General features: G+C 68.8%; 39 protein-coding genes (2 of these 39 cut by a window edge). 14 read left to right on the top strand and 25 right to left on the bottom strand.

Annotation, left to right across the window (positions count from 1 at the left end; genetic code table 11):
- Positions 1 to 456, top strand: partial view of a hypothetical protein gene (locus BRESU_RS14820; RefSeq protein WP_013270372.1) — the 3' portion only. It extends 132 nt beyond the left edge of the window; only the last 456 of its 588 coding nucleotides appear in the window; its start codon lies beyond the left edge, outside the window; the stop codon is at positions 454 to 456.
- Positions 457 to 479: 23 nt separating this feature from the next.
- Here BRESU_RS14820 and BRESU_RS14815 read toward each other — a convergent pair whose 3' ends face one another.
- The 4 genes from BRESU_RS14815 to BRESU_RS14800 form a co-directional block, all read right to left on the bottom strand.
- Positions 480 to 1,793, bottom strand: coding sequence for a UDP-glucose dehydrogenase family protein (locus BRESU_RS14815; RefSeq protein WP_041761683.1), 1,314 nt, complete (start codon positions 1,791 to 1,793; stop codon positions 480 to 482).
- 129 nt (positions 1,794 to 1,922) lie between these two features.
- Complete coding sequence (locus BRESU_RS14810) at positions 1,923 to 2,543, bottom strand: DUF1190 domain-containing protein (protein WP_013270370.1); 621 nt, start codon at positions 2,541 to 2,543, stop codon at positions 1,923 to 1,925.
- Positions 2,544 to 2,551: 8 nt separating this feature from the next.
- On the bottom strand, positions 2,552 to 2,965 hold the full coding sequence (locus BRESU_RS14805) for a DUF350 domain-containing protein (RefSeq protein WP_013270369.1): 414 nt from the start codon (positions 2,963 to 2,965) through the stop codon (positions 2,552 to 2,554).
- A 13-nt stretch (positions 2,966 to 2,978) separates the two neighbouring features.
- Entirely contained in the window at positions 2,979 to 3,641 is a 663-nt protein-coding gene (locus BRESU_RS14800; RefSeq protein ID WP_041762749.1) for a YjfK family protein, read from the bottom strand.
- A gap of 94 nt (positions 3,642 to 3,735) precedes the next feature.
- Between BRESU_RS14800 and BRESU_RS14795 the strand changes: the two genes are divergently transcribed.
- The 3 genes from BRESU_RS14795 (at position 3,736) to BRESU_RS14785 (ending at position 6,516) form a co-directional block, all read left to right on the top strand.
- Positions 3,736 to 4,416 carry a YjfI family protein gene (locus BRESU_RS14795; protein ID WP_013270367.1) on the top strand — a complete coding sequence of 227 codons (681 nt, stop codon included), beginning with the start codon at positions 3,736 to 3,738 and terminating at the stop codon, positions 4,414 to 4,416.
- Positions 4,417 to 4,432: 16 nt separating this feature from the next.
- Entirely contained in the window at positions 4,433 to 5,176 is a 744-nt protein-coding gene (locus tag BRESU_RS14790; protein WP_013270366.1) for a PspA/IM30 family protein, read from the top strand.
- Between the two features lie 179 nt (positions 5,177 to 5,355).
- Positions 5,356 to 6,516 (top strand): glutathionylspermidine synthase family protein, encoded by a 1,161-nt coding sequence (locus BRESU_RS14785; RefSeq protein WP_013270365.1) that lies wholly within the window; start codon positions 5,356 to 5,358, stop codon positions 6,514 to 6,516.
- A 42-nt stretch (positions 6,517 to 6,558) separates the two neighbouring features.
- On the opposite strand, the gene BRESU_RS14780 is transcribed toward BRESU_RS14785, so the two are convergent.
- The 7 genes from BRESU_RS14780 to BRESU_RS14750 form a co-directional block, all read right to left on the bottom strand.
- Positions 6,559 to 8,388, bottom strand: coding sequence for an LVIVD repeat-containing protein (locus BRESU_RS14780; protein WP_013270364.1), 1,830 nt, complete (start codon positions 8,386 to 8,388; stop codon positions 6,559 to 6,561).
- Positions 8,389 to 8,411: 23 nt separating this feature from the next.
- Positions 8,412 to 9,074 (bottom strand): DUF305 domain-containing protein, encoded by a 663-nt coding sequence (locus tag BRESU_RS14775; protein WP_013270363.1) that lies wholly within the window; start codon positions 9,072 to 9,074, stop codon positions 8,412 to 8,414.
- Between the two features lie 87 nt (positions 9,075 to 9,161).
- Positions 9,162 to 10,691: a UxaA family hydrolase gene (locus BRESU_RS14770; RefSeq protein ID WP_013270362.1), complete on the bottom strand. Its 1,530-nt coding sequence runs from the start codon at positions 10,689 to 10,691 to the stop codon at positions 9,162 to 9,164.
- Between the two features lie 38 nt (positions 10,692 to 10,729).
- Positions 10,730 to 14,110 carry an error-prone DNA polymerase gene (locus BRESU_RS14765; protein ID WP_013270361.1) on the bottom strand — a complete coding sequence of 1,127 codons (3,381 nt, stop codon included), beginning with the start codon at positions 14,108 to 14,110 and terminating at the stop codon, positions 10,730 to 10,732.
- Positions 14,107 to 15,669, bottom strand: a complete 1,563-nt coding sequence (locus BRESU_RS14760) for a Y-family DNA polymerase (protein WP_156796181.1) — start codon at positions 15,667 to 15,669, stop codon at positions 14,107 to 14,109. Before BRESU_RS14760 ends, BRESU_RS14765 begins: the two co-directional genes overlap by 4 nt.
- Positions 15,560 to 16,348, bottom strand: a complete 789-nt coding sequence (locus tag BRESU_RS14755; protein WP_013270359.1) for an ImuA family protein — start codon at positions 16,346 to 16,348, stop codon at positions 15,560 to 15,562. Before BRESU_RS14755 ends, BRESU_RS14760 begins: the two co-directional genes overlap by 110 nt.
- An 89-nt stretch (positions 16,349 to 16,437) precedes the next feature.
- Positions 16,438 to 18,234, bottom strand: a complete 1,797-nt coding sequence (locus BRESU_RS14750; RefSeq protein WP_013270358.1) for an IlvD/Edd family dehydratase — start codon at positions 18,232 to 18,234, stop codon at positions 16,438 to 16,440.
- A 190-nt stretch (positions 18,235 to 18,424) separates the two neighbouring features.
- On the opposite strand from BRESU_RS14750, the gene BRESU_RS14745 reads away from it, so the two are divergent.
- On the top strand, positions 18,425 to 19,180 hold the full coding sequence (locus BRESU_RS14745) for a FadR/GntR family transcriptional regulator (RefSeq protein ID WP_013270357.1): 756 nt from the start codon (positions 18,425 to 18,427) through the stop codon (positions 19,178 to 19,180).
- Positions 19,181 to 19,187: 7 nt separating this feature from the next.
- Here the strand turns inward: BRESU_RS14745 and BRESU_RS14740 are convergent, their stop codons facing one another.
- From BRESU_RS14740 to BRESU_RS14695, 10 genes are all read right to left on the bottom strand, one after another.
- Entirely contained in the window at positions 19,188 to 20,057 is an 870-nt protein-coding gene (locus BRESU_RS14740) for a rhamnogalacturonan acetylesterase (protein WP_013270356.1), read from the bottom strand.
- A 33-nt stretch (positions 20,058 to 20,090) separates the two neighbouring features.
- Positions 20,091 to 21,155 (bottom strand): pectate lyase, encoded by a 1,065-nt coding sequence (pelA, locus tag BRESU_RS14735; protein WP_013270355.1) that lies wholly within the window; start codon positions 21,153 to 21,155, stop codon positions 20,091 to 20,093.
- Positions 21,152 to 22,024, bottom strand: coding sequence for an aldose 1-epimerase (locus tag BRESU_RS14730; protein WP_013270354.1), 873 nt, complete (start codon positions 22,022 to 22,024; stop codon positions 21,152 to 21,154). Before BRESU_RS14730 ends, pelA begins: the two co-directional genes overlap by 4 nt.
- The gene (locus BRESU_RS14725; protein ID WP_013270353.1) at positions 22,021 to 22,875 is read right to left on the bottom strand and encodes an SMP-30/gluconolactonase/LRE family protein; all 855 of its coding nucleotides are present in this window, start codon (positions 22,873 to 22,875) and stop codon (positions 22,021 to 22,023) included. Before BRESU_RS14725 ends, BRESU_RS14730 begins: the two co-directional genes overlap by 4 nt.
- A 2-nt stretch (positions 22,876 to 22,877) precedes the next feature.
- The gene (locus BRESU_RS14720; RefSeq protein ID WP_013270352.1) at positions 22,878 to 24,320 is read right to left on the bottom strand and encodes an aldehyde dehydrogenase family protein; all 1,443 of its coding nucleotides are present in this window, start codon (positions 24,318 to 24,320) and stop codon (positions 22,878 to 22,880) included.
- Positions 24,321 to 24,382: 62 nt separating this feature from the next.
- The gene (locus BRESU_RS14715; RefSeq protein ID WP_013270351.1) at positions 24,383 to 25,816 is read right to left on the bottom strand and encodes a sugar porter family MFS transporter; all 1,434 of its coding nucleotides are present in this window, start codon (positions 25,814 to 25,816) and stop codon (positions 24,383 to 24,385) included.
- Positions 25,817 to 25,860: 44 nt separating this feature from the next.
- A complete protein-coding gene (gene xylB, locus BRESU_RS14710) occupies positions 25,861 to 26,619 on the bottom strand; it encodes a D-xylose 1-dehydrogenase (protein WP_013270350.1) in 759 nt (252 codons plus the stop codon).
- A complete protein-coding gene (locus tag BRESU_RS14705; protein ID WP_013270349.1) occupies positions 26,616 to 27,746 on the bottom strand; it encodes a fumarylacetoacetate hydrolase family protein in 1,131 nt (376 codons plus the stop codon). Before BRESU_RS14705 ends, xylB begins: the two co-directional genes overlap by 4 nt.
- A gap of 64 nt (positions 27,747 to 27,810) precedes the next feature.
- Entirely contained in the window at positions 27,811 to 28,815 is a 1,005-nt protein-coding gene (locus BRESU_RS14700; protein WP_013270348.1) for a LacI family DNA-binding transcriptional regulator, read from the bottom strand.
- A 61-nt stretch (positions 28,816 to 28,876) separates the two neighbouring features.
- Positions 28,877 to 31,885, bottom strand: a complete 3,009-nt coding sequence (locus BRESU_RS14695) for a DUF6298 domain-containing protein (protein WP_013270347.1) — start codon at positions 31,883 to 31,885, stop codon at positions 28,877 to 28,879.
- 113 nt (positions 31,886 to 31,998) lie between these two features.
- On the opposite strand from BRESU_RS14695, the gene BRESU_RS14690 reads away from it, so the two are divergent.
- Together BRESU_RS14690 and BRESU_RS14685 are read left to right on the top strand one after the other, a co-directional pair.
- On the top strand, positions 31,999 to 33,597 hold the full coding sequence (locus BRESU_RS14690) for a pectate lyase (RefSeq protein WP_013270346.1): 1,599 nt from the start codon (positions 31,999 to 32,001) through the stop codon (positions 33,595 to 33,597).
- Positions 33,598 to 33,656: 59 nt separating this feature from the next.
- A complete protein-coding gene (locus tag BRESU_RS14685; protein WP_013270345.1) occupies positions 33,657 to 35,279 on the top strand; it encodes a family 43 glycosylhydrolase in 1,623 nt (540 codons plus the stop codon).
- Between the two features lie 124 nt (positions 35,280 to 35,403).
- Here the strand turns inward: BRESU_RS14685 and BRESU_RS14680 are convergent, their stop codons facing one another.
- Entirely contained in the window at positions 35,404 to 38,847 is a 3,444-nt protein-coding gene (locus BRESU_RS14680) for a TonB-dependent receptor domain-containing protein (RefSeq protein ID WP_013270344.1), read from the bottom strand.
- Positions 38,848 to 39,139: 292 nt separating this feature from the next.
- Here BRESU_RS14680 and BRESU_RS14675 point away from each other — a divergent pair, with 292 nt between their 5' ends.
- The 6 genes from BRESU_RS14675 to BRESU_RS14650 all read left to right on the top strand — a co-directional run bounded on the left by BRESU_RS14675 (position 39,140) and on the right by BRESU_RS14650 (position 49,917).
- Positions 39,140 to 40,198, top strand: a complete 1,059-nt coding sequence (locus BRESU_RS14675; RefSeq protein WP_013270343.1) for a LacI family DNA-binding transcriptional regulator — start codon at positions 39,140 to 39,142, stop codon at positions 40,196 to 40,198.
- 247 nt (positions 40,199 to 40,445) lie between these two features.
- Positions 40,446 to 42,968 (top strand): glycoside hydrolase family 3 protein, encoded by a 2,523-nt coding sequence (locus BRESU_RS14670; RefSeq protein ID WP_013270342.1) that lies wholly within the window; start codon positions 40,446 to 40,448, stop codon positions 42,966 to 42,968.
- A gap of 71 nt (positions 42,969 to 43,039) precedes the next feature.
- On the top strand, positions 43,040 to 44,281 hold the full coding sequence (locus BRESU_RS14665; protein ID WP_013270341.1) for an MFS transporter: 1,242 nt from the start codon (positions 43,040 to 43,042) through the stop codon (positions 44,279 to 44,281).
- Between the two features lie 197 nt (positions 44,282 to 44,478).
- Positions 44,479 to 47,424: a TonB-dependent receptor gene (locus BRESU_RS14660; protein ID WP_013270340.1), complete on the top strand. Its 2,946-nt coding sequence runs from the start codon at positions 44,479 to 44,481 to the stop codon at positions 47,422 to 47,424.
- Between the two features lie 61 nt (positions 47,425 to 47,485).
- Positions 47,486 to 48,958, top strand: coding sequence for a tryptophan halogenase family protein (locus tag BRESU_RS14655; protein ID WP_013270339.1), 1,473 nt, complete (start codon positions 47,486 to 47,488; stop codon positions 48,956 to 48,958).
- A gap of 59 nt (positions 48,959 to 49,017) precedes the next feature.
- Complete coding sequence (locus BRESU_RS14650; protein ID WP_013270338.1) at positions 49,018 to 49,917, top strand: ROK family protein; 900 nt, start codon at positions 49,018 to 49,020, stop codon at positions 49,915 to 49,917.
- Here BRESU_RS14650 and BRESU_RS14645 read toward each other — a convergent pair.
- From BRESU_RS14645 to BRESU_RS14635, 3 genes are all read right to left on the bottom strand, one after another.
- Entirely contained in the window at positions 49,914 to 51,200 is a 1,287-nt protein-coding gene (locus tag BRESU_RS14645) for a sugar MFS transporter (RefSeq protein ID WP_013270337.1), read from the bottom strand. The genes BRESU_RS14650 and BRESU_RS14645 overlap by 4 nt on opposite strands.
- 49 nt (positions 51,201 to 51,249) lie before the next feature.
- Entirely contained in the window at positions 51,250 to 54,591 is a 3,342-nt protein-coding gene (locus tag BRESU_RS14640; protein WP_156796180.1) for a glycosyl hydrolase 2 galactose-binding domain-containing protein, read from the bottom strand.
- Between the two features lie 271 nt (positions 54,592 to 54,862).
- On the bottom strand, positions 54,863 to 56,314 hold the full coding sequence (locus BRESU_RS14635; protein WP_013270335.1) for an alpha/beta hydrolase: 1,452 nt from the start codon (positions 56,312 to 56,314) through the stop codon (positions 54,863 to 54,865).
- Positions 56,315 to 56,425: 111 nt separating this feature from the next.
- Between BRESU_RS14635 and BRESU_RS14630 the strand changes: the two genes are divergently transcribed.
- Positions 56,426 to 57,671, top strand: partial view of a LytR/AlgR family response regulator transcription factor gene (locus BRESU_RS14630; RefSeq protein ID WP_013270334.1) — the 5' portion only. It continues 176 nt past the right edge of the window; only the first 1,246 of its 1,422 coding nucleotides appear in the window; its start codon is at positions 56,426 to 56,428; its stop codon lies beyond the right edge, outside the window.

Raw genomic sequence — 57,671 nt, 5'->3', positions numbered from 1 at the left:
AGCACCATCTACTGGCGTGCGCCGCCATCGCGGATCGCCACGACGCTCGCGAGCCAGAGTGGCGTGCTCTACTACGCGCCGGCGTTGAAGGGCGACTATCAATACACGTTGGAAACGGCCTCCGGAGACGCGATCCCGCTGTCCTGCGCGCCGGTCTGGACGGCGTACGCCTTCAACGGCTGCCTCGAGCCCCTGGCCGCCGCCGGGCTGGCGCGGTGGCGACCGGACCGGAGGACAGCCGTCCCCCCGGGGCCCGTCGTCGAGGTACGCTATGTGACGTCGCTCACGGATGAGCGGTTCAACAACGTCGTCTACTCGGTCAGGCGCGGGGACGAGGCGTATCTCGACCCCGACCTTCGGCTGGCCGAGGCGGGCATCGATCCGACGGGGCGGTCCTATTCGGCCGCGCGTCGCAAGGCCTTTCTGCAGGCCCGCCGACAGCGCGCGGTCGGCTAGGGCGTCTGGCCGGCGAACGGCCCCTACGGCTTGCCGATCCCGACATACTCCATGCCGTCGGCGACCACCTCGCCCGCGCGGTAGACGTTGCGCAGGTCGATGAGGAGGGGGCGGCTCATGGTGCCGGCGATGCGGGTCAGGTCGAGGGCGCGGAACTGGTCCCACTCGGTCAGGATGACCAGGGCGTCGGCACCGTCGGCGGCGTCATAGGGGCCGTTCACGAAAGTGGTGCCGGCCAGCATGTGGCGGGCCTCCTTCATGCCTTCGGGATCGAACGCCCTGACGGTCGCGCCCATGGCCTGCAGCGCGGGGATGATGGCCAGGCTGGGGCTGTCGCGCATGTCGTCGGTGTTCGGCTTGAACGTCAGGCCCAGCACGCCGACGGTCTTGCCGGCGATGTCGCCGCCGGCACCGGCCATGGCGGTCCGGATCTTCTCGGCCATGGCGAGCTTGCGCGCATCGTTGACCTCGACCGTGGTCTCGATCAGGCGGATCGGCGCGCCGTACTGCTGGGCCGTGCGGACCAGGGCGATGGTGTCCTTGGGGAAGCACGATCCGCCGTAGCCGGGGCCGGGGTTCAGGAATTTGGAGCCGATGCGGCCGTCCAGCCCGATGCCCTTGGCGACCTGCTGCACGTCGGCCCCGACCTTTTCGCACAGGTCGGCGATCTCGTTGATGAAGGTGATCTTCATCGCCAGGAAGGCGTTGCCCGCGTATTTGATCAGCTCGGACGTCCGGCGCTGGGTGTAGACGACGGGGAATTCGTTGAGGCTCAGCGGGCGGTACAGCTCGGCCATGACCGCCTTGGCGCGCTCGTCCTCGACGCCGATGACCACACGGTCCGGGCGTTTGAAGTCCTCGATCGCGGCCCCCTCGCGCAGGAACTCGGGGTTCGAGACGACGGCGAACTGGGCGTCCGGATTGGCGCGGCGCATGATGGCCTCGACCTCGTCGCCGGTGCCGACCGGCACGGTCGACTTGGTGACCACGACGGTGAAGTCCTGAATCAGGCCGGCGATCTCTTCGGCCGCGGCATAGACGTAGGACAGGTCGGCATGGCCGTCGCCGCGCCGGGTGGGCGTGCCCACGGCGATGAAGACGATCTCGGCGTCGCGGATGGCATCCGATCCGTCGACGGTGAAGGACAGACGGCCCGCCTTGACGTTATCGGCGACGAGCTGGTCCAGACCCGGCTCGAAGATCGGGATCTCGCCCCGGTTCAGCCGCTCGATCTTGGAAGGGTCCTTGTCGACGCAGACGACCGTATGGCCGAAGTCCGCGAAACAGGCTCCAGACACCAGGCCTACATAGCCGGTGCCGATCATGGTCACGCGCATCGTCCGAGAACCCCATTCCGCCCGACTTACAGATCGCCGTCATGCTGCGGCGCAGCATGTCCTGTCAATGCGGGAGTGCCGCAGGGTCAACGCGCCCCGCCCCGTATGTCCGTCCGGCCAGTCCGGACGTCAGCCGCCGAAGCCGCGTCCCCCGCCACCGAACCCGCCGCGCGACACGACGGTCGTGCGGCTCTGGACCCGTGACGGCGCCTGGCGCGCGACGTCGTTGCCGAAGTCGCGGCCGTTGGCGACCTGGCGGCCGCTCCGGTAGTCGCGGCTGAGATAGCCGCCGCCGTAGCCGTTCTGATAGTTGCCGTTGCGGTCGCGATACAGCGCGCCACCGCCGCGATAGCCGCCGCCGTTCAGCAACTGGCCGATCACGAAGCCGGTCAGCAGGGGGGTGAAGAACGACCCGCCCGAGCCGTTCTGCCGGCACTGGTCCGGTCCCCACTCGCCTTCGCATTCCGACTGGGTGGCGTAGCGGGGCGCGGTGGTCTCGGCCTGTTTGGCCGCGTTGGCGTAGCCCGCGTCGCACTCGGTGTCGGAGATGTCGTTGGCGGCCTTGCATTCGTCCAGCGACGTATAGGCCAGGGCTGGTTCGGGCGGCGGCGCGGCGACCTGGGGCGCGCCGCAGGCGGCCAGCGAGAAGCTGGCCGTGGCCATCAGGCTGGTGACCTGAAGCGTGCGCGATCGCTTCAGGCGACGCATGGTGGTGGTTTCGGGCGCGGTCGTGACGGGGGACTCGGTCATGGTCTCACTCACGTCGTCATGCAGGCGGCGTTCAGCAAGCCGACGCAGATGGAAATGGAGGCCAGATAGACGCCCGCGGACATCTCTCCCGCCTCGATCCGGCTGGCCAGCGCCTTGTAGAGCACCCGGCTGACCACGAGGAAGGCGAGGATCTGGATCACGCCGGCCAGCAGGGCCCAGGCCGCGAACTCCGGCAGGCTGACGGTGTGGGACAGGGCCGAGGCCAGGGGCAGGACGTAGCCGACCAGGGCGCCGCCCAGGCCGACGGCGGCGGCCGTGTTGCCCTGCCGGATCAGGTCGCGCTCATGATAGGGCGTGACGATCTGGTAGATGAATTTAAAGGCCGAGAAGAAGGCGATCGCCGCCACGAAGGCGATGACGAAGGCCGTGGCCCCGGTCTGGAAGGCGAACCAGTCGAACATGCTGTTGTCTTTCCTAGGCGGTGAATTCGGCCATTTCGAGCGGGATGCCGACCATGATCTCGTGGCTGATGTCGGCGGATTTTCCGGTCGCCTTCTCGGGCTCCATCTCCAGCGCCAGCATCAGCTCGCGTCCGCCGGCCAGGTCGCGCGCATACAGCATGCAGGTCTGGAAGATGCGCGAGAAGGGCGTCGTCGCCGTGCGGTCGTCCCAGATGGTTTCCCACAGCGTCACGGGCGGCTGGCGCGCATCGCTCTCGGAGAACCAGAAGCGGGGATAGGCGGGAAGCTCCTCGGGCGCGCCGTCGAACACGGGCTCGCTGAGCCGGTCGCGCCAGATCCGGCGCTCCGTCTCGCCCGGCGGATAGGCGCTGGTCCAGGGGATGAACAGGCTGAAGTCATAGGCCTCGGCCCCCGAAGGGTCGTCGCTCATGGCCTGCAGCATCACGTGGTCGTCGGTGTAGAACCGGTGCACATGCTGGCCGCTGTCCAGGGCGATCGTCCCCTGGGCGGTGATCTCCAGCGCGTCGGTCTCCAGATTGAACACGGTCTCGGGCTGAAGCCGTCGCCAGGCCAGAGGGTCCAGGGAGACCGTCCGGCCGACCGTGATGTTGCGCACGACGGCCAGCCGGTTGACCGGCTCCGGGGTCGTGGGTCCACCGAAGAGACGCTTGAACATGAAGGTGTCTTTACGCGAGATCGCGGAAGCCATGAACGGAATTCGCACTCCGCTTGCCGAACGTCAAGTGTTCATGTTACGCGTTACATGAAACATGACCGATGCCGCGCACATGACCCCGAACCCCGGCACGGATCGCATCCGCGCCTGGCGACAGGCGCGTCGCGACGCCGGCATGGTCAAGCTGGAGTTCTGGGTCCCCCAGGGCTGCAGGGACGACGTCCGCGCCGCCGTGCACGCCATCGTCACGGATTCCACCCGGGGCCCGGCGCTTGCGCCGCGTCGCCCACGCCCCACCTCTTCCCCATCAACCGGAGCCGACCCCCATATGGACGCCGTGATCGAAACCGCCTGGACCGTGCCCGCCATCAAGCGGGCGCTGGAGGAGTCCTCCCTGGTGCGCGAGGGCGAAATGACCCTGCGCGTGCTGGAGGGGGCCGACCCCGTGCTGCTGGCCACCATGAACGAGTACGGCGATCTGCCCATCTATCTGTCGGTCGGTGGCGAACAGATCGTGGTGTCGGTCCTGCTGTGGCCCGTCTCGGAACAGGCCGACGCCGCCCGTTTCAACGAGTTCCTGCTCAAGGCCCAGCGGGTCGTGCCGCTGTCGAACTTCGCCATCACTTCGGTCGGCGATCAGGACGTGTATGAGCTGATGGGCGAACTGTCGTCCAAGACCACGCTGCAGACCATCCTGATCGAGCTGCGGACCCTGGCCGAGAACGCCATCGATGCGACCGCCCTGCGCGAAACCTTCGGCGCCGAAGCCGCCTGAACCGGAGACCAGACCCATGTCCATGCTCAGCAAACTCTCCGCCCTGTTCCGCGGCACCGCCCATGAGGCCGGCCAGTCGGTGGTCGACGCCAACGCCCTGAAGATTCTCGATCAGGAAATCCGCGACGCCGACACCGCCCAGGGCAAGGCGCGCGACGACCTCGCCGGTCTTGTCGCCCGCCGCCGCATGGCCGAGAGCGAGATGGCCTCGTTCCGCGACCAGATCGGCAAGTACGAAAGCTCGACGCGCGCGGCGCTGGGGCAGGGCAAGACCGATCTGGCGCGCGAGGTCGCCGGGCGGATCGCGGAGCTGGAATCCCAGATCAGCGAGCGCGAGCCCGTCATCGAGAACATGAAGGCCGCCGAGGCCCGGCTGCGCACGGCCATCGCCTCGACCGACCAGAAGATCGAGACCCTGCGTCGCGAGATCGACATCGTGAAGGTCAATGAGTCCGTCCAGCGGGCCCAGACCTCGGTCGCCCTGCAGTCGGCGGGCGCCCACTCGCGCATCGGCTCCGCGGCCGACAGCCTGCAGCGCATCAAGCAGCGCCAGGCGGTCCAGGAAGAGCGTCTGCGGGTCGGCCAGGAGTTCGAGGACAAGCGCACCGGGGCCGACCTCGACGCCAAGTTGAAGGAGGCCGGAATCCTGCCCGGCCATTCGTCGGCCGACGACGTCCTGGCGCGCCTGACGGCCCAGGATGTGACGGTGGTGACGCCGCGCATCGGCCAGTCGACCCCAGGCGAGAAAGAGCCGGGCTAAACCGGACTCTCCTCCCTGTTCGCCGCTTGGCGAATGGGGAGGTGGCGCGGCGCTCTTCGCGCCGTGACGGAGGGGTTCTTCAACCGGCCAGGATCGGTGGGGCGCCAAGAACCCCTCCACCGCTTCGCGGTCCCCCTCCCCATCGCGAAGCCGCGACGGGGAGGATACGGAGTCGTCTAATGCAACGCATCACGCTTCCCGAACGCCCCGACTGGCAGACCAGGGCCGAGGGGCTGGGGTTCACCTGGCACCACGATTCCGGCGAGGCCTACTGGGACGACGCCACGGCCTACGAGTTCTCGCTGGTCGAGATCGAGGAGGGGCTGGAGGCCCCGACGGCCGAACTGCATCAGATGTGCCTGGACCTCGTCGACGAGACGGTGAAGTCCGAGCGGCTGATGGGCCTTCTGGAGATCCCGGAAGGCTTGCGGGACTATGTCGCCGACAGCTGGAAGCGGGGCGACCCGTCGTTGTACGGCCGGTTCGACTTCGCCTACGACGGGACCGGCCCGGCCAGGCTGTACGAGTACAACGCCGACACGCCGACGTCGGTGTACGAGAGCGCCGTGTTCCAGTGGCTCTGGCTGGAGGAGCGGATCGCGGACGGGTCTATCCCGGCCGGTGCCGATCAGTTCAACAGCCTGCACGAGGCGCTGATCGCGCGGTTCCGCACGATCTTCCCCATGGGCGGGTTCGTGCATTTCGCCTCCGATCCCGATTTCGTCGAGGACCGCCAGACGGTGCGCTTCCTGGAGGACCTGGCCAGACAGGCCGGGCTCGATCCCAAATTCGTGGCCATCGGCGACATCGGCCTGAATGAGGATGGCCGGTTCGTGGACGAACAGAACTGGCTGATCCAGGCGATGTTCAAGCTCTATCCCTGGGAGCAGATGCTGCGCGACGACTATGCCGAGCCCCTGCCGACGGCGGAGATCACGGTGCTGGAGCCGGCATGGAAGTCGATCCTGTCCAACAAGGGGATCCTGCCGCTGCTGTGGGAACGCCACGCGGGCCATCCCAACCTGCTGGAAGCGTATTTCGAGGACGATGCGAAAGCCTCGGCCCTGTCATCGGCGCATGTGCGCAAGCCGCTGTTCTCGCGCGAGGGGGCCAACATCGACATCGTCGAGGCGGGTCGCACCGAGAGCGGTCTGGACGGCGGTTATACCGGCCGGGCGATCCTGCAGGCCGTGCATGACGCGCCGCTGTTCGATGGCCGCCACGTGATCGTCGGTTCCTGGGTCGTGGGCGACCAGCCCGCCGGCATCGGTCTGCGCGAGGATGCGGGGCGTATCACCAGCAACCGCTCGCGTTTCGTCCCGCACCTGATCCGGGACTGAGACCCACCCGCGGCCACCAAGGGCCGCGGGTGGTCCCGGTCGTCAGCCCGCGCGGCGCTGGAAGATGCCGTTCAGGGCTGCCAGGCGGGCCTTGTCCGCAGCGGCCGTCGGCTCGGTGACCGCCGACAGGGCCGTCACGATCTCCGCTCCGCCGGTGTTGCCGCCCGCGCGCCACGCATCGATGCCGGCCCGGATCCTGGCCTCGACCTCATCGCTGATCGCCTCGGAGCGTGCCAGCTGGTCGACATAGGCGGCGGCCACGTCCGGGGTGTCGGCCCACTCGACCTTCTCCTGGGTCTGCGGGTTGATGACGTCGTCGCGGACGGCTTCGGCGGCGGCGATCTCCGCGGCCGACAGGTATTCGCTCGGCACCAGTTTCAGCACGTCCAGACCGCGGGCGATCTCGCTGCCGTAGATCCGGCCGTTCATCCAGTAGGCCGACCAATCACCGCCGACGACCAGTCGTTCGGCCTCGATCGGCCCCCGGTCGAAATAGGCGATCTCGATGGGCTTCAGCGGATCGGTGAAGTCCATGATCGAGATGCCGCCCTGGTACCAGGCCTGGACCATCAGGTCGCGGCCGGGGACGGGGATCAGCGAGCCGTTGTGGGCGACGCAGTTTTCGGTCGTGCCCTGGGGCGCGGGCAGCTTGTGGAAGGCCTGACCCTTCAGCTTGTCGTCCTCGATCGTCGAGATCAGGTTGGCGCCCCAGTTGGCGGGGTCCGAGGCGGTGCAGCGCGCGCCGATGCCGCCGCCCCACTCGTCGGTGAAGACCACCTTGTCGCCCGCGTTGTTGAAGGTCGCGGAATGCCAGTAGGCCATGTCCGGATCGAACATGTCCGAGAGGCGGGTCGGGTTCTGGGGGTCCGAGATATCCAGCAGGATGCCGTTGCCGCTGCAGGCGCCGGCCGCCCGGTTGATCGCCGGATAGACGGTGATGTCATGGCAGTGGTTGGTCTGGGCGGTGCGCTGGCTGGCCACGCCGGACGGCCCGCCCGACCACAGGCCGGCGACCGCGCCGGTCTCGCGATCGGCGAAGATGCGGGGCCGGTTCACGATCGCGGCGGCCTCGGGGTTGTCCAGCGGCACCTTGATCACGTCGATCGAATAGAGGGCCGTGTCGGCATTGGCGCTCGGCTCGCCGGCGCTGCAGATGGACAGCTCGCCGGTCGGACGGACGCCGCTGGTGGCCGAGTTGTAGATATAGAGGACGTTGCGGTCGCTCGGGTCCGGCACCAGGGTGTGGGTGTGCGACCCCCGGCAGGTCTGGACGGCTGCGACCTGGCGCGGATTGGCGATGTCGCTGATGTCGAAGATGCGGATGCCGCGGAAGCGCTCGGCGTTGATATCGCCCTCGGCGTCCGTCGTGCCGCAGTCCAGTCGGGCGCGGTTCTGCTCGACCGACATGAACAGCAGGTTGCCGTGGATCGACAGGTCGCCCTGTCCGCCCGGGCAGACGACCGAGAGGATGAGCTTGGGCGCACCTTCGCCCGACACGTCATAGGCGTTGAAGCCGTGGAAGTTGCCGACGAACAGCCGGCCGTTCGACAGGGCCATGTCGCTGTTGGCCAGGGCCAGCGGGCTGAACCTCGGCCGGACGGGCGGGCCGTCGTTCGCGGGCGGACGCGCGGCCCCGGGTGCCGGGCGCGGCGGCGGGGCAAACAGGGCCTCCGGATCGAAGAAGCCGGGCGGCGGGGCCACGGTGTACTCCAGCTCCATGTTGGAGGCCGCCTCGCCTGCGTCGTGCAGGCCCGCCGACAGGGTGGTGCGCGCGTCGGGCGTCAGGGTCTGGACCTGGGCCGCCGCCGGAACCGCGGCCAGCAGAAGGCTGAGCGCCGCGACGGAGGAAAGAAGGGGTCTACGCAGGGTCATGGCCGGTCCTTCGGGTATCGGGTTCAGAGTTCAGACAGAATGGACTGCATACGCAGGATTTCGGCGGACTGGTCCGCGACGACCGACGTGGCGAAATCCGAAAGCATCGGATCCTGGGCCGCGTTGGGCTGGGCCATCAGGGTGTCGACCATGTCGAGCGCGCCCTGATGGTGCTGGATCATGCCCTGGAGGAACAGGCGGTCGAAGGCGGGACCTCGGGCAGCGGCCAGGGCCTGCATCTGGTTGGGCGTGAGCATGCCGGGCATGACGGCGGTGTCGCCCGGGGCCGTCATCGGCATGGCGTGGTTCATGCCCGCCATGTGGCCGGCGTGCATGTCGGCCATGGCCAGCGGCTGGCCGCGGTCGGTCAGCCAGTTCTGCATCAGCTCCATCTCGGCCTGCTGGCTCAGCGCGATGCGGCGGCCCAGCAGCTTGACCTGCGGGCTGGAGCCCTGCGCGTCCAGCAGCGCCACCATCTCGACCGCCTGGGCGTGGTGGACCAGCATGTGCTGCATGAACTGCGCGTCGCCGGGCGTGAAGCTGGTCCGGCTGAGGTCCACGGCCTGCGCGGCCGTGATCGTGCGCGAGGCGGTCCCGGGCGCGCCGGGATGGAAGATCGGCGGCGACTGGACGGCCTGAGGCGCGCCGATAAGCGCCGCCAGAACAACCCCGAAAAGCGGGTTCAAGATAATGACACTCCCGTCGTCCGGGCTGCCCGGAGCCGGGTCAGACTAGGAGGGCGGAGGCGCAACGGGCAAGCCGCAATTTCGTCATCACATGACGGCGCCGATGCGCCAGGGCTGAATCTCGTCCTCGCCGAAGCCCAGGGCCTCGCTGCGGGAGGGTTCGCCCGAGGCGGTGCGGATCATCAGGTCGAGGATGCGCTCGCCCATCGCCGGGATCGACACGCCCGCCGACAGGATCTCCCCGCAGTCCAGGTCCATGTCGTCGGCCATGCGCCGGTACATGGCCGTGTTGGTGGCCAGCTTCAGGCTGGGGGCGGGCTTGGCCCCGAAGACGGACCCGCGCCCCGTGGTGAAGCAGATCAGATTGGCCCCGCCCGCGATCTGGCCCGTGGCCGAGACCGGGTCGTATCCGGGCGTGTCCATGAACACCAGGCCGGCCTCCGTCACCGGCTCCGCATAGCCGTAGACGGCGCTCAGGGGCGATGCGCCCGCCTTGGCCACCGCGCCCAGCGATTTCTCGAGAATGGTCGTCAGGCCCCCGGCCTTGTTTCCGGCGGAAGGGTTGTTGTCCATGGACCCGCCGGTCGCCGCGACATGGCGCTCCCACCAGGCGATCCGCCCCATCAGCCGCTCCGTCACCGACGGATCGGCGGCGCGGCGCGTCAGCAGATGCTCGGCCCCGTAGATCTCGGGCGTCTCGCTCAGGATCGCGGTGCCGCCCTCGGCGACCAGCCGGTCGACGGCATGCCCCAGGGCCGGATTGGCCGTCACGCCGGAATAGCCGTCCGACCCTCCGCACTGCAGACCGACGACCAGGCCGGACAGCGGCTGGGGCGTGCGGGTCAGGGCATTGGCGGCCTCCGCCATCGCCATCATGCGCGCGATCCCGGCCGCGATCGTCGCCGAGGTGCCGCCCTCGCCCTGGATGGTCATGGCGGACAGGGTGTCGCCGGAGGCCAGGTTCTCGGCGTCCGTCAGACCGGACAGCTGGTTGGTCTCGCACCCCAGGCCCAGCATCAGGACGCCCGCGACATTGGGGTGCCGCGCATAGCCCGCGAGGGTGCGGCGCAGGACATCCATCGCCTCGCCCGAGGACTCCATCGCACAGCCCGAGCCATGGGTGACGGCCACCACGCCGTCGATATTGGGATAGTCGTCGCCCAGCCGCGCCTCGACCTCGCGCGCGATCCTGCGGGCGACCATGGCCGAACAGTTCACCGAGGTGACGACCGCCAGATAGTTGCGCGTGCCGACCCGGCCGTCGGCACGGAGATAGCCCTGAAAGGTCCGCCCGGCTTGCGTTGCCAGCGGGGAAGGCGTCGGGGCGTCGGCCGCGACGCGGGACGTCACGTCGCCCATGCCGAGGTTGTGGACGTGGACCCAGTCGCCCGCTCGCACGGCCGCCGTCGTCGCGCCGATGACCTGACCGTACTTCCGGACCGGGCTGCCGGTGGCGAGGTCGCGCAGCGCCAGCTTGTGTCCGGCCGGGATGGCCTCGCGGACCACGACGCCGTCCAGCACCGTCTCGCCCGTCTCCAGCGCGCGGACGCAGACGGCGACGTCGTCGTCCGGATGCAGGCGAAGGGCGGCGAGAGGCGCAGGCTCGGGCAAGGGCATGAATCACGATACCGCCCCGCGTCCGTCGGGGCGATCCCTCAGTGAAAGTCGCGCGAGGCGGGCAGGACGCGCACGTCGCGCGGATGGCTGCCCGTGGGGTGGCGGGGCGGCTGGGGACGGAGGATTTCGTCGGCGCGCGACAGCTGGATGTCCACCGCGTGATCCTCGGACAGGCGGGCCAGCTCAGGGGACCGGTCGATGACGCGCCGGGCCACGACGTGCACCACCCCTTCCGGGCTTTTCTCCACGACGCCCTCGACCTCCATCAGGCGCGCCCCCATGACCTCACGGCGGTACTGTTCGAACATCCGGGCCCACAGGACGACGTTCGAGACTCCGGTCTCGTCTTCCAGGGTGACGAAGATGGCATTGCCCTTGCCCGGCCGCTGACGCACCAGAACGACGCCCGCGACCCGCACCGTTGATCCGCCGCGTCGGGCCAGGGTCTCGGCGCAGGTCACGACCCGCTCGGCGGCGAAGACGGGACGCAGGATGGCCATGGGGTGGGCCTTCAGCGACAGGCGGAAGGTCTGGTAGTCGGCGGCGACGTGCTCGCCCAGTCGCATCGACGGCAGTTGTGCGTCAGGCTCGACCCCCAGTTCGCGGGCCCCGCGCTCGCGCGCCTCGGCGGCGGCGAACAGGGGCAGGGCGTCGTCGTCGGGCAGGCGCCGCGCCGCCCACAGCGCCTCGCGCCGATCCATCCTCATCGACCGGAAGGCATCGGCATCGGCCAGTTTCCGGATCGCCGCCCCCGGCAGGCCCGCGCGTCGCGCCAGGGTCTCCAGATCGGTGATGGCCGGGTCCCGTGCCGCGACCAGGGCCGTCGCCCAGTCCTCGCGAAAGCCGTCGATCTGGCGAAAGCCCAGACGCAGGGCCAGACGGTCGGCCGGTCCCTCCAGGCCGTTGTTCCAGCCGCTGCAGGCGACGTCGATGGGCCGGGTCTCGACGCCGTGTTCCTGGGCGTCGCGCACGATCTGGGCCGGGGCATAGAAACCCATCGGCTGGCTGTTCAGCAGGGCGCAGGCGAAGGCCGCCGGGTGGTGGCGCTTGATCCAGGACGAGATGTAGACCAGCAGGGCGAAGGACGCGGCGTGGCTCTCGGGAAAGCCGTAGGACCCGAAGCCCTTGATCTGATCGAAGCAGCGCTGGGCGAAGGCCGGGTCGTAGCCCCGCTCGATCATCCGGCCGACCATCCGGTGTTCATAGGTATGCAGGGTGCCGTCGCCCCGGAAGGTGCCCATGGCCTTGCGCAGGCCGTTGGCCTCCCGGTCGGTGAACTCGGCCGCGACCATGGCGACCTTCATCGCCTGTTCCTGGAACAGGGGCACGCCCAGGGTCTTTTCCAGGACGACCTTGAGCTCGTCCGACGGATAGGCCGGGCCCGGCTGTGAATAGTCCGGTTCCTCCAGCCCGCTGCGCCGTCGCAGATAGGGATGGACCATGTCGCCCTGGATCGGCCCGGGCCGGACGATGGCCACCTGGATCACCAGGTCGTAGAGCTTTCGCGGCTTCAGGCGCGGCAACATGTTGATCTGGGCGCGGCTCTCGACCTGGAAGACGCCGATCGAGTCGCCCTGGCACAGCATCTCGTAGACGGCCGGATCGTCCTGGGGGACGGAGGCCAGGTCGTGATCGACGCCGCTGTGTTCGCGCATCAGGTCGAAGGCCTTGCGGATGCAGGTCAGCATGCCGAGTGCCAGCACATCGACCTTCATCAGGCGCAGTTCGTCGATGTCGTCCTTGTCCCATTCGATGAAGGTGCGGTCCGGCATGGCCGCGTTGCCGATGGGCACCATCTCGTCCAGCCGGTCCTGGGTCAGGATGAAGCCGCCGACGTGCTGGGACAGATGCCGCGGATGGTTCAGCAGCCGCATCGCCATGGCCACCGCCCGCGCGATCATGGGGTTGGTCGCGTCCAGCCCGGCCTGTTCGACATGGCGCTCGCTCATTTCCGACCCCCAGCTGCCCCACTGGCTGCCGGCCAGACGCGCGGTGACGTCCTCGGTCAGGCCCAGGACCTTGCCGACCTCGCGGATGGCGCTTTTGGGGCGATAGCGGATCACCGTGGCGGCGATGCCGGCGCGGTGACGCCCATGGCGCTCGTAGATGTGCTGGATGATCTCCTCGCGCCGCTCGTGCTCGAAATCCACGTCGATGTCGGGCGGCTCGTTCCGGTCCTCCGACAGGAAGCGCTCGAACAGGAGGTCGGATTCCATCGGGTTCACCGAGGTGATGCCCAGCACGTAGCAGACTGCGGAGTTGGCGGCCGACCCCCGGCCCTGGCAAAGGATGCCCTTGTCCCGCGCCACCCGCACGATGTCGTAGATGGTCAGGAAATAGGGGGCGAAGGCGGCCTTCTGGATGAAGGCCAGCTCCTTGGTCAGCAGGTCGCTGACTTTCGAGGGCACGCCGTCGGGATAGCAGCGGTTCGCATGCTTCCAGGTCAGGTCCTCCAGCCAGGCCTGGGGCTCCCAGCCCGGCGGGACGGGTTCTTCCGGGTACTGGTAGCGCAGCTGTTCCAGGTCGAACCCGACGCGGGACAGGAAGGCCCCCGTCTGGGCCACCGCCTCGGGCGCGTCGCGGAACAGGCGCGCCATCTCCGCCGGCGACTTCAGGTGCCGCTCGGCATTGGCGTTCAGCAGACGCCCGGCCGCCTCGATGGTCACGCCTTCGCGGATACAGGTCACCACGTCCTGCAGGTCGCGCTGGTCGACGTCGTGATACAGCACGTCGTTGACGGCCAGCAGGGGAAGCCCCGCCTGCTCCGCCAGCGTCTTCAGGCGAGCAAGACGACGGCGGTCGTCGCCGCCCCGCCCCATGACGGCCCCCAGCCAGGTCGATCCGGGAGCCGCCTCTGCGACCTGATCCAGAACGGACGCCAGCCGGTCCAGCCGCCGGTCCGGCATGACGATCAGCAGCAGGTCTTCCGGCGTCGCCAGCAGGTCGCGCAGGCCGATCTCGCACTGGCCCTTGATGGCGCGACGGTTGCCCAGGGTCAGCAGCCGGGTCAGCCGTCCCCACCCGGCGCGGGTCTCGGGATAGGCCAGGATGTCGGGCGTCCCGTCGTTGAAGACCAGGCGCGTGCCGGTCGCCAGTTTGAAGGTCGCGGCGCGGCGCTTGACCTCCTCCGACAGGGCCGGGTCGTTGGCGGGGTCCTCGACATAGGTGACCTCGCCGGGGCCAGAGCCGTCGCGCATCACGTCGGGCGGCGACAGTCCGTCCTCGCGCAGGGCCTTCAGGGCGCTCCAGGCCCGGACGACCCCGGCCACGGTGTTGCGATCCGCCAGACCCAGGCCGGAATGGCCGCGCAGGATCGCCGTCGCCACCAGCTCCTTGGGATGCGACGCGCCCCTGAGGAACGAGAAATTGCTGGCCGTCGCCAGTTCGGCATAGCCGCCGGAGAGATCGAGACGGCTCATGCGAACAGGCCGTGGATGAACCAGCGGGGTTCCGGGGACTGGTCATACAGACCCTGACGGAACAGCCAGAAGCGACGACCCTCGCTGTCCTCGACCCGGTAGTAGTCGCGGGTGCGCTGGTCGGGGGCGCGCCACCATTCGCCGGCGATGCGCTCGGGCCCCTCGGAGCGGACGACCTGGTGCAGCACCCGCCGCCAGCGAAACCGCAGGGGCGAGCCGTCCGGCACCTCGGCCAGGGTCTCGACCGGCTGGGGCGGGTCGAACATCTGCAGCGGGCGCAGCGGCGGATCGTCGGGATCGGGGTCCGGCCATTCGGCCTCCGGCTCGGCCATGCCGGAAGGCAGCAGGCGCGAGGCCCGTTCGGGCATGTGCGATCCGAAGGGCTGGAAGCACAGAACGGCATCCGGCCCCAGCCGCGCCGCCAGCCGGTCGATCAGGTGGCTGACATGCTCGGTGCCGGGACGTTCGCCTTCCATCGAATCCTGGGTCGGGGCGATCGGTTCGGTCCAGGGCACGGCCAGACGCATCTGGTCGAAGCCGAAACCCGGGTCCAGCGGATGGGCCAGCGCCCCCAGACGCTCCCGGAACAGGCGCTGCAGGGCCGCCGGGTCGCGGCTGGGCTGGCCGGTGCGGATGGAGACGCGGCGGACATGGCCGTCCAGCCGATAGAAGAAGACCTCGAAGGCGCGACCGCCCTGACCCCTCTGGTCCAGCTGGTCGACGGCGTCGGCCAGAAGGTCCTGGAACACCCGCTCCACGTCGTCCTGGGTCACGATGGGTTCGACCAGGATGCGATCGACGACACAGGCGGGGACGGGGCGATGCGGGGTGATGCGGACATCCTCGTCGCCCAGGACTCTCGCCAGCCGTGCCGGGAAGTCCGTGCCGAACCGGGCCGCCATCGGGGCGCGGGGCCGGTCGTCCAGATCGGACAGGCGTTTCAGCCCCGCGCGGCGCAGGGCGCGTTCGTCGGGTTCGGCCAGTTCCAGCGCGGCGACCGACAGGCGTCGGACGGCCGTGCGGGTCTCCGGTCCGGCGAAGAGACCGCCGGGACCGAACCGCGCCAGCGCCCGCGCCGACTGGGGCGTGTCGGCCAACGCCCACCGCAGGCTCAGCCCGCCCCCCGTGGCGCGCCGCTGCGCCGACCGGATCAGGCCGGCCTCATCCCCGAACAGATGGGCGCAGCCGGTGATGTCCAGCATCAGGCCGTGGGGCGGGTCCAGGGCGATCAGGGGCGTGAACCGTCCGAAGTCCTTCAGCACCCGCCGCAGCAGGGTGGCGTCGGCCTCGGGGTCGTCGGCCACGGTGCGCAGGTCGGGCGTGCGCGCCCGCGCATCGGCCAGGGTCATGCCGGGCGACAGGCCCAGCCGGGCCGCGGCCGGGTCGACCGCCGCGAGCCGCAGCGCGCCCTTGATCTTCTCGACCACGACGACGGGTCGGGGATCGGGGTCAGGCGACGCGGCGTTCGCCCGTTCTCCACGGCGCAGGCGCTCGCTCGGCAGCCACGGGAACCACAGCGCCAGATAGCGGCGACCGCTCGAGGAAGGCGCGGCGTTCACGGTCCCACTCCATGATCCACGTGCGGGGTTCGACCCCACCGCGGTGACGCAGCAGGGTCGCGGAAAAAGACGGTCTGCCCGGCGCTCCCGCTTCGAGGGGGGTAGAGGGGCTGGCCCCCACCGACCACCGGGTCAGGGCCGCGCTGGGGGCCGGGACCGCGCCCGCGCGCGCCAGGAACAGGGTCGCCGTTCCCGCCTGCGCGGCCAGGGACAGGCGACGGCTGGCGGTCAGGGTCATGGCCTTGGCCTCGCCCCAGGCGCTCAGCAGCACCGCGCCGACCGCCGGACTGCGCAGGGCCTCCTCGCCCACGGCCAGCAGGGTCTGGATGTCGTTCGCGCGGACCAGAAGGACGTCCCTGGGGCGGATCCCCATCTCGTGCAGACCCGGTCCGTGGGGCGTGCCGGTCTCGGTCTCGACCAGCCGGTGAATGGCCCAGACGATCGGCCGCCCGCCGGCCGCCTTCACGGCCAGGCCCAGCCCAAAGGCGTTCAGCGCCACGGCATCGGCGGGCGTGTCGGCATAGAGGTCGTGAACGGCGCGGGGTTCGAGCCGGTCCAGCAGGTCATGGTCACCGGAAGACCGGGCTGCACGGACGCGTGCGGGCCGTGACCGGTCGAGTCTGGCCAACCCGGCTCTCAAGGCGACCAGCCGCTGTTCCTTTTCCTCGATGTTCCTCATTTGTTCTATATGCCACCCGACGGGCCGGGGGAGTCAAGCGGCATATGGACCGGGCGATCCCGCGGGGGTGGACGGTTCGCGATCGGCGATCAGTGGTTGTCGCGGGGATTGCCGAAGCGGTCGATGATGCGATGATATTTGATCGCCGGCTCCAGCACGGCCCCGGTGCCCAGCTGTCCCACCGCGCCACGCTGCATTTCCTGCCAGGGCGTCTGCGACGGCGGGATCTGGAAGCCGCCGGCCGCCTCCAGCGCCGCGCGGCGCTCGGACAGGTCCGCATCGGAAATCAGCACATCGACCCGGCAGGTGTTCAGGTCCACTCGGACGGGGTCGCCCGTTCGCAGCAGGGCCAGGTTCCCGCCCGCCGCCGCCTCGGGCGAGGCGTTCAGGATGGAGGGCGAACCGGAGGTCCCCGACTGCCGGCCGTCGCCGATACAGGCCAGGGCGTGGACGCCCTCGCGGATCAGATGGGCGGGCGGACGCATGTTCACGACCTCGGCCGCGCCCGGATAGCCGATCGGACCGGCCCCGCGCATGAACAGGATGCTGCGCTCGGTGATGCCGGTGGTCGGGTCGTCGATGCGGTGGTGGTAATCCTCCGGCCCGTCGAAGACGACGGCCGGGCCTTCGAACGCGTTGGGGTCGGCGGGATTGGACAGGTAGCGTTCCCGGAACTCCGCGGCGATGACGCTGGTCTTCATGATCGCGCTGTCGAACAGGTTGCCGCCGAGAACCAGGAAGCCGGCGTCCTCGACCAGCGGCTCCTCCATGGTCCGGATCACGTCGGGCAGCTGGATCTCCGCGTCCCGGCAGTTGTCGCCGATCGTCCTGCCGTTGACGGTCATGGCCTCTTCCCGGATCAGACCCCGGCGCATCAGCTGCCGGACCACGGCGGGCACGCCGCCGGCCTGATGGAAGTCCTCGCCGAGATAGGTGCCGGCGGGCTGGAGATTGACCAGCAGGGGCACCGCATGGCCCTGGGTCTGCCAGGCTTCGATGGGCAGTTCGACGCCCGAATGGCGGGCGAGGGCGGTGATGTGGACCGGCGCATTGGTCGAGCCGCCGATGGCGGAGTTGACCACGATGGCGTTGTGGAAGGCATCGGCGGTCAGGATGTCGGAGGGCTTCAGGTCCTCGCGGACCATGTCCACGATCCGCCTGCCGGTCTGGTAGGCGATCTGCGGCCGTTCGCGGTAGGGGGCCGGGATGGCGGCCGATCCGGGCAGCGACATGCCCAGGGCCTCGGCCAAGCTATTCATGGTCGAGGCCGTCCCCATGGTGTTGCAGTACCCCACGGACGGGGCCGAGGTGGCAACCAGATCGATGAAACCCTCATAGTCCAGTTCGCCTGCGGCCATCATCTCGCGGGCCTTCCAGATGATGGTGCCAGACCCGATGCGCTCGCCCTTCAGCCAGCCGTTCAGCATCGGTCCGACCGACAGGGCGATGGCGGGGATGTCGACAGTCGCGGCGGCCATCAGGCAGGCGGGGGTGGTCTTGTCGCAGCCGATGGTCAGGACCACGCCGTCAAGGGGATAGCCGTACAGCAGCTCGACCAGACCCATGTAGGCGAGGTTGCGATCGAGGCCCGCCGTCGGCCGTTTGCCGGTCTCCTGGATCGGATGCACCGGGAACTCCATGGCGATGCCGCCCGCCTCGCGGATGCCTTCGCGGACCCGCTTTGCCAGCTCGATGTGGTGGCGGTTGCAGGGCGCCAGGTCCGACCCGGTCTGGGCGATGCCGATGATCGGCTTGCCCGAGCGGAGCTCCTCCAGCGTCAGGCCGTAGTTCAGATAGCGCTCCAGATAGAGGGCGGTCATGTCCGGGTTCGCGGGATTGTCGAACCAGGCGCGGGACCGCAGGGGCTTGCGGGGCGCGGCGGTCATGGTTCGCATCCGTCGAGTGACACGCATCTGGAAGCAGGGTGGTCAGTCACGAGAGGCACCGGCACAAAACCTTGGTCATTGGATCATATCATCATACAAATGATCCCAGCCCTGTGGCCATGATTTTTGAGCGGTCTCCCTCCACGCCTCCCGCTTTGCGGACGTGCGGGGAGCGTATAAAGCGGATTCCATGACGGCTGCGTCCTCTCTCACGAGCCTTTCGGCCAGCGGTCGCGGGTCAGGCCAGACCGTTTCCAGCCACGATCAGATCGTCCGCTCGCTGGGACAGGACATCCTGGCCGGCCGCATCGCGCCGGGAGACAAGCTGCCGGGCGAAGCCGATCTGCTGAGGCGGTTCGGGGTGTCGAGGACGGCGCTGCGCGAGGCGCTGAAGACACTGTCGGCGAAGGGCTTCCTGGTCGTGAAGACCCGGGTCGGGACCAAGGTTACCGAACCCCTGCGCTGGAACCTGTTCGACAGCGAAGTGCTGGCCTGGCAGGTCGCCAACGGGATGGATGCGCAGTTTCGCCGGCATCTGGCCGAGGTCCGGCGCGCGCTGGAGCCGGCGGCGGCGGCGCTGGCGGCGGAGCATCGCAGTGCCGAGGACCTCGACGGGATGCGGGCGGCGATCGCGGCCATGCGGCACGAGCAGACGTCGGAATATGCCTTCGCCCGGGCGGATCTCGACCTTCACCTGCGCATCGCCGTGGCGTCGAAGAATCCGATGATGCGCTCCCTCGCCAGTGTGATCGAGACCGCTCTGCTGGAAGCCTTCACCCTCAGCCCCCCGACCCGTAGCGAAGCGCTTCATCGCGAGACCGTCGATCTGCACGAGCGGATCGTGGACCGTATCGAGGCGTCGGACGCGGTCGGGGCGGCCAGCGCCATGCTCGCTGTCATCGACGCGGGCTACCGGCGCGTGGAAGCCGAACAGGACGCCGGCTGACGGGTCGTCAGGGTACCAGTCCGCGCCGCAGTTCGGGCACGGCGATCATCAGGTCCCGCGTCACAAGAGCGGCGAAGAAGTCGGCACCGCTGCGGCCCAGGTGTGTGTAGTCGAACGAGACACGCGCCTGTCCGAGCGGCTCGACGGCGGCGTTGACCTGCACCTGGGTCAGAGGCGGCATGGGTGTCCCCGCAGCCGGGACGGGCGGAACGGGGTTTGCCTCGATGGTCGTGCCCGTCAGCATGGCGGCCGCGACCTGGGGCGACGGCGCGGCCTGTGCGAAGCGTGCGGCCAGGGTCGGCCCCAGGGCCTGGACCGCCGCGACGCTCGATGCATTCAGGTCGACAAGGGGCGTGTTGGTCTCCGCTGCCACGGTGCGGGCCGCAGCCGCCCATGGTTCAAGATCGTTCTGAAGCTGTCCTTCGACGAATTGGCGCCGGGTGAGGGGGGTGACAAGCACGGGGATCGCGCCCCGCGCGCACGTCTCGGCAACGTAGCGGCGCAGGTTGGCGGGGAACTCGGTAGCGAGATCGGTGGACCGGCCCGGCTTGCCCGGTTGATCGTTGTGACCGAACTGGATCAGGACATAGGTCGCCACGAACCCCGGCGTGGACATTTCGGCCAGGGCGAGATCCCAGGATCCTTCGGCGAGATAGCTGCCGCTGCTGCGCCCGCCGCGCGCCAGGTTCACGCAGGCCACGAACGAAGTGACGTGATCGGCGCAGAAGCTGGGGCCCCAGCCGCCGATGACCGCCGTGGTGGAGTCGCCCACCAGAATGATTTTGGACGCCGCGACGGGGCGTGGGGCCTCGGCTGTTTGTGCTGGCGGCGGTGCGGAAAGCTGCAGGAGCAGGGCAGCGGCGACGAACGCGATCATGGGCTGGCCTCGAAGATGGTGCGGGATTGAGGATCAGGACAGGCCGACGCGGCGTCGCCAGGCCGGATAGTCGTCGCGCAGCAAGGCGGCGGGCCGGTCGCCGTAGTAGCGGTAGCCCATGCGGCGCTCCCGTTCGATCTGCGACAGCGCGTCGTGCACGACGCTGTCCCGACCCAGGAAGATCGGGCGGTTCGTTTCGAGGTCATAGAACCGCGCCCATAGCGGCGGGGCCTCGGGATCGGCGACCACCTGCAGATCCGGCTGTCCGTCCGGGGCGGTGATCGGCTGAAGGCGAATGCCCCGAACGGCGTTGGCTTCGAACCAGCGCACGGCCCCCTCCACGGCGGCGATGACCTCGGGCGACGGGTCGGGGATCGACATCAGGAAGCGCGTGATGCCGACGCTTTCATTGCCCGACAGGGACGGCGGTTCGAAGGCGCGGGCCCAGGCGGGCTCCAGCGTGCGCTCGTCATGCTGGGCGCACCAGACGGTCAGGACGCCGTTCTGACGGACCTGGGTGGCGAGCATGGACTGGATGCCCTTTTCCACCGCAGCGCCCGCGCGGGCGCGGCGGTCCGCGTCGACGAAACGATAGGAGCCGGATCCCTCCGCGATCTCCCGCAACAGGACCATGATCCGCACCATGGCGTCGTCGTTGTAGGTGATCTGGGAATAGTAGCCGGGGCGAAGCGGATAGAACTGGGGCCAGCCCCCGCTCGGGGACTGGGCAGCGAGCGTGTAGTCGAGGCCCCGGTCGAAGGCGGCGCGATTGGCGGGCCGCTCTCCGGCCGCGATCACCCGCGCCAGGAAGGCCATCGGCAGGGTGGTGCCGTCGTTGTCGAAGGTGTTCTTCGACCGTTCATCGACGGGCGCGACGTCGGGCGGCACGGCCAGCGAAGTGTTCTTGGGCCATCCGCCTTCGGGTGACTGGTGCGCGACGACGCTGTCGGCCATGGCCCGGGCCTCGGCCGAGGCATACCAGGCGGGGGCCTGTCGGGTGATGCCGTCGTTCCATTCGGGCGTCGACTGGGCCAGGACCGGCGAAGCCAGCATCGCGGTCAGGGCGACCGCGATGAGCAACCCGCGGCGAGCGATCATGAGGCGTCTCCATCAAAGGCGGCGTCGATGCGCATCGACATGGACAGGGTCTGGCCCGGCGTCAGGACCACGAGGCCGGCCTCTTCGTCGGCGGGCGCATTGGGGGCGTCCGGCCGATGGGTGACGGGCTCGACGCAGACGAAACCGGTGTCATTCGGCGCGTAGATCTGGAGCCAGGATGCGTTGACGGAGGCCGTCACGCGCACAGTGTGGTCGGCGTGGGCCAGTCGGGCCTGCCCCGACCAGTCGGCATAGGCATTGTCCACGAACGGCGCCGACGCCACGACGACCCCCTGCGACCAGTCCGTGATACGGGCGGCGGGGACCAGTCGCTCGGGAATCTGATCGGCGCCATTGGCCCAGACCCATGCGGCCGCGGCCGTGAGCGCCGTCTCAGGTCCGATGGCGAAATAGGGATGCAGGCCGAGGCCCGCGGGCATCGGCAGACGATCCGCATTGGTAACCGCCAGCGTCATCTCCAGCCCGTGGGCGTCCAGGCGAAGACCGTGCGCAGCGGTCCAGGCCCAGGGCCAGTCGGGGCTGGGCTCGGCCGTCAGCCCCAGGTCGACGAAATCCGTGCCGCTTCGCTGGACGTTCCACGCCCTGAGCCATCCGACGCCATGCAGGGCGTGGGGCTCGAAGCCCGGGGTTGGCGGCAGGGCGACGTCCCGTCCGTCGAAGCGGAACGCGCCGCGATCGATGCGGTTGGCATAGGGAACCAGTGGAAAGCTGCCGGTCTCCAGCGGGCCTCGGGCCGTCTCCGGCGCGGGCCGCAGGATGTCGTGGCCTCGCCAGGTCAATTGCGTGATGGCCGCCCCGATGTCCGGCCGGATCGAAGCCGTCCAGTCGCCGTGTGCCAGTCGGATCAAAGCCGTACCCGATGCTGGGGCAGCCCCGGGGTTTCGACGCGGACGCGGAACAGACCCCCCAGTGACGGCTGGTCCCCGCGCTTGTCCGCGTTGCTCAGCCAGGCGGTGGTGCAATAGAGATCGCGCAGGTCGTCGCCTCCGAACGCGGCCTTGGTGACGGTCTGGACGGGAAACCGGATCGTGCCGATCCGCTCGCCGTTGGGGGCAAATCGCGCCACGCCCCATCCATTGAACAGGCCGACGTGCAGGACCCCCTCAGAGTCGACGCTGGGACCGTCGGCGAAGCCGTCGGTCGTCTCCGCGAACAGCCGCTTCTTCGTCAGCACGCCGTCGGAATGATCGAAGGCGAAGATGCGTCGCGTCGTCGTGTCGTGGTGATAGAGGGTTCGTCCGTCCGGGCTCATCGCCGGGCCGTTGGTGACGCGGTAACCGTCGTCGTGACGCACGATCTCGCCGTTGTGGAAGCGATAGAGGGCCCCCGAAACCGTGTCTTCGCTGTCGTCCATCGACCCGAACCACAATGAGCCATCGACGGCCACGAAGCCGTCGTTCAGACGGTTCTGGGGTCTGTCCTGTTCAACCGCCACGATCAGGTCGAAGCGACCGCTGTCCGGGTCGAACCGGTGCAGACCGCCCCGGACGCCGCAGACCAGCGATCCGTCCTCGGCGGGCAGGGCGAAGCCGGTCTGATCCGGCGTGTCCCAGGACGTCTTCGCCCCGTCATCCACGCCGTAGCGATGGAGCTTGCGTCCCTTGATGTCGACGAACCAGACGGCGCGGCGCGCGGCGTCCCAGACCGGGCCTTCGCCCAGTTCGGCCCCCACGTTCCAGACCAGTTCCGGTTCCGACATGCTCAACTCCAGGAATAGCTGGTCTTGGTCTGGGTGTAGAATTCGACAGCGGCAAAGCCCTGCTCGCGGGCACCGTAGCTGGAGGATTTCGAGCCGCCAAACGGCACGTGATAGTCGACCCCGGCGGTGGCGAGGTTGACCATCGTCATGCCGGCGCGGGCGCGGCGCTGGAAGTCGCGGGCGTGCTTCAGGCTGGTGGTCACGATGCCGGCCGACAGGCCGAACTCGGTGTCGTTGGCGACGGCCAGGGCCTCCTCATAGTCCTTGACCCGGATCGTCGAGGCGACGGGGCCGAAGACCTCCTCGGTGTTGATGCGCATGGCCGGGTCGGTATCGGCGATCAGCGTCGGTTGCACGTACCAGCCGGGGGTGGACAGGCTCAGTCGTTCGCCGCCGGTGACGATCCGGCTGCCGGACGCGCGGGCAATGTCGATGTATTTGTACGAGGTTTCCATCTGGGCCTCGGAGACGGCCGGGCCCATCTGGGCGTCGGGGTCCAGCGCATCGCCCACCCGCAGGGCCGCGACCCGCTCGGCCAGCAGGGCCACGAACCGGTCGTGGATGGCGTCGGTGACGATCAGGCGGCTGGACGCGGTGCAGCGCTGGCCTGTGGCGAAGAAGGAGCCGTCGAGCGCGATGGCGACGGCGCGTTCCAGGTCGGCATCGTCCAGCACGATCAGCGGGTTCTTGCCGCCCATCTCCAGCTGTACCCGCGCCTGTCGCTTGATCGCGCCCAGGGCGACGCCCGCGCCGACGCTCTGTGACCCGGTGAAGGACAGGCCGTCCACGTCGGGATGGTCGACGATCGCCTGACCCACCCCGCCGCGCCCGATCACCAGGTTGAACACGCCCTTGGGCAGGCCGGCTTCCACAAGGATGTCGGCCAGGGCCGAGGCGATGGCCGGCGTGGGTCCCGCGGGCTTCATCACCACCGTGTTGCCGAAGGCCAGGGCGGGTGCCGCCTTCCAGGCCGGGATGGCGATGGGAAAGTTCCAGGGCGTGATCAGGCCATAGACCCCGACGGCCTGACGATAGGTCTGGATCTCGACGCCGGGGCGAACGCTGTCCAGGTTCTGGCCGTGACGGCGCAGGGCCTCGCCGGCGAAATACTTCAGGATCCGGCCGGCACGAACGGTCTCGCCGATGCCCTCGGGCAGGGTCTTGCCCTCTTCGCGCGACAGCAGGCGGCCCAGTTGTTCGCGGCGCTCCATGACCAGGGTCCCCGCCCGGTCCAGCACGTCGGAGCGGACCTCCGGGCTGGCCTCGGACCAGGCCGGGAAGGCAGACTTCGCGGCCGCGACCGCGGCATCGACCTCGGCCTGACCGCCATCGGGCGTGCGGGCGACGATCTCGTTGGTGTTGGACGGATTGTGGCTCTCGCCCGGCCGGGCCACCTCCGCGCGCTCGCCGTCGATCAGGTGGCTGAGGTTGAGGGTCTCGGTCATCGGGCGTCCTTGGAGAAAAAGACCGGCGACGGGGGAGCGTCGCCGGGGAGGGAGTGGGTCGATCAGCCGGTCATGTCTTCCAGTTCACGACCCCGGGTCTCCTTAACCCAGGCCTGAACGAGGAAGTAGGACACAAGGGCGCTGGCGGCATAGAAGCCGTAGGTCGCGGGCAGGCCCAGACCCGCCGCCATGGCCGGAAAGCTGACGGAGATGGCGAAGTTGGCGATCCACTGGGCGAACCCGGCCACCGCCAGGGCGGACCCGCGCATCTGGTTGGGGAACATCTCGCCCAGCATGACCCACATCACCGGTCCCCAGCTGAGGTTGAAGAAGACGACATAGGCGTTGGCGGCGATCAGGGCGATCAGTCCGACCTGACCCGGCAGATGGACCGCCCCTTCGATCGTCTGGGCCTGCGAGAAACACCAGGCGACGATGGCGAGGGTGACGAACATGCCGGCCGAGCCGATCAGCAGCAGGGGCTTTCTGCCGATCCGGTCGATGACGGCGACAGCCGCGAGACAGGCGAGGATCGACAGGGTGCCCGAGCCGATATTGATCAGCAGGGCATCGTTCTCCGAGAAGCCGACCGACTGCCACAGGGTCGCGCCGTAGTAGAAGACGATGTTGATGCCGACCAGTTGCTGGAACACCGCCAGGATCAGGCCGGCCCAGACGATGGGGCGGATCTTGCGGGTGGCGGGGTCCAGCAGGTCGCGGAAGCTCGGCTTGTGGTCGGCCGCGAGGGAGGCGCGGATTTCGGCGACCTTGCGGGCCCCGGTCGTGGGGCCGAAAAGCTTCGACAGAACCGCCAGCGCCTGGCCGTCCTTGTTCCTGGCGACCAGGTACCGGGGGCTCTCCGGGATCAGCAGCAGGGCGAGCAGATAGATGGCGGCGGGCACGACCTGCAGCCAGAACATCCAGCGCCACGCCGGGAAGCCCAGCCAGAACTCGGCGGTTGATCCTCCGGCCGTCGCCGCCAGCGCATAGTTGGCGACGAAGGGCCCGGTCAGGCCGGTGATGATCATGATCTGCTGGACGCTGGACAGGCGGCCCCGCATCGAGGCGGGGGTCACTTCCGAGATATAGGCCGGGGTCAGGACGCTGGCCGCGCCGACGCCCAGTCCGCCGATGAAGCGGGCGATGACGAAATGGGCCGAACTGTCGGCGGCCCCGGCCCAGACGGCGCTGACGATGAACAGACCGGCCGAGACCAGCATGACGGTCCTGCGGCCGATCAGATCGGCCAGACGCCCCGCTGCGAAGGCGCCGAAGGCGCAGCCCAGCAGGATGGCCCCGACATTGAAGCCCGTCCCCAGCGCCGACAGGTTGAACGCGCTCTCCAGCCCGTCCTGGGTGCCGTTGATGACCCCGGAATCGTAGCCGAACATGAAGCCCCCGATGGTCGCCACGGCGACGATCAGGGCGATGAAGGCCATGTTGACCTGATCGGCCCCCGCGATGTCGGGTCCTGATCCGCCTGTCGGTCCTGCCATTCTCAATCCTCCATTTGGGCTCTGACGGCCCGATTTTCGGTCGGTCAGCGCCAGCCGGCGTCGACGAAGTATTCGTGTCCGGTGATGAAGCGCGCGTCGTCCGAGGCGAGGAACAGAGCCAGGGCGGCGACATCCTGTGGCTCGATCCGGCCCTTCAGGCATTGTGCGGCGACGATCTCGGCCTCCCCCTCCGGGGTGTACCATTTCATCTGGCGGGGGGTTCTGACGTTGCCGGGGACGATGCAGGCGACGCGCACCCCGTCGGTCCCGAGCTCTCGCGCCAGCGCGCGGGTCATGCCCTCGATGCCGGCCTTGGCGGTCTCGTAGATCGACAGGTCCGGCAGGCCCAGATGCCAGCTGATGGACCCCAGATTCAGGATTACGCCCCGACCCCGCGCGCGCATCCCCGGCGCAACGGCCTGGGCGGCGAAATAGAGGTGACGCAGGTTCACGCCGATGCGGTCGTCCCAGTAGGCGGGCGTGACCTCGGCCAGCGTATGGCGGTCGTCGTTGGCCGCGTTGTTCAACAGCACGTCGATGGGGCCGTGCTCGGCCATGATCCCGGCCAGGGCGGTCTGAAGCGCGCCGAGGTCGAGCAGGTCGCACGATCGGAAGACGGGCCCGGGGCTGCAGTCCGCCAGACGTTCGGCCAGTTCGCGGGACTCGGCTTCGGCGCGGTCGAGGAAGATCACGCGTGCGCCCTGGCGCGCGAAGCCTTCGGTCAGGGCGGCGCCGATGCCGCTCCCGCCTCCGGTCACGACGACAAGGCGGCCTTTCAGAGAAGGATAGACGGCTCCGCTCACAGCAGGCCTCGCCCGGCGAGATTGGTCATCAGCGCCGAGATGCCGAAGGTCCAGGGCGGCGCGGCCTCGCATGACGTCACGCGATTGCGCAGAACGCCGAGCCGGGGCGACGACACGCAGACCTCGTCGCCTGTCTTGTGGGTGAAGCCCTGGCCCGGTGCGTCCCGGTCGTCGATCGGCGCGAACATCGTGCCGAGATACAGGGCGAACCCGTCCGGATACTGGTGCGCCGACGAACAGGTCTGCGCCGCCAGGTCCAGGGGGTCGCGGCTGATCAGGCGCATCGACGACCGGCCCGACATCACGAACCCGTCCTCGCCCGTGACCGTCAGAGAAATGACGGCGTCGCGCACGTCATCGATCCCGAAGGTGTCGTCGAACAGGCGGATGAAGGGGCCGACGGCGGCGGAGGCATTGTTGTCCTTGGCCTTGCCCAGCAGCAGGGCGGACCGTCCCTCGATGTCGCGCAGATTGACGTCGTTGCCGAGCGCCGCGCCGACGACCGTACCGCCGGGATCGCAGATCAGGACGACTTCCGGCTCGGGATTGTTCCAGGCGCTGTCGGACCGGACGCCGACGTGGTCGCCCCAGCCGACGGAGGCCAGCACGGGTGCCTTGGTGAAAATCTCCGCGTCCTTGCCGATGGCGACCTCGAGGTACTGGGACCACAGACCCTCCTCGATCAGCACCGCCTTCAGGGCGTCGGCCTCCGGCGAGCCCGGGCGGACGGCGGACAGGTCGGCGCCGACGCGTTCGGCCAGGGCGTCCCGGATCGACCGGGCGGCACCCGCGTCGCCGCGCGCGCGCTCCTCGATGACGCGCTCGACCGCCGAGACCGCAAAGGTGACCCCCGACGCCTTGACGCATTGCAGGTCGAGCGGGGACAGAAGGCGGGGCAGGGTAGACGACGCCTGCAGATCAAGCGCGTCCAGCGGTCCGAGGGTCGGGCCCGTCAGGGTGGCCGGATCGCCGCGGGCGATCGCCTGGGCAGTGGTGGCGGCCGACGCCGAAATGTCGAACACCTCGCCGCCGCGCAGCAGGACCGGGGTCGGTCCTTCCGCCAGCAGCAGGCGGCCGAGGAAGGTCCCGGAACGCCAGTCCTCCGGCATGTCGTCGATCAGCCTCACGCGCGCCTCCCTCCACATTCTGACGACGTGGTAGCGCTAACATGAACAGCTCAGAGCAACCCTGTCAATGCGGGGCGGGCCCTGTGCTGTCGCGGACGATCAGACTGTGCGGGACGGAGCCGGGCGTCTCGCCGGGACGGGCCAGCCGGATCGCCGCCTCGTGCGCCATGTCGGCAGCGGGCTGGCGGATCGTGGTCAGGGTCGGCCAGGAACTGGCGGCGACATAGGTGTCGTCGAAGCCTGCCACCGACACGTCACCCGGGGCGTCGAGGCCCGCGCCATGGACCGCCGCCAGGGCTCCGGCCGCCATGTCGTCGTTGCTGGCGAACAGGGCGGTCGGTCGCGGCCGTTGGGTTAGCAGGCGTCGCGCCGCCTCGAGCCCCGAACGATAGGTGAAGTCGCCGGCTTCGACGATCAGGCGGGCATCGGGGACCGTCGCCACCGCCTGCTCGGCCCCCGCGCGGCGTTCGGCGCTGGCGCTCTGGTCCCCTCGGCCCTCGATGAAGCCGATGTGCCGGTGACCCAGCGCCAGAAGATGTCCCACCATCTCGCCGGCCGCGGCCCGATCGTCGATCCGCAGGCTGACGACGCCCTCGCCCCGGCCAGGCGCGGCCAGGGCCACGGCCCGCAGCCCGGCCCTGGCGATCGCTTCCAGCGTCGCAGGGGATTCCCCCAGCGGCGGCGGCACGATCAGGCCCTGGGCTCCGCCTGCGACAAGACGTGATACGGCCAGCCGTTCGGCCACGGGATCCCCGGCCTGCGACGGCTCGATCATCAGCAGCAGGCCGGCCGCCCGCGCGCCGGACAGCGCGCCGGCCAGGACCTCGGCCAGATAGGCGTTGCTGGGGTTGGCATAGAGCAGGCCGATCCGGCCCGCGCCCGCGCGGGCCAGGATCCGGGCCGCAGGGTCGGGGGCATAGCCGATGTCGGCGATGACTGCCTCCACCCTCGCGCGCGTCTCGGGTCGGACGCGGCTGCTGTCATTGATGACGCGCGACACGGTCATGGGCGAGACACCGGCCAGCCGGGCGACATCGCCGATGGTCGGCTTGCGGTCGTCGTCGGTCATCGAGGCTTCCGGAGCGGCGGGATTGTCCGCTGCGTGAGGTCGCGGGATTTGGTGGCGCGCGTCAAGGCGTCCCGGCGGCCGGGGTCAGGTGCACGGCCCAGGGCCCGGTGGCGAATCCGGACGGCGGGGACAGCTGCGTCTCGCCCGCGCCGAGACGCGTTTCGACGACGGCATCCGGGCCCGGTCCGATCCAGCGGGCCACCGTCTGACCGGGCAGGGCCCGATCGAGCGTGACCGACCCGCCGTCGATGCTGAACACAAGGCCACTTCCGTCTGGCGCGCGGGTCGCCCATGCCCGGGGCGTCGGTCGCACGAGGGTCACATCGGGGCGAAACGCCGTGCGGGCCTCGGCCGACAGCGTTGCTTCCAGCTGACGGCTGAGGTCGGGAAACGGGTCTTCGACGCCGATGATCGCCAGGTCGGGCCGACGGTCGCGATACTCCCGATAGGCGCGGTAGCGCATGGCCGGCGTGGACGCCCACAGGGTCCGACGCACGGCACCGGGATCGGCGGCCCCCGCCAGATCCGCATCGGTGGCGATGGCGTCGACCTGTTCGCGCGGGGCCTTGTTCAGACCGCCCTGAACCGCGAACAGCACGCCGTCGGGACGATAGACCCAGTGGTGAAAGCCGATCGCATCCACCGTCCGCGAGCGGACCGGATCGTCCAGGATCGCGTCCATCTCGGCCTTGGGCACGTCCAGCGCGACCCAGACGGATTGCCCGGTCCCGGTTTCCCATTCCGCGATCGTGTCGAGCCAGAACTGCACGAAGGGCAGGGGGCCGGTGTACTCCGGGTCGAGGCCGAAGATGACGTTGGATCGGCCTTTCAGCGCCTCCAGCGTGTGGCGGATGTAGAGCCGGTGCAGGTCGCGCCGGACCGGGTCGGACACGTCCCAGAAGGTCTCCGCCGCCGGGCGCTCGTCGGGCAGACCGGTGGCCTGCAGGGCGTTCACCGGCCGCCACGGGAAGTCGACATAGTGGGCCCGGCTCTCCAGCAGCCAGTGCTGCAGATAGAGCTTGTGATAAAGGACGATGCCGCGTCGCCCGGCCAGATCGGCGAAGGTCGCCAGCCGGTCGAAGAACCACGGATTGAAGCGGGTCAGGTCGTATTTGCTGAGACCGTCCCAGGCCCGGCCCTCGCCGCTGCGCGCCCACGGCAGCTCCATGAACGGGCCCCAGACCTCGCCGTCTGCATGGCTGGGGGACCCGTAGAAGTCGTGGTCCACCCGCCGCCGGTCGTACCAGAGGCCGTAGTTGTGAACGACATAGTCGCCGGTGGTCAGGCTGCCGGCCAGCTGTTCGAGGTCGTCGGTCAGACCCACACCCTCGAGCCCCGGCGCGAAACGCGTCAGGGCCGGGCCGAAGGCGGGGGCCAGGGCCGGGACCATCTGGGCCTGGAAGAAGGAGAATCCCAGGCGACGCTGCAGGGCCGGCTGGCCATCAATCAGGAACCGGCCGTCCGTCAGGGTCAGCGGATGGCTTTCGACCGGCTGCCTGGTGTCCTCGACATAGGCAGAGACCTCGGCGTCGGACAGGTGTGGCGTGGCCGCGGGGACGTCCGGAACGGAAGCCGGGTCCAGAGCCGCGAGCGCCGACGAACCCAGGCGGGCCTCCAGCTGGGCACGGTACAGGCTGGCGGGCGTCTGAGGCTGGGCGCGGAAGAAGTCCCGCCCCGGGGCGATGCGCGGATCCTCGACCGCACCGTCACCACTGAGTTCGCCCCGGCAACCGATGGCGAGATTGGGCGCGCCGGGGGCGCTGCGGACCGCCACGTCGCTGGCCTCGCAGTTCCACAGGACCGAGTTCGCCGCGGACCAGCCGACGCCCTGGCCGTCGCGCCCGCGGTGGGTCAGGTTCAGGGCGTTGCCGCGCACCCGGACGCTGTCGAACAGCGCGCCGCTGGCCCAGCTTTCGAGCGTGCCGCTGTCGCCGTGAGCCTCGTCCGAAAGACAGTCGAGGAAGACGTTGGGGCCGGCCGCCGCATGGCCGATACCGAAGTCGTGGATGCCGTCGCGGCTTAGGCACCGCACGAACAGCGTCTGCTGCCCGGCGGAGTAGAAGACGCGTCGTCGCAGGCCGCCGATTTCCGACACCGGATCGACGGCAGCCACGTCCTGCACCGTGATCCGGCGACTGGCGGCGCCGAGGTCAACGACGGAACTGACGAAGCCTTCCGCGGCCACGTCGCGAACCCAGCCGTCCTCGACAGCGTCGATGACGATGGCGAACCAGCTGTGATCCTCGTCTGCCGGCCGGGCCGGATCGGATCGGGACACCAGGCGGAGATGCTCTACGCCGATCTCGCGCAGACGGGTTGCCGAGGCCCCGGAGGTCAATACCGCTTCGCCGGGGCCGATCGCCAGGGTTAGTGGGGCGTCGAGGACGATCGACGCTCCCTCGATCGCGACGATGCGTCGATCCCAGACGACATCGCGCGAACCCGGAGCCCAGTTCAGGCGCGTTTCCGGTCGCCAGCCGACGAAGGCGTCCATGCCGAGGCTGGCGATCCATGCCGCCGTGCTCGGCCTGCGAATGACGACCGGGTCGCCGACGGACAGGCCCCGCGCGCTGGCCAGCGGGACACGAATACCTCCGACCGGGATCGCCCCGGCGACGGGCCGCGCATCACCTGCCAGCGTCGCATCGCGCGACGGTGCGTCGATCCGGATCAGGGCGCGGCGGTCATGGCCGGTCGCGATCAGCCGCGTGCCGGCGGGGGCGCTGCCGGCGCCGCGCAGAACCACGCCGCCGGTGCCGATCCGGATCTGGTCGTCGATCTGGAACTCGCCGGCGTCCAGCTGGACGACGCCCCGCCGACCGTCGGGGCCCTCGGCCAGACGCTCTATGGCGCGGACGCCCGCCATGATGCGCGCCGTGTCATCGCCGGGGCCCGGGCTGACCAGGATGGTCGCCTCGGCCCGGGGCAGTGAGATGCCACCTCCGCGATATCCGGCATGGGAAAAGTCGATCGGCAGATCGCGCCACTGGAAGGACGGGTCCCCGACCTGTGCCTCGACCGGTGTCATAAGCCAGCATGACGCCAGCGCGAACCATCCCCATCGCCTCATGCCCGGCTCCCTAGATTTCCGTTCAAAAGTATTATTATATCATCAGTGGGCGACGGGCCACGCCTGATGCGCCGACGAAGAGCGGGCGAGCCTGGAGCCGGAGGACGTATCGAATGCTGACGCGGCGGACCTGGCTGGTCGGTGCATCGGCCGCCCCGCTGGCGGGAGCGGTCGGAGCGTGGTCGGCTCAGCATGTTGACCGCGCGGTGGTCGTGGGCGCGATGCGTCGGGCCACGCGCTTCATGACCGACCGCGTGGCGACACGGGGCGGCTACGTCTGGTCCTATCTGGCCGACTTCTCTCGCCGATGGGGCGAGATGGAGGCCTGGCCCGGCATGATCTGGACCCAGGCCCCGGGCACGCCCGAGATGGGCCACATCTTTCTCGACGCCTTCCACGCCACCGGCGAGGCGCTCTATTATGATGCGGCGGAGCGGGCCGGAGACGCTCTGGTCGCGGGGCAGCACCCCAGCGGCGGATGGAACTACATCATCGATTTCCACGGCGAGGCGTCCCTGCGTCGCTGGTACGAAACCATCGGTCGCAACGGCTGGCGGCTCGAGGAATTCCAGCACTACTACGGCAATGCGACCTTCGACGATCACGCGACGGTCGAATGCGCGCGGTTCCTCCTGCGGCTCCACCTCGAGAAGGGGGAGCCGCGATTTCGCGAGGCGGTCGATCGGGCGGTCGGGTTCGTCCTAGACAGCCAGTACCCGGTCGGCGGATGGCCCCAGCGCTGGCCGAAGATGGACGATTTCAGCCATCACGGCCGCCCCGACTATACCGGCTACATCACCCTGAACGACGAGGTGGCCGAGGAGAACATCGACTTCCTTCTCCTTGTCCTCCAGCAGTTGCGGGACGAACGGGTCCGTGCGCCGATCGAGCGGGCGATGGCGTGCTTTCTGGCGCTCCAGCAACCGCAGCCATCGCCGGGCTTCGCGCTCCAGTACACGCTCGATCTCCGGCCCGCCGGTGCCCGGACCTATGAACCGGCGGCGCTCTCGCCGCACACGACGGCGGCGGCCGTCGACAGGCTGATGGACTTCTACGAACTGACCGGCGACCGTGCCTTCCTGACGCGCGTACCCGAAGCCATTGCCTGGCTCCGGGACGTCGAGGCTCCGGCACCCGCCCAACGCAACGGACTGACCCACTTCCGTTACGTCGAGCCGGGCAGCAACCGCTTCATCGCCGTGCACCGGCGGGGGTCGAACGCGCAGAACGGCTCCTACTACAGCGACTATGACATGACGGGTCAGTTCGCCGAGAAGCGCATCGACATCGCCCGGCTGCAGCAGCGCCACGATCGCCTTGCTGCGACGATGCCGGAACAGGCGGCGGCGGCCTCGCCCCTGTCGGGACGCGGGCCCTCGCTGATGCCGCGCTACTGGGTCACCCGCGCTGTCGGTGGCTCGGACCTCAATGTGACCGCCGTCCGGGCCCGCGCGCTGGAGGTCGCCGACCTCGTCCAGACGCTGAACGCAGACGGCTACTGGCCGCAGGAGCTGCGAACCACGAGCCACCCCTACATCGGACCGGGCCCTGCCGAGCCTCCGCCCGGCTTCGTCGATCAGGGTCAGGTCGGGGATGACTGGGATACATCGCCGTTCACGCAGCCGTCCGGACCGATGGGGATCTCGACCGGGACCTACATCAACAACATGAGCCGGCTCGTCGGCTATCTCCGTGAGACGCAAGGGGCATGATTGCGCCCCGCCGCCCGTTCCTTCATCGCCCATCCGTCGTGCATCAGTCGAGGTTCGCCATGCCATCCATCCACCGCCGTGCCGCCCTTTCAGCCCTGCTGGGCGGGGTCGCCCTGACCGCGGTTTCGGGCCGGTCGGTCCTGGCCCAGACCAACGAGGCGGCGGCGCCCCTGGGGCGCGAATGGGCGCACATGCGCTGGGCGCGGGGGATCGAGAACCAGAGGAAGGCCGACCTGGGGGACGGCACCTTCCTCAACCCGATCATGTCGGGCGATCACCCGGACCCGTCGATCCTGAAGGACGGCGACGACTACTACATGACCTTCTCGTCGTTCGAGTCCGTGCCGGGCATCCACATCTGGCACTCGCGCGATCTGGTGAACTGGCAGCCGGTCGTAGCGGCGTTGACGACCAACATCGGCTCGGTCTGGGCCCCTGAGTTGTGCAAGCACGGCGACCGATACTACGTCTACATCCCCGCCCGTTTCCCCGACTACCGGTCCAGCTACGTCATCTGGGCGGACAGGATCGAGGGGCCCTGGTCCGAACCGATCGACCTGAAACTGCCCAACCGGATCGATCCCGGCCACATCGTCGGCGAGGACGGCAGACGCTATCTGTTTATGAGCGGCGGCGACCGGGTCATGCTGACCGACGACGGCCTGGCCACCGACGGCGCGCTGGAGCACGTCTACGATCCCTGGCGCTATCCCGACGACTGGATCGTCGAGGGCTTCGCGCCGGAGGGGCCCAAGCTGATGAAGCGGGGCGAGTATTTCTACATGATCACGGCCGTGGGCGGCACGGCGGGGCCTCCAACCGGCCACATGGTGATTGCGGCCCGTTCGCGGTCGATCCACGGCCCGTGGGAGGACTGTCCGCACAACCCGATCGTCCGCACTGTTTCGGGCGCGGAAAAATGGTGGTCGCGCGGCCATGCGACCCTGGTCGAGGGACCGGCGGGCGACTGGTACATGGTCTATCACGGCTACGAGAACGCCTACTGGAGCCTGGGTCGCCAGACCCTGCTTGATCCGGTCGAATGGACCGACGACGGCTGGTTCCGGGCAAAGGGCGGCGATCTGGCCACCCCCCTGCCGATGCCCGCGGGAGGCGAGGCGGTGCCGCACGGCATGGCGCTTTCGGATGACTTCTCGACCGACAAGTTCGGTATCCAGTGGAGCTTCTATGATCCGCAGGCCGACGAGAAATCTCGCCTGACCCGGGCCGGCGGCGTCCTGCACATGCACGCCAAGGGCACGGCCCCCAGCGACTGCTCGCCCCTGACCTTCGTGCAGGGCGATCAGGGCTATGTGCTGGAGTGCGAAATCGAGATCGATCCGGGCACCGTCGCCGGCCTGATCCTGTTCTACGACCGGCAGCTGTACGCGGGGCTGGGGTTTGATCCTGCGAAGTTCGTAACCCATCAGTACGGCATCGAGCGCGGGCGTCCCGACCACGGCTACGGGTCCCGCATGCATATCCGACTGACCAACGCCTTCCAGAACGTCTATTTCGACACGTCCGGCGACGGCGTGACGTGGAAACGCTTCGATCGCGGGATGGAAGTGTCCGGTTACAACCAGAATGTCCGGGGCGGCTTCATGATGCTGCGCCCGGCCATCTATGCCGCGGGGCAGGGCGAGGCCCGCTTCCGCAACTTCACCTACCGCGCGCTCTGACAGGGACGGGCGCACGAAAAAGGAGCGCCGGTCGAAACCGGCGCTCCAGGGCTGACCCGCGTCCTTGGGAGGAGCTTTGTGTCAGGGCGTGTCGGGCCCGCGCCGAGGCACGGGCCCGTAAGTCCTAGAAGACGGCGCGGGCACCGATGAAGAACTGGCGTCCGGTCGAGCCGTAGTTGGTGACCACGCGGTCGTCGGCATAACCCCAGCGGTTCGTCGTCTGGTTGGTCAGGTTCAGCGCTTCCGCCGTCAGGGTGACGATGTCGGTCAGCTTGTAGGTGACCGAGGCATCGATGTTCAGCGTCGCTTCGCTGCCCAGGAAGTCATTCACCAGCGGCGAGTCCGAGAAGCCCGGATCGGTGGTGCCCGAGGCGATCGGATACTGGGTGACATAGTCCGCCCGGTAGGCCGCCGACATGCGGGCCGAGAAGCGCGGCACTTCGTAGAAGACGGTGAAGTTGAACGCGTCAGGCGATGCCCCGGTGAACGGCCCCACGCCCGTCACCAGCGGAGCCGGCGTCAGGATGTAGTTCAGTTCGGATTCCAGGTGGGTGTAGTTGGCCTGGATGCCCAGGTTTTCGAAGTACCAGGGCAGGAAGGTCAGGTTCTGCTGATAGTTGACCTCGACGCCGCGGATGTAGCCACCCGGTGCGTCGCGGAACTGGCGGATGCCGAAGGGCCGGTCGGCGTTGATATAGTTCACCTGGTTCTGGGCGTTCTGTCGCGCGGCCGCAGACTGGGTCGTGTCGGCGGCCAGGGCCTCGAATTCGGCGCGCAGCTCGGCGATGGCGGCCGGGTCCAGGATCGAGGACAGGGTGCCGTCACCCACCAGGGTCTGCGGGAAGGATTCGACTTCCTTGTCGAAGATGGCGACCGAGAACAGGGCGTCCGGCTGGAAGTACCACTCGAAGCTCAGGTCGTAGTTCGTGGCCGTGAAGGGCGACAGTTTCGGGTTGCCGATGGTGATCGAGCCGCCGGTCGTCGCGCCCAGTCCGTTCGGCACCGAGAACGCCGTGACGCTGGGGGCCAGGTTGCCGAGCAGGGGCCGCGACATGACCTTGGCCACGCCGAAGCGGATGACCATGTCGTCGGCAACCTCATAGGCCAGGTTCATCGACGGCAGGGTGTTGTCGTAGTTGTTGTCGGCGCTGATGGCCCGGCCGCGGTTGGTGAAGCCGGCCGAGTCCACGCCCGTATAGGCCTGACGGACGCCGACGTTGCCGCGCAGATCCCGGCCGAACAGCGGGAAGTTGAAGTCGGCCTGCAGGAAGTAGCTCTTGTCGGTTTCCTTGATCTCGAACGTCTGGGCGAAGTTGAACTTCGTCGAGATGCGCCAGTCGTTCCACTTGTTGACGCAGTTGCACTCGAAATCGAACAGGTTGCGGAAGGCGTCCAGGTCCGGCGCATAGAAGCTGGTCGGGGTCCCGGCCGGCAGGTCGAGGCCCTGGCCGAAGGTGTGGACCGCGCCCACGGCACCGATGGTCGTCCCGGCTTCCAGCAGGCTGGGGTTCAGGGTCTCGCGGGCCGATTCACGTTGAAGCGCCGTCGTGAAGAAGGTGTAGCGCTTGCGCTGGAACCCGGCCTTGATGGTGACGTACTGGTTGGCGTCCCAGGCGAAGTCGACGTTGCCGCCTTCGTAGTGGTTGTCGACGGTCCGTTCGAAGTAGCGGATGGCCGAGAACCCCTTGACCACGTCCCAGCTGCCGGGGCTGGCGACGTCGAAGCCGAAGTTCATCGACGGCATGTCGCCGCCGTCGCGGGCATCATAGACGAAGTAGCCGTCGCCAGCCGCGCCCGAGCCGGAGTTCAGGCGCGTGAACTCGACCAGCGATCCTTGCGACTTGTTGACCGAACGGCTCTCGCCGTAGATCGCCTGCATGCGGAAGGTTTCGCTGAACTCGTGCTGCAGGTTCAGCGTGCCCTGCTGGAAGAAGGTGGTGTAGCGCGCCTCGTCCGCGGCGGACCGCATGTCGACGTTGCTCAGCACCAGATAGTCGGCGTTGGCACCCGTCGGGCTCAGCGCCGCGTCGATCAGCCGGATCGCCGGACGACCGATCAGCGCATTGCGCAGCGCAAGCCCCGTCGGATCCGCGATGTAACCGCGCGAGGTCGGGCTGTTGTAGTAGTCGTAGGGCTCCAGGTTATTGGGATTGAAGCTGAATCCCGAGAGCGTGCCGGGAACCGGCGTCGTGCCGTAGGTCTGCTGGCCGCAATCGATGCCGGCCAGAATGGCCGTCTCGGCGCGGGCGTTGCAGGTCGCGTAGAGCGCACGACGCTGCGCGGCGGTGCCACCGACGTTGGCATTCGACAGCTGATAGGTCGCCTGGTTGGCGGTGCCCTGGGTGTTGTTGCGGTTCAGGCCGACCGGGACGATCTGGTAGTTGGTCGAGATCTGGTCCAGCTGGGAATAGACGCCGTCGAAGCTGATCGTTGTGCGCTCGCTCGGACGCCACTGGGCCGAGAAAGTCAGGCCGGTCCGCTCCTGATGCAGGTCCTGCTGGTTCAGCGTCGGCAGGGCCGGGATGCGGACCAGCGAGCCGGGCGCGACCGTCGTGCCGGCGGCTGTGCCGGTGGCATTGGTGTTCCGGAGGGTCGAGCCGATCGGGCTGTTGATCAGTGCATAGGCCGTCGGGTTCGAACCGCGCAGCGCATCGCAGTACGAGATGTTCGTGATGTTGACGCCGGGGATGACGCCGTTGTTGCACGACGTCCCGGTCGGTGCCGCGAAGCCCTGACGGGTCTGGATGGTCGTTCCGGCCGCGATGTTGGGTGTCCCGGCAAAGGTCGACCCCCGGTAGGTGTAGTCGGACTGGCCGGCCTGACGCTGATAGCTGTCGATAGTCTGGTCGCGCCGGTTGAAGGCGGCCGACGCCAGAATGCCGATGTCGCCGATGCCGTCGAAATGCCAGCGGTCCGACACGAGGCCGGCGAAGCGAGGATTGTTGGTTTCGCCGTTCTCGTAATAGGCGTCCTGCGCCGAGAAGGCGAAGCGGCGATCGGAATAGTCGAGGGGGCGGCCGGTCTGGAGATCCACCGTGGCGCCCAGCGACCCTTCTTCGGTCTCGGCCGAGGCGGTCTTCTGAACCTTCAGCGAGTTGAACAGCTCGGACGCGAAGGTGTTGAAGTCAAAGCCCCGGCTGCGGTTCGGGTTGTCGCCCGCGATGGACGCGCCGGCGGTGGACAGGGCCTCGACGCCGTTCAGGCGAACGCGGGTGAAGTCGCTGCCGAGGCCGCGGACGGTGATCGTGCGGCCCTCGCCGTTGTCGCGGTCGATCGACACGCCCGGCAGACGCTGCAGCGACTCGGCCAGGTTGGCGTCCGGGAAGTCGGCGATGTCTTCGGCGTTGATCGCATCGACCATGACGTTGGCGTTGCGCTTGGTCGCCAGCGCGCTCCGGAGCGCGCCACGAATGCCGGTGACGACGATCTCGTCGACCTGGGACTCATCATCCTGGGGGGCTGGAGCCGGCGCTGTCTGGGCCCAGGCTCCGCTCGCAGCCGCGAGGGTGAACAGGATAACGCCTGCGGATGCGGCAGTCCGCAGATGGCGCAAATGTGCTGTCGTCATAGTCTTTAAAACCTCCCCCGTTCGACCCTCTACGGAGCCTGAACCCGGCCCCTCGGCCAAATCACACACACGATGATACCGGTGTCATTTTCACCGAGATAACGCTGTGCCTGTTGATCGATTAGTATGATAAATGCGGGATTGCAAGGGGCGGCCGATCGACGATCCACCATCGCCACCCGTAGCGAGCCGGCGGGCGGGGCGCGAATGGTGCGGCGTGTTGATCTCGCCCCGGCGGGATGCGACATGGCAGACAGGCTCGCGCCAGACGCGCTGGAGTCCGGGGAGGCGAATGGCAGGCTCGACAATCTATGACGTCGCTGCCGCCGCCAGCGTTTCGATCAAATCCGTCTCTCGTGTGCTGAACGGCGAACCCAACGTCAGTGAAGCGCTGAAGGCCAAGGTGGGCAAGGCGGTCGAGGAGCTGGGTTACAGACGGAGCCTGTCCGCCAGGGGGCTGGCCGGATCGTCATCATCGGTGATCGCGGCCCTGGTCGATGCCGGCATGACCATCGAGCACTGGCGCAGCGGCAGCGGGAACGACTACCTCAGCCGTCTCGAACTGGGCGTTCTGATGGAGCTGCGGCAGGTCGATTATCATCTGATGGTCGAAATGGTCGACTATGCGTCTCCGACCCTCAGCCGGGACCTGGCGGCCCTGCTGTCGTCCATCCGGCCGGAGGGGGTTCTGCTCACGCCGCCGAACTCGGACCTGACGGTTGTGCTGGATGTCCTCGACGCCTCCGGGGTGGCCTATGCCAGGCTGGGCGCCGAGCATGAACTCGACCGCGGCACCCTGGTGTCGATGGATGAGCGCCAGGCGGCCCGGGACATGACCGAACACCTGATCGCCCTCGGCCACCGGCGGATCGGATTCATCGGCGGGCCGGCCGTCTATTCCGCCAGCCGCCTGCGCCTGGAAGGGTTCATGGCGGCGATGCAAACGCACGGCCTTGAAGTTCCTGACGATTGCCTGGCCGAGGGTGACTTCACCTTTGCCGCCGGGGTGGCCGGCGTGAAGAGGCTGCTGGGTGCCGAACGCGCTCCAACCGCGATCTTCGGGGCGTGCGACGACATGGCCCTGGGTGCGATCCAGGGCGCGGTCGCCGTGGGGCTGCGGGTGCCCGACGACCTGTCGGTCGCGGGCTTCGACGATTCCCCCAGCGCGATGTTCAGCAATCCGACCCTGACGACGATCCGGCAGCCGGTCGCAGAAATGGCAGCCGCCGCGGTCCAGCGTCTGACCCCGCCGCTTCGCGCGCGCCTGTCGCAGGAAGACCAGACGGCCGCCGTTGTCGTCCCGTACCGACTGGTCGCCCGCGCATCGACCGCCGCCCCGCCTCCGGGCTGAACATTTCAGGCCTGTTGACAGCGCTGTCATTATCGGGACTAATCGGCGTTCAAGAGCGCTGTGGAAAAGGCGCGGAAACGCCATCGGAACGGCCGGCTTGCCGGTCTCCTTCGCCCTGAAGGCCCGCCGTCGCTGCCGCGCCCGGTCGTCGATCCCGTCGGTCGTCTCTTGTGAATCTCCTGAACGACCTTCGCCGCGGCCGATCGCGCCGCGGCGATTTTTCTGATGATCGCGTACGAGGATCACCATGCGCAGAGCCGTATCTCTTCTGGCCCTTGCGACCGCCGCGTCCATCGCGTTTGCCGGCGGCAGTCTGGCACAGACCCACTACGTGTCGGCCGGGGCCTCGCGCGTCACGCCCTCGACACAGGCCCATCCCGACCTGTGGCCGACCGCTCAGTCGCCGGCGGCGATGAGCGACGCCCGGACCGAGGCGTTCGTCGAAGCGCTACTGGCGCGGATGACCGTCGAGGAGAAGGTGGGACAGCTGATCCAGGCTGACATCGCCGCGATCACGCCCGATCAGCTGGCACAGTATCCGCTGGGTTCGATCCTCGCGGGCGGCAACTCGTCGCCCGGCGGCGACGAGCGAGCCTCGCCTCAGGCCTGGGTCGACTTGGCCCGCGCCTTTCGCGCCGCGGCGGCGGCGAGGCCCGGGGCCCGCGTGCCGTTGATCTATGGCATTGATGCCGTCCACGGGCACAACAACGTCGTGGGTGCCACCATCTTTCCGCACAACATCGGACTGGGCGCGGCGCGCGATCCGGACCTCATCCGCCGCATCGGCGAGGCGACGGCGCTGGAGGTCGCGGCGACCGGCGCGGACTGGACCTTCGGACCGACCCTGGCCGTGCCACGCGACGACCGCTGGGGCCGCACCTATGAGGGCTATTCCGAAGACCCCGAGGTCCAGCGCATCTATGCCGGCCCTATGACCCTGGGACTGCAGGGCGAACTTCTAACGGACCGGCCGCTGTCGCCCGGCCATATCGCAGGGGCCGCCAAACACTTTCTGGCCGACGGCGGCACAAACGGCGGGGTGGACCAGGGCGATTACGTCGGACCCGAACAGGGCCTGATCGACATTCATCTGGGGGGCTATCCCGCCGCGATCGATGCGGGGGTGCTGTCGGTCATGGTCAGCTTCTCCAGCTGGAACGGACTGAAGCTGTCGGGCAACGAGACCCTGCTGTCGGACGTCCTGCGCGGGCGACTTGGCTTCGACGGTCTGGTCGTTTCCGACTGGAACGCCCACGGGCAGATCCCCGGATGCTCGAACGAGAGCTGCCCTCTGGCCATCAACGCCGGCATCGACATGCTGATGGCCCCGGACAGCTGGCGCCCCCTGTACGAGAACACGCTGGCGCAGGCCCGCTCGGGCGAAATCCCCGGCGGTCGTCTGGACGAGGCCGTGCGCCGCATCCTGCGGGTCAAGGTCAAGGCCGGGCTGTTCGGCGACGCACGCCCGGTCGAAGGCGACTTCAGCGTCCTCGCCTCTGCCGACCATCGCGCCCTGGCCCGTCAGGCCGTTCGTGAATCGCTCGTGCTGCTAAAGAACGAGGGCAGGGTCCTGCCGATCCGCGCGGGTGCGCGCGTGCTCGTCGCCGGCACCGCCGCGGACGATATCGGACAGGCGGCAGGGGGCTGGACCCTGAGCTGGCAGGGCACGGGCAATACGAATGCCGACTTCCCCAGGGCCCAGTCGATCTGGGGCGGCATTCAGGCGGCCGTCGCCGACGCCGGAGGGTCCGCCATGCTCAGCCCGGACGGCACCTTCGAGCAAAAACCCGATGTCGCGGTGGTCGTGTTCGGGGAGACGCCCTATGCCGAGTTCCAGGGCGATCTCGAGACGCTGGATTTCACGCCCACGGGTCCGCTGGAAACCCTGAGGCGGCTGAAGGCCGCGGGCGTGCCGACGGTCTCGGTGTTCCTGTCGGGCCGGCCGATGTGGACCAATCCCGAGATCAACGCCTCGGACGCCTTCGTCGCCGCCTGGCTGCCGGGAACCGAGGGGGGAGGGGTCGCCGACGTCATCGTGGGCGATCGCGCGGGGACGCCCCGCAACGACTTCAAGGGGACGCTGTCCTTCAGCTGGCCGAAGACGGCCGCGGGCGCACCGCTGAACCGCGGCGATCCCGGCTACGATCCGCAGTTCGCCTATGGCTACGGCCTGACCTACCAGCGACCGTCGTCCGTGCCGGCGCTGTCGGAAGACAGCGGCGTGTCGGGCACCGGCAGCGCGGTCGATCGGTATCTGGTCGATGGACGGCTGGCCGCCCCGTGGAGTCTGTCGCTGCGGGACGCGGGCGGCGAGACGCGGTCCAGCGACGGCCGGACGGGGGCCAGTCCCCGCGCGGGCGTCACCGTCCGCCCCGTCGACGATCTGGCCCAGGAAAGCGCCCGTCAGCTGGCCTTCGTCGGCGACCAGGCCGCGATCGCGGCGATCAACGGTCCCCCGGTCGATGTGTCCCGACAGAGCAACGGCGAGCTGACCCTCTCATTCAGGTACCGGGTGGACGCCGTGCCGTCTGGCCCCGTGTCCCTGGCGATGGGCGCGGGCCGGGTCCCGATCGGCGACATTCTGCGCGCGGCCCCGGTCGGCGAATGGCGCATGCTGAGAGTGCGGCTGTCCTGCTTCAGGGCCGCAGGTGCCGATGTGGCGTCGGTCGACACGCCGTTCGCCCTGGCCACAAGCGCGCCCATGACGATCTCCGTTTCGGAAGTCGAACTGGCCTCGCACGACAATATCGCGGTGTGCCCTGCGCCCTGATGATGCCGGTTGCGCCGGTCCCCGATCACCGCGAGCATCGCGACGTTCGAGTCGGCTGAAGGCCTGGGTGCATGTTCCTTTCGCCGGATGAGCGGACAGACGGGGCCAGACCCGTTTCCAGGGCCACCTTGGCCTCGCTGACTTTGGCCCAGACGGCGGCGTTCGTGGCCTTCGTGCCGCTGCTGAACTTCCTCCTGCCGCTGAAGGCCGGGGAGGTCGATCCCGTCGGCAAGGTGGTGCTGCTCAGCCAGGCCGCGCTGTGGGGCGGCCTGGCCTGCGGCATCGCCAACATCGTGTTCGGCTCGCTCAGCGACGCGACCCGCAGCCGCTTCGGTCGCCGACGTCCGTGGATCGCGATAGGCCTCGTGCTGACGCTCCTCGCCTATGGAGTCATCTACGGTGCCGGGACCCGCCTCGCGCTGATCCTCGGCGTGGTCCTGTTCCAGATCGGCCTCAATGCGATGTTCGGGCCGCTGGTGGCCCTGCTCCCGGATCTCGTTCCGGATCGACAGAAGGGCCTGGCCTCCGCCCTGATCGGGACAGCCCAGCCGACTGCCACCCTGTTCACGTCGCTGGTCGTGGCGATCCTGCTGTCGGGATCCGACTGGCGGTTTGCCGTCACCGGAGCGACCGTCTGTTTGCTGATGGCCCCCTTGCTTCTGAGCGTGCGGGAACCGGTACTGCCGCCGGCCGCGCCGCGGACCCACTTTTCGCTCGACGCTCTCCGGACCGCGGACTTCCGGATCGCCTTCGCCTCACGGCTGATGGTGCAGATCGCGGTCGCGATGAATGCGCTCTACCTTCTTTACTACGTGCAGCAGTCCCGGACGCTCGCCCAGCAGTTCGGAGCCGCTGCCGTCGATATGGTCTTCGGCTGGCTGCTGGCCGCGTGGACGGTCACCTCGATGCTGGCGGGGATCGGCGGCGGGATCTGGTCGGACCGGATCGGGCGCCGGAAGATCTTCGTCATCGTGAGCGGCGCGCTTCTGGCCTCCGGCCTGCTGGCCATGGCGGCGTTTCCCGCCTGGCCCGGGCCCCTGATCGGTCAGGCCCTGTTCGGAGCCGGCCTCGGGCTCTACTCGACGGTGGACATCGCGCTGGTGGCGCAGATCCTCCCGCGACCGGAGCACGCAGGCCGCGATCTGGGTCTGATCAACATTGCCAATGTCCTGCCCCAGATCATCGCGCCCGCGCTCGGCATCCTGCTTTTTCAGGCCAATTCCGGGCAGAACTTCGCGCCGACCTATGTCGTCGCGGCGGCCTTCGCCGTGGCGGGCGGCACCGTGATCACGCTGGTCAGGGGCGTCCGCTAGCCACCGAAACCTGGAGAAACAACGGTTCCCAAGGCGCGATTGACAGCGCTGTCTTTTTCAGGCCTTCTAGTGTCACCGGGCACAAAGACACCGGACTGAATCTGGGAAGAGGCGCCGCGTGCGCTCGCGGAAAGTCGGCTTCACGACCTCGCTGCAGGTCGATGTCGCGCGGGTTTCCGGAAATGGAGGGGAAGCCTATGCTCAATCAACGACGCAACATCCGCGCGGTCCTTTTGACGGCCGCATCGGTCGGTGCCTTGGGGGCCGCGGCACCCGCATTCGCCCAGTCGGCGGCTCCGGCCGCTCCGGCGGAGCAGGAGACGCAGGTCGACGAGATCATCGTCACCGGCTTTCGCGCCTCGCTCGCCGATGCGCTGAACGCCAAGCGCGAATCCAACCTGATCATCGAGTCGATCACGGCCGAGGACATCGGGAAATTCCCCGACCAGAACATCGCGGAATCGCTGCAGCGTCTCGCCGGGGTGCAGATCGATCGTGAAAACGGTCAGGGCACGAAGGTGCGCATTCGCGGGCTGGACCAGAACGTCACCCTGCTCAACGGGGACATCTTCGTCACCGGTCTTGAAATCTTCCGCCTCGGTGAAGGCAACATCCGTCAGGACAGTTCGCTGGAAGGCATCCCTTCCGAGCTGATCGGCGGCGTGGACGTCTACAAGTCGCCGGACGCCTCCCTGCTGGAAGGCGGCCTCGGCGGGATCATCGACCTGCAGACGCGGGGTGCCCGCACGCTGCGCAGCGACACGCTGATCGCGGGGGATGTGCGCGGCACCGTGAACGGCGACGACGGGGACTGGAACCCGACGGGCTCGCTGGTCGTGGGTCACCGCTTCGGCGACCGGTTCGCTATCCTCGGCACCGTCTCGTACGACCGGACCGACATCTTCACCGAAGCGCTGGGCGGCGAGAACCGCGGGGGCTGGGCCTTCCTGGCCCGGCCGGTCAGCGGCGGCCCGGCCCGCAACATCTGGTCGCCCGAGTATCGCTACGCGACCATCCGGGATCAGGAGCGCGAGCGGATCGGCTATTCGCTGAACGCCGACTTCGAGGTCAGTGATTCCCTGACCCTGACCGCCGACTGGTTCCACTCCGACCTGTCGATCCTGACACAGGAAGCCTCGATCAAGTTCCCGTTCGCCAACGAGAACGCGACCTATGCGGCCGCGAACCTGACCCTCGGCGACAACAATGTCTTGGAGAGCGGCACGCTGACGGCCAACTCGGCCGAGGCGATTTCCTTCGTCCAGAACGCCGAGGCCAGCACCGACAACTTCCAGGTCGCGGCCGACTGGGACAACGGCGGATCGTTGCGGGGCAGCGTCCGCGCCGCCTACTCCAAGGGCGATTACGAGAGCACCAGCGGCAACAACGACGTCCGCTATACGCAGTACACGGTTCGCAACGGCACGGCGGCCGGCCTCGTGCCGAACCCGACGGCCCCGGCGACCTTTACCTACAGCTACCGCAACGGCGACAGCCCGACATTCACGCCTGCCAACCCGGCCCAGTTCACCACCCCGACGTCGGTCTTCGCCAAGTCGCACTGGGTCTTCGGAGAGAACACGGAGATCGAGAACGCCTCGCTGCGTGCCGACCTGGAGTACTCGCCGGACTATGCGGAGGGCCTGACCATCAGCTTCGGCGGCCGCTACGCCGAGCGGACCGTGGACTCCGAATACGGACGCTACCTGGCCAGCTATGCCGGCCGGGGCGAACTGGATGCCCACGCCCTGGGCCTCGGCGACTGGACCCCGTTCGGCTATTTCCAGGACGGGGCCATCGGCTTCAAGTCCTGCGAACTGCCGGTCGGCACACCGGGACGCGCGGTCTGCTCGCCGGGCGGTCGTTTCGGGGATTCGCCGGCTCTGATCACGCCCTACCAGACGGCCGCGACGAACCCGGACCGGTTCGAGACGGTGACCATCGGCGGCATCACCGCCCTGGTCCAGAATCGCAGCCAGATGACGAATCCGGTTGAGTGGATCCAGTCCCTCTATCCCACGACCCCCTTCACCTTCTTCCGCGACCCGGTGGAGTCCTTCAAGGTCGAGGAGAAGACTACGTCCGGCTATCTGATGTTCGACGTGGGCGACGAGGGCGATCGCTTCCACCTCAACGCCGGGGCCCGCGTCATCAAGACCGAGCTGGGCATCGACTCCAGCCAGACACCGATCTCGGGGGCCTACTATTTCGGCACCGACAGCTGGAACGGCGTGCTGGCCAATCCCGTCGCCGTGACGACGCAGCGCGAGTATACCGACGTCCTGCCGAGCGCGAGCGGCGTGCTGGAGGTCAACGAGACCGACAAACTGCGGGTCTCGGCGGCCCGCGTCGTGTCCCGCCAGAACCTGTTCCAGCTGGGCCAGGGCTCAAGCTTCAACTTCACCCGCAGCTCGACGCCGGGTCCCGACCTCGACCGGTTCATCTACACCAACGGCAGCGGCGGTAACGTCGACCTCGATCCGTACCGCGCGTCGCAGTACGACATCGCCTACGAGCGCTATTTCGGCTCGCAGGGCCTGCTGTCGGCGGCCATCTTCTACAAGAGCGTCGACAGCTTCATCCAGACCGACACGGTGTCTCGCCGGGTCGCGGATGGATCGACGGCGGGGTCCACGGTCGGCGTCTTCACCCAGCCCGTGAACGGCGAGGGCGGTACGATCAAGGGCATCGAACTCGCGGCCCAATACGCCTTCGACAACGGCTTCGGCTTCAACGTCAACTACACCTACTCGGACTCCGAGAGCTCGAACTTCTCGGACTTCGAGGACAACCTGCCGATCCCCGGCGTGGCCAAGAACGCCTTCAACGTCCAGGGCTACTACGAGGGCTATGGCTTCGAGGCACGCCTGTCCTACGCCTGGCGCGACAAGAGCTACCAGGGCAACTTCGCCTTCGGATCGGGAGCCGACGCGCACAACCTGTCGACCTGGGAGCGGGCCTATGGCCAGCTAGACGGCCAGATCGGCTATGCCGTCACCGAGGACATCAAGATCGTCCTGGAAGGCATCAATCTGACCGAGGAAGAAAGCGGCCGCTATCTGCAGTTCGAGAACCTGCCGTTCCGCAATGCGACGGGCGAGCGGCGGATCTCCATCGGCGCGCGCTTCACGCTCGGGCGCTGAGGCTCCGGCGCGGGCGGTGGGGCACGCTCCACCGCCCGTAGCCGTTCTGCGGATTTGACGGATGCAGGAGACGGATCCCGGGGCCATTCGGTCGATCGCCATCGTCGGCGGGGGGACGGCGGGCTGGATGTCCGCCGTTCTGCTGGGCCATGCCCTGCGCGGCTCGGACGTGCGTATCACCGTGGTCGAGTCCGCCGAGATCGGGATCGTCGGAGTGGGCGAGGCGACGATCCCGCCCATCCTCGATTTCCTCGACCTCGTCGGCATCGATCGCGAAGCCTTCATCCGCGAGACCGAGGCGACCCTCAAGCTGGGCATCCGCTTCCAGGACTGGAAGACCGTCGGCGAGCACTACTGGCATCCCTTCGGAACGTTCGGCGTCGCCATCGACCGCCGCCCGTTCCACCATCATCTGCAGCGCGCCGCGGCCTGGGACGAACCGCGCGGTGTCGTCGATTTCAGCCTGGCCGCCGCGCTGGCCGAGGCCGGGCGGTTCACGCCCCCCGACCCCCGCGAGGGTCCCGCCCGTGCCGGTCTGCGGTACGCGCTGCATTTCGATGCGGCGCTGGTCGCCCGCACCCTGCGCACCGTGGCCGAACGGCGCGGTGTCCGGCGTCTGGACCGCACCGTCGTCGACGTCACCCGCACGCCCGCCGGTCATGTCGACGAGCTGCTCTTCCGGGAAGGGGACCGGCTTGGGGCGGACCTGTTCATCGACTGCTCAGGGTTTCGCGGCCTGTTGATCGAAGGCGCCATGGCGGCCGGGTACGAGGACTGGACCCGCTGGCTGCCGTGCGATCGTGCCGTGGCGGGTCCCACCGCCCTGAACGGCGAGCCACAGCTCTATACCCTGTCCCACGCCAGGGACGCCGGCTGGCGCTGGCGGATTCCGCTGCAGCACCGGGCCGGCAACGGCTACGTCTATTCCAGCCGCCACATCGACGATCAGGCCGCGCTCGACGACCTGACCCGACAGGTGGGCGGGACGTTTCTGGCCGAGCCCCGTCAGCTTCGCTTCACCACCGGGCGGCGCAAGGCCTTCTGGAAGGGCAACGTCGTCGCCTTGGGCCTGGCCTCGGGGTTCCTGGAGCCGCTGGAATCGACCAGCATCCATCTGGTGACCAGCGGCCTCTACAAGCTGCTGGACCACTTCCCGGACCGGACCTTCGACCCGGCCAATATCGCCGCCTACAACGCCTCTCTGATCGAGGAATATGAGACGATCCGGGACTTCATCGTCGCCCACTATGGCCTCAGCGCGCGGCGCGACACCCCCTTCTGGCGAGACGTGACCGGTCAGTCGTTGCCGGATAGTCTTCAGAGCCGGATCGACCTCTATCGCGCCACGGGGCGCTGCAGGGCGCGGCCGGGCGACCTCTTCGCCGACGTGAACTGGTTCTATGTGCTGCACGGCCTCGGGCTGCGGCCCCGTCATCCCGATCCCCTGACCGGGATGTCCGACGCGGCCGCCGTTCGTGGCGTGTTCGATCAGGTGGCGAGGGACGTCGCGGCCGGCGTTTCGGCGGCACGTTGATGTCGCCACACGCATCGGCGGCACCACGCCATCCCCCGGTCCCATCAAAAGGAGCGCGCATGACGGATCGCCTGTTGGCCGGGGTCGAACTGGGGGGCACCAAATGCATCTGCATCCTGGCCTCCGGTCCCCGTGAGATCCGCGAACAAGTCCGCATCCCGACCGAGACGCCGACCGTAACGCTGGCTGCCATCCAGACCGTGCTGACCCGGTGGCAAACGGGGCCCGGGTTCGCCGCACTTGGCGTCGGCAGCTTCGGCCCTCTGGACCTCTCCCCGTGCTCCCCGACCTTCGGGACGGTGGTGAATACGCCCAAGCCGGGCTGGAGCGGCGTCGACCTGCTCGGACCGCTTCGGGGGCTGGGCGTGCCGATCGGATTGGACACGGACGTGAACGCCGCGGCCCTGGCCGAGGGCCGCTGGGGCGCGGGCCAAGGCCTGGAAAGCTTCGCCTATGTCACCGTGGGTACCGGTATCGGTGTCGGCTCGGTGGTCCGCGGCCAGACGGCCCGGGGTCTGGGACATTGCGAGGCCGGTCATCTGCGCATTCCGCGCCTGCCGGGCAGCGGCTGGGCCGGGGCGTGCCCGTTCCATGGCGATTGCGTCGAGGGGCTGGCGTCCGGCCCCGCAATCCTCGCGCGATCCGGCCGGCCGGCCGAGGACCTGCCGATGACCGACCCGGTCTGGGATGAGGTGGTGCACGCCCTGGCGGCCCTGTTCCACAACCTTGTCCTGACGACGGCCCCGCAGCGAATTCTGCTGGGCGGCGGGCTTGGGGGCGGTCGACCCGAACTGCTGCCGCGGCTGCGCCGGGCCTTGATCCAGAGCCTCGGCGGCTATGCCACGGGCGACACGATTGCCGCCGCAGTCGACGCCTATCTGGTCGCGCCCCGGCTCGGGGACCTGGCTGGACCGCTAGGGGCCATCGCCTTGGCCCAGGATGCGTCGGCCGAGGCCTAGTCGGCCCGGGCCGTTCCGTCGCCGGCGCAGTATCGGCCGTAGACGGCGATGATGGCGTAGCAGACCACGGGCACGATCAGGGCGAGCCGCAGCGTCGACACGTCGGCGATATAGCCCGTCAGCGGGGGCACGATCGCGCCCCCGACGATGGCCATGCAGATGATCCCCGATCCCTCGGCCGCGCGCGATCCCAGCCCCGTCGAGGCCAGGGTGAAGATGGTCGGGAACATGACGGCATTGAACAGACCGACACAGAGCAGGGCGATGCCCGAGACAGCCCCGGTGGTCAGGATGGACAGCACGATCAGGGCGATCGCTCCCACGGCCACGGTCGACAGCACTTTCCAGGGGGCCACGACCCGCATGATGGAAGCCCCGATGAACCGCCCGACCAGAGCACCGCCCCAGTAAAGGGCCAGCCGTTCGCCGGCGCTCTGGGCGGAGAGACCCAAGGTATCCGCCTGCATCAGATAGCTGGTCATGACGCTGGCGACGGCCACCTCCGCCCCGACGTAGACGAAGATGCCCAGCGCCCCGAAGGCGAAGCGCGGGCGCTTCAACAGGTTGAAGGCCGACAGGAACCTCACGGTCGGTGCCTTGTCCTCGACCAGCCGGTTGCGGTTGAACCAGACCACGATGGCGACGATGGCCAGGGCGGCGGCGATGCCTACATAGGCGCGCGTGATGACCTCGGACTCGGCCGCCCGGTAGGCGGTCAGGGCGGCCCCGCTCAGGTCCGCGGCGCTGACCGTCGCCAGGGACCCGAGGATCAGGGTTGCCCCGACCCAGGGGAAGATCGTCGTGCCCAGCGAGTTGAACGCCTGGGCGAACGTCAGCCGACTGGACGCCGTTTTGGGCTCGCCGAGCATGGAGATCAGCGGGTTGGCGACGACCTGCACAAGGGTAACCCCGGCCGCCAGGACGAACAGCGCGCCGAGGAAGGCGGCGAACAGTCCCGCGCCGGCGGCCGGGATGAACAGCAGACACCCCGCCATCATGACCAGCAGGCCCACCACGGCCCCGCGCATGTAGCCGACCTTCTGGACCAGGGCCGCCGCCGGTAGGGAGACAATGAAATAGGCGGCGAAGAAGGCCGTCTGGATCAGCATGGCCTGAAAGTAGCTGAGCTCGAACAGCTCCTTCAGCTTGGGCACCAGAACGTCGTTCAGGCTGGTGATGCCGCCGAAGATGAAGAACAGGCCAAAGACGAACCACTGCAGATAGCCGACATCGCCGTGGCGACCGGAACCGGCATCGGCGGGCGGAAGGGGGCTGGCGATCATCGTGATCCTTCTCTGGGCGTGACGGGCGTGGGTGGGACTGGCTTGTCGGTCAGGGGGTGGTCGTCACGGTCCGCTGGGTGAGGTTCCAGGCCCGGACGGTCACGGCGGCCCGCCGGGCGTCAGCGGGATACCGGACGTCGACCGTCCGGGTCTCTCCGGGCAGCAGCATCAGGTAGTTGTCGTCATAGTAGGCCGGCAGGATCCGCTCGCCCTTCTCGTCGACCAGCGTCAGCTTGGTGTTCAGGACCGGGGCCTGACCCGTATTCCGGATCGTGACCCGCATCATGCGTTCGCCATCCACGGCCTGCGGTCGGGCCGCCTGGACGTCGAGCCCGGCCTCGGCGAGCCCATTCAGCGCCTGGTAGGCGGCCGGGTCGCGTCCGCGCCAGTAGGCGTTGCGGGACACCACGAATCCGGCCCCGTCGCTGAGCGTCAGGGACACCAGCACCATGCCGTTCTCTGACATCAACCGATCGAGCGGCAGCACGCCCAGCGGGGTGACGGCGTTGGCCTGGGCGGTGAGCGGGCGCGTCAGGCTGTCCCGAACCCGGCCGCCCAGATCGGTGATGCGAACGTCCGCCGTCAGGTCGCGGGCGGCCTGGGTGGTGTTGACCACCACCAGCGTATTGTCAGGCTGATTGATCTGGATGTGCAGCGGCTCGGTCGCGGAGCGGGCACCCCAGTATGCGGCCGAGGTGTCGTAGTCCCAGCTGTACAGCTGCCAGGCGTTCGACGGCCAGGATGGGTGGGTCATCCACAGAAGCCGCCCGCTGTTGCGGGTCCACAGATGGCCGAGGAAGCCCTCGAACATGGCCTTGTGGGTCTCGAGGTTCATCATCTGCGCCTTGCGCTCGAAATCCTCCAGACTGGTGGGCGCGCCGAACATCGTCGTCAGCGTGTCCATGAAAGTGCGGGTGTCGCCGTTCCCGGCAAAATGCCAATCGTGGTAGGCCAGCGTGTCCGACAGCGGCCAGCGCTCGCTCTCCGGCACGAAGGCCTCGATCGACTCCAGCGTCGACAGGGACGGCGTGCCGGTCTCCACAGAGAATCCGGTTGCGAGGTCGGTGAAATAGCCGACCGGCGGCCGGTAGTTATAGGGGCCGGACCCCTGCAGGTTCACCGTGTTCGAGCTGCCCGTAAACCAGCGGGTGCCGTCCAGTTCGGCGACCACGTCGTCGAGGCCCTCATTCAGCATCGGGTAGGGCACACCCTCATTCCGTCCGAACCACAGCACGATCGACGGGTGGTTGCGGTAGCGGGCGACGGTGTCGCGGGCATTGGCCAGGAACAGCTGCGGATCCTGCGGCTCGACCTGGAAATTCTGGGTCGACTGCCAGAAGTCGTTCAGCACCATCAGGCCGTACTCGTCGGCCAGATCGTAGAAGGACGGCTGGGTGTTCGTGCCCATCCAGTTGCGCACCACGTTCATGTGGGCTTCGCGCTGCAGCCGGAAATAGGGTTCGAGCCGGGCGCGGCCCGAGCGTTTCATGGCGTCGTCCATGCCCATGTTGCCGCCCCGGGCCGCGATCCTCACGCCGTTGACCCGCAGGGTCAGATGCGGCTCGGGCAGGGTTTCGGCGATGTCGACCACGGCGGGCGAGGCTTCCCCGGCCGCCGTCAGGCTCTCGGTCCAGCCGCGCGGCGATTGCTTGATCGCCTCGTGCCGGACGTCGATCAGGCGCTGACCCAGGAGGCCGCCGTCCGTCGTCTGGACATTGACGCGCCGCAGGGCACCCGCGCTGTCGAACAGGGACAGGTCGTAGCTGACCTCGCGAATGCCGAAGCGCACCGATGTCTCGTCCGAGATTCTGCCGTCCGCCTCGACCGACAGGGACAGGGTCTGCAGTGCGGGTTCGCCATAGCCGTTCGGCCACCACAGCTGCGGATCGGTCAGGCGCAGCAAAGGATCCGTGTCCGGCGCGAACCGGACGACGCTGTCGCCGGGGGGCGCATCGACCGTGCGGCTGACCGTGACGTCCCCGAAGCGGGCGCTGACCGAGACGCGACGCGTCACGGCCGAGGCGTTCGTCAGCGGGACGGTGATGTGGACGTCGGCCTGGTCGATGCGGGGCAGGGGAAGATCGGTGACGACGTGCGGATCACCGATCGTGACGTCACCGGACGCTTCCAAGGTAACCGACTGCCAAAGGCCGGTGTTGCGGTCCCGGATGCCGGGGATCCAGTCCCAACCCTCCGTGGCGACGAAGGTCGGTCCGTCTATGGCCAGCTGGCCGCCGTTTTCCCCCACCCCGCCGGTGATGGACTGTTCATGCGGCGTGCCCGGATGCGGCGGCGGCGACACGCGGATGGCGACCACGTTCTCGCCCGCCACCGCATCGAATGTGAACCGTCCCCGGATGAAGGCCCCCACGGTGCCGCCGACGTGGCGGCCGTTGACCCACACCTCCGAGGCGTAGTTCACCCCGTTCAGCACCAGGGTGACCCGCGATCCTTCCGTGACCTCAGGAAGCTGGAAGGCCGTGCGATACCAGTAATCCTGCCGCGCCAGCCGTTCGGGGATCGCGAGGTTGTTCAGGCCATAATAGGGGTCCGGGTAGACGCCGCGATCGACCAGCGTGGTCAGGACGGTCCCCGGGACGGTGGCCTCCAGCCAGGTCGACGCATCGTATCCGGGCGAGGACAGGCGTTCCGGATCGGCGGCGACATCGGGCTGTGCCGCCATCCGCCATCCGTTGACCGTCCAGTGGCGCGCGTCGAGCGGCTCCAGCGCAGGTTGATCCTCCACCGCGCGCGCCACGGGCGGGCTCGGCGGCGTGTCCGCCTGGGGTAGGGTCCAGGGATCCTGCGGCCGCCACAGGCCGGTGTTGGCCCGCGACTGCCATTCCCAGCCCACGCCGACGTTCCAGAAATGGACCAGGTCGAAGTCCGGCCTCCGCGCGGCCTGTTCGGCCACGGCACCGGGCGTGAGCGGACCGTCGCGCCACATGGCCTGGGCGACCGCGCCAGCGAAATGTCGAAGGTCGGCGTCGTCGGTCAAGGCCGGGGCCAGGCTGATCCGCGGCGGGACGACGACCGATGCGCCGCGCGCCTCGGCGACGGCCTGCCCATCCACATACAGCATCGTCCGTGCGCCGTCCGAGACCAGCGCCAGATGCTGCCACCGTCCAGCCTCCAGAACCCGGTCACTGATGACGGCCGCGCCGCCATTGATGTAGCCGGGTCGACCGCCGTCGAGGATCAGGGCCCGGCTGCCTGATTGGCCGGGATCGCCGATCGCCGTCACGATCGACCGGCCCGGCGCATCGCCATCGATCCGCACCCAGGCCGTGACGCTGAACGCGGCCCCGGCGCGCAGAAGGGGGCTGTCGGCGGGAAGCTCGCGCGCGATGCCGACCCCGCCTCGCAGAAAGACGGCGTCGTAGGGCCCCATGTTCGACCCGGACTGGACCGCGGGCTGTGCCCCTGCGGGTGCCTGAGACGCGAGTATCAGAAGGGCAAGGCCCCACGACGTCAAAACCCTCACCTGTCGCCCTCCCGCGATCTGTTTTCGCCACCATAGACCGAATGGCGCCTTAATGACAGCGCTGTCAGTTTCGATCGGGGGACGTCGTCTGGGCGGGCGAGGCGACACGCCGCGACCACGAGGTCGCAGGGGTCGGACGGTTGGAGCTACGCGCGCCGGCGGCGGGCGCCCCGTCAGGCTAGCCCGCCACGAACCTGGGCGGCGGGAGCGTCAGACGGGCGTCATCGACGACCTCGCCCCCGAAAAAGCGGACCAGCAGGGGCGTGACGCCGGGGTGGGATTCGAAGACGTTGTGGCCGGCGTTGTCGACGAGGACCTGTGTCCTGTTGCGGAACTGGGCGATGACCTCGGCCTGTTCCTCGAGCGGGGTCCGGCCATCCAGCGACCCGGCGACGAGCAGGGCGGGCGTGTCGATGCGGATCGCGCTGCGGAAGGTCTCGCCCAGATCGACGCCGGGGATGGCGCCCAGAAGGTGGGGCATTGGGAAGTTGTGGGCGTCGCCGAGAACGGCGGTGCGGGCTTCCGCCTCGATCCTCGCCAGGCGGGAGGGCGAGATGCCCGACGCAAGGTCCATGGCCTCTGGCATGCCGGAGATGGCGAAGTAGCGGGCGGGGTCGCCGATGAACGGGGCGATCACCCCGGTCATGCCGGCATCGAGCGCCAGATAGAGTTCGGGCAGACGGGCCAGGCTGGGAGGATTGGCGACCATGCCGGCGGCCAGAAGCTGGACGCCCAGGGCCCCCAGCCTCAGGTCCACCGGGCCGCTGGCCCCCGTGACGGTGATCGCGGCCGGATCGGCGTCGAGCCGATCGTGGACCCGGCGCATCAGGGCCGGCAGGTCCGGTACGGCAGCGCGCACGATTGAGTCCTGATCGAGCAGGGCGTCGACGCGGTTCAGGAAGGCGTCGACATGGGCGGGGCTCTTGATCGTCTGATCCTGGCCCTCGAGGCTGGCCAGGGCGACCCGGCCGATGGCCCCGGGGTGGCGCTTCAGCACCGACAGCGCCAGGTGGGTGCCGTAGCTGATACCCCACAGGTTGATCGTCTCGACGCCGAGGTGGCGACGCAGGTCCTCGATGTCGTCGGCGTTCTGTTCGGTATTGTAGCCCGCCATGGCGACACCGGCCTCGGTCCAGTCGGCCCAGGCGCGCTGCATCTCGTTGCGGAAGTATCGGGTCACGCCGTCGCGGTTCAGCACGGGCCAGGGGCCGGTCGGGGCCGGCCGCGCGGGGATGTGGGCCGACAGGCCCGTGCCGCGCTGGTCAAGGGCGATGACGTCGGCGACCGCGCGCAGGGCCATGAAGATGGGAAAACGGGGGCCGGTCGCGGCGTCCGCCCCGCTGCCGCCCGGGCCGCCGGCCAGATAGACGATGGGCGGGCCGGGGTTCGGCGAGGTCGAGGGGAAGCGGACATAGCCGAGCCGGATCCAGCGGGACCGGGGGTCCCGTCGATCTTCGGGCACGTCGAAGAAGCCGCGCTCGGCGACGGTCTCCTCGCCCTGCCGGCTGGTAAAGGTGAAGGGGCCGGCTTGGTCCGCGGTCCAGGGCCGGGCCCGGGCGAAGGCGATACCGGGCACGGCGAGGCCGGCGGCGGCGAGGACGGAGCGGCGGGTCAGGGCGATATGGGTCATGGCGGCCACCAACCCCGGGTTCGCGGGTTGTGCAGCCCCGGATCGGCGAACGGCCCCGCTGGATCGGTGAGCGGCGGCGCAATCCGGCGAACGACGCGATAGGGTCGCAGCATGGTTCGCCCGCTTCTTCTCGCTTTGCTTCTGATCTGTCTGCCCGGGGTAGCCGGGGCTCAGGCCTGGGAGACGTGCCGCGGGATCGACGGTCCGTCCGGGCCGGTGCTGGCGGACTGTCGCCCGCTGGAAGGCGTGATCGATCCGCAGGGACGGGAGCTGTGGCTGAGGGCGGCCCTCGCGCGGCCGGCGGGGCAGGGGCCACATGCGGTCTATATCGGCGCGGTGGCGTCGTCGGAGGTCTGGCTGAACGGCCGCAGCCTTGGCGCGAACGGGCGGCCGGGGGCGTCGGCGACCGCGGAGGTCCCGGGGCGGTATCAGGCGGTGTTTCCGATCGGCGAGTCGGCCTGGCGGGCCTCCGGCAATGTGCTGGTCGTGCGGATGTCGTCGTTCCATGCCGGCCTGAGACTGGACAGTCCGGTCGCGGGCCTGGGCGTCTATGCCTATCCGTTGCCGTCCCGGGCCATCGCGCTGGCGGCGACCTTCGCGGCGGCCGGGGCCCTGCTGGCCGCGGCGTTCGGGTTCGGGGTGATCCATGTCCTGAGGCGGACCGGGTCCAGCCTGACGCTGGCGGCCATGGCGGGCGTCTCGGGCGTGCAGGCGATCCTCGAGACGCTGAGGACGCTGGTGCCGTACGCCTACCCGGTCCACGTCTGGCGGCTGGTGGGAATCTGGGGGCTGACGGCGGTCTTCTCGCTGCTTCTGATATCGTATGTGGCGTCGCGGTTCTGGCCCCGGGCGCGGCGGGCGATGATCGCCGTCGCGGCCGCCGTCTTCGCCCTGAGCTGGTGGCTCCCGGGATTCGACCTCAAGACCATCGCCGTCCTCGCGGCCGGGGTCGGGCTGGCGGCCATCGCGGCGGGCGTGGCGGTCTGGCGCCGACACAAGGGGGCGCGGCTGACGCTGGGGTATCTGACGGTGTTCGTGGCGGTCGGAATGGCCTTCCCCGCGGGTCTGGTGGACCTGGCCTACTTCCTGTTCGCGGCCGGGCTGGTGCTGCCGGTGCTGATGGCCGAGGTGGTCCGGCTCGGTCGGGACGACCAGGACCGCGAGATCGCTCTGACCCGCGCCGCGGCGCGCCCGAACTGTCTGACCGTGGCCTCGGCCCGCGGGGTGGTGCGGGTCCCGCTGGCAGAGATCGTCGCCGTCGTGGGGGCGGACGACTACGCCGAGCTGAGACTGGCGGATGGACGCAGGCTGCTGCACGCTGCGCGGCTGGATCGGCTGGAGGTCGACCTGCCTGCGA

The organism is Brevundimonas subvibrioides ATCC 15264 (genome assembly GCF_000144605.1).
GTDB lineage: Bacteria > Pseudomonadota > Alphaproteobacteria > Caulobacterales > Caulobacteraceae > Brevundimonas > Brevundimonas subvibrioides.
The sequence above is the reverse complement of the archived record's forward strand: the minus strand, read 5'-3'. Positions and strand labels throughout refer to the sequence as shown.

Coding starts and splice junctions, on each gene's coding strand:
- BRESU_RS14815 (WP_041761683.1), bottom strand. CDS start 1,793: ATGCGCGTGACCATGATCGGCACCGGCTATGTAGGCCTGGTGTCTGGA.
- BRESU_RS14810 (WP_013270370.1), bottom strand. CDS start 2,543: ATGACCGAGTCCCCCGTCACGACCGCGCCCGAAACCACCACCATGCGT.
- BRESU_RS14805 (WP_013270369.1), bottom strand. CDS start 2,965: ATGTTCGACTGGTTCGCCTTCCAGACCGGGGCCACGGCCTTCGTCATC.
- BRESU_RS14800 (WP_041762749.1), bottom strand. CDS start 3,641: ATGTTCAAGCGTCTCTTCGGTGGACCCACGACCCCGGAGCCGGTCAAC.
- BRESU_RS14795 (WP_013270367.1), top strand. CDS start 3,736: ATGACCGATGCCGCGCACATGACCCCGAACCCCGGCACGGATCGCATC.
- BRESU_RS14790 (WP_013270366.1), top strand. CDS start 4,433: ATGTCCATGCTCAGCAAACTCTCCGCCCTGTTCCGCGGCACCGCCCAT.
- BRESU_RS14785 (WP_013270365.1), top strand. CDS start 5,356: ATGCAACGCATCACGCTTCCCGAACGCCCCGACTGGCAGACCAGGGCC.
- BRESU_RS14780 (WP_013270364.1), bottom strand. CDS start 8,388: ATGACCCTGCGTAGACCCCTTCTTTCCTCCGTCGCGGCGCTCAGCCTT.
- BRESU_RS14770 (WP_013270362.1), bottom strand. CDS start 10,691: ATGCCCTTGCCCGAGCCTGCGCCTCTCGCCGCCCTTCGCCTGCATCCG.
- BRESU_RS14765 (WP_013270361.1), bottom strand. CDS start 14,110: ATGAGCCGTCTCGATCTCTCCGGCGGCTATGCCGAACTGGCGACGGCC.
- BRESU_RS14755 (WP_013270359.1), bottom strand. CDS start 16,348: ATGAGGAACATCGAGGAAAAGGAACAGCGGCTGGTCGCCTTGAGAGCC.
- BRESU_RS14750 (WP_013270358.1), bottom strand. CDS start 18,234: ATGACCGCCGCGCCCCGCAAGCCCCTGCGGTCCCGCGCCTGGTTCGAC.
- BRESU_RS14745 (WP_013270357.1), top strand. CDS start 18,425: ATGACGGCTGCGTCCTCTCTCACGAGCCTTTCGGCCAGCGGTCGCGGG.
- BRESU_RS14740 (WP_013270356.1), bottom strand. CDS start 20,057: ATGATCGCGTTCGTCGCCGCTGCCCTGCTCCTGCAGCTTTCCGCACCG.
- pelA (WP_013270355.1), bottom strand. CDS start 21,155: ATGATCGCTCGCCGCGGGTTGCTCATCGCGGTCGCCCTGACCGCGATG.
- BRESU_RS14725 (WP_013270353.1), bottom strand. CDS start 22,875: ATGTCGGAACCGGAACTGGTCTGGAACGTGGGGGCCGAACTGGGCGAA.
- BRESU_RS14720 (WP_013270352.1), bottom strand. CDS start 24,320: ATGACCGAGACCCTCAACCTCAGCCACCTGATCGACGGCGAGCGCGCG.
- BRESU_RS14715 (WP_013270351.1), bottom strand. CDS start 25,816: ATGGCAGGACCGACAGGCGGATCAGGACCCGACATCGCGGGGGCCGAT.
- BRESU_RS14700 (WP_013270348.1), bottom strand. CDS start 28,815: ATGACCGACGACGACCGCAAGCCGACCATCGGCGATGTCGCCCGGCTG.
- BRESU_RS14695 (WP_013270347.1), bottom strand. CDS start 31,885: ATGAGGCGATGGGGATGGTTCGCGCTGGCGTCATGCTGGCTTATGACA.
- BRESU_RS14690 (WP_013270346.1), top strand. CDS start 31,999: ATGCTGACGCGGCGGACCTGGCTGGTCGGTGCATCGGCCGCCCCGCTG.
- BRESU_RS14685 (WP_013270345.1), top strand. CDS start 33,657: ATGCCATCCATCCACCGCCGTGCCGCCCTTTCAGCCCTGCTGGGCGGG.
- BRESU_RS14680 (WP_013270344.1), bottom strand. CDS start 38,847: ATGACGACAGCACATTTGCGCCATCTGCGGACTGCCGCATCCGCAGGC.
- BRESU_RS14675 (WP_013270343.1), top strand. CDS start 39,140: ATGGCAGGCTCGACAATCTATGACGTCGCTGCCGCCGCCAGCGTTTCG.
- BRESU_RS14670 (WP_013270342.1), top strand. CDS start 40,446: ATGCGCAGAGCCGTATCTCTTCTGGCCCTTGCGACCGCCGCGTCCATC.
- BRESU_RS14665 (WP_013270341.1), top strand. CDS start 43,040: ATGTTCCTTTCGCCGGATGAGCGGACAGACGGGGCCAGACCCGTTTCC.
- BRESU_RS14660 (WP_013270340.1), top strand. CDS start 44,479: ATGCTCAATCAACGACGCAACATCCGCGCGGTCCTTTTGACGGCCGCA.
- BRESU_RS14655 (WP_013270339.1), top strand. CDS start 47,486: ATGCAGGAGACGGATCCCGGGGCCATTCGGTCGATCGCCATCGTCGGC.
- BRESU_RS14650 (WP_013270338.1), top strand. CDS start 49,018: ATGACGGATCGCCTGTTGGCCGGGGTCGAACTGGGGGGCACCAAATGC.
- BRESU_RS14645 (WP_013270337.1), bottom strand. CDS start 51,200: ATGATCGCCAGCCCCCTTCCGCCCGCCGATGCCGGTTCCGGTCGCCAC.
- BRESU_RS14640 (WP_156796180.1), bottom strand. CDS start 54,591: ATGGGGCCCTACGACGCCGTCTTTCTGCGAGGCGGGGTCGGCATCGCG.
- BRESU_RS14635 (WP_013270335.1), bottom strand. CDS start 56,314: ATGACCCATATCGCCCTGACCCGCCGCTCCGTCCTCGCCGCCGCCGGC.